Annotated in this window: 47 protein-coding genes (1 of these 47 only partly in view); 22 read left to right on the top strand and 25 right to left on the bottom strand. The window is 68.7% G+C overall.

Annotated features, from left to right (window positions below; translation table 11 throughout):
• Nucleotides 1-486 precede the first annotated feature (486 nt).
• The 3 genes from SAOR_RS05685 to SAOR_RS05675 form a co-directional block, all read right to left on the bottom strand.
• Nucleotides 487-1,272 carry a molybdopterin-binding protein gene (locus SAOR_RS05685; protein ID WP_123630588.1) on the bottom strand — a complete coding sequence of 262 codons (786 nt, stop codon included), beginning with the start codon at nt 1,270-1,272 and terminating at the stop codon, nt 487-489.
• Nucleotides 1,265-2,125, bottom strand: a complete 861-nt coding sequence (locus SAOR_RS05680; protein WP_123630587.1) for a cytochrome b/b6 domain-containing protein — start codon at nt 2,123-2,125, stop codon at nt 1,265-1,267. Before SAOR_RS05680 ends, SAOR_RS05685 begins: the two co-directional genes overlap by 8 nt.
• A gap of 65 nt (nt 2,126-2,190) precedes the next feature.
• Nucleotides 2,191-2,493 (bottom strand): hypothetical protein, encoded by a 303-nt coding sequence (locus tag SAOR_RS05675; protein WP_123591836.1) that lies wholly within the window; start codon nt 2,491-2,493, stop codon nt 2,191-2,193.
• A gap of 208 nt (nt 2,494-2,701) precedes the next feature.
• Here SAOR_RS05675 and SAOR_RS05670 point away from each other — a divergent pair, with 208 nt between their 5' ends.
• Both SAOR_RS05670 and SAOR_RS05665 read left to right on the top strand, forming a co-directional pair.
• Nucleotides 2,702-3,421: a response regulator transcription factor gene (locus tag SAOR_RS05670; RefSeq protein ID WP_123630586.1), complete on the top strand. Its 720-nt coding sequence runs from the start codon at nt 2,702-2,704 to the stop codon at nt 3,419-3,421.
• Entirely contained in the window at nt 3,418-4,896 is a 1,479-nt protein-coding gene (locus SAOR_RS05665) for a sensor histidine kinase (protein WP_123630585.1), read from the top strand. Before SAOR_RS05670 ends, SAOR_RS05665 begins: the two co-directional genes overlap by 4 nt.
• Before the next feature lie 330 nt (nt 4,897-5,226).
• Here SAOR_RS05665 and SAOR_RS05660 read toward each other — a convergent pair whose 3' ends face one another.
• Nucleotides 5,227-5,565, bottom strand: a complete 339-nt coding sequence (locus SAOR_RS05660; RefSeq protein ID WP_123630584.1) for a hypothetical protein — start codon at nt 5,563-5,565, stop codon at nt 5,227-5,229.
• A gap of 290 nt (nt 5,566-5,855) precedes the next feature.
• Between SAOR_RS05660 and modA the strand changes: the two genes are divergently transcribed.
• The 3 genes from modA to modC are packed head-to-tail and all read left to right on the top strand — an operon-like array spanning nt 5,856 to nt 8,445.
• Nucleotides 5,856-6,650 (top strand): molybdate ABC transporter substrate-binding protein, encoded by a 795-nt coding sequence (modA, locus tag SAOR_RS05655; protein WP_123630583.1) that lies wholly within the window; start codon nt 5,856-5,858, stop codon nt 6,648-6,650.
• A 3-nt stretch (nt 6,651-6,653) separates the two neighbouring features.
• Complete coding sequence (gene modB, locus SAOR_RS05650) at nt 6,654-7,343, top strand: molybdate ABC transporter permease subunit (protein ID WP_123630582.1); 690 nt, start codon at nt 6,654-6,656, stop codon at nt 7,341-7,343.
• A 4-nt stretch (nt 7,344-7,347) separates the two neighbouring features.
• Complete coding sequence (modC, locus tag SAOR_RS05645) at nt 7,348-8,445, top strand: molybdenum ABC transporter ATP-binding protein (RefSeq protein ID WP_123630581.1); 1,098 nt, start codon at nt 7,348-7,350, stop codon at nt 8,443-8,445.
• A gap of 167 nt (nt 8,446-8,612) precedes the next feature.
• Here modC and moaCB read toward each other — a convergent pair whose 3' ends face one another.
• The 4 genes from moaCB to SAOR_RS05625 all read right to left on the bottom strand — a co-directional run bounded on the left by moaCB (nt 8,613) and on the right by SAOR_RS05625 (nt 11,975).
• On the bottom strand, nt 8,613-9,533 hold the full coding sequence (gene moaCB / locus SAOR_RS05640) for a bifunctional molybdenum cofactor biosynthesis protein MoaC/MoaB (RefSeq protein ID WP_123630580.1): 921 nt from the start codon (nt 9,531-9,533) through the stop codon (nt 8,613-8,615).
• Nucleotides 9,530-10,255 carry a molybdenum cofactor biosynthesis protein gene (locus SAOR_RS05635; protein WP_123630579.1) on the bottom strand — a complete coding sequence of 242 codons (726 nt, stop codon included), beginning with the start codon at nt 10,253-10,255 and terminating at the stop codon, nt 9,530-9,532. The genes moaCB and SAOR_RS05635 overlap by 4 nt, the downstream gene beginning before the upstream one ends.
• A gap of 75 nt (nt 10,256-10,330) precedes the next feature.
• The gene (locus SAOR_RS05630) at nt 10,331-11,539 is read right to left on the bottom strand and encodes an MFS transporter (protein ID WP_245965403.1); all 1,209 of its coding nucleotides are present in this window, start codon (nt 11,537-11,539) and stop codon (nt 10,331-10,333) included.
• A 160-nt stretch (nt 11,540-11,699) separates the two neighbouring features.
• Nucleotides 11,700-11,975 (bottom strand): PepSY domain-containing protein, encoded by a 276-nt coding sequence (locus SAOR_RS05625; RefSeq protein ID WP_123630578.1) that lies wholly within the window; start codon nt 11,973-11,975, stop codon nt 11,700-11,702.
• Between the two features lie 108 nt (nt 11,976-12,083).
• On the opposite strand from SAOR_RS05625, the gene SAOR_RS05620 reads away from it, so the two are divergent.
• The 3 genes from SAOR_RS05620 to SAOR_RS05610 all read left to right on the top strand — a co-directional run bounded on the left by SAOR_RS05620 (nt 12,084) and on the right by SAOR_RS05610 (nt 14,619).
• Nucleotides 12,084-12,428 carry a PepSY domain-containing protein gene (locus SAOR_RS05620; RefSeq protein WP_123630577.1) on the top strand — a complete coding sequence of 115 codons (345 nt, stop codon included), beginning with the start codon at nt 12,084-12,086 and terminating at the stop codon, nt 12,426-12,428.
• Nucleotides 12,429-12,599: 171 nt separating this feature from the next.
• The gene (locus tag SAOR_RS05615; RefSeq protein ID WP_123630576.1) at nt 12,600-13,274 is read left to right on the top strand and encodes a response regulator transcription factor; all 675 of its coding nucleotides are present in this window, start codon (nt 12,600-12,602) and stop codon (nt 13,272-13,274) included.
• Nucleotides 13,275-13,281: 7 nt separating this feature from the next.
• A complete protein-coding gene (locus tag SAOR_RS05610) occupies nt 13,282-14,619 on the top strand; it encodes a sensor histidine kinase (RefSeq protein ID WP_123630575.1) in 1,338 nt (445 codons plus the stop codon).
• 305 nt (nt 14,620-14,924) lie between these two features.
• Here the strand turns inward: SAOR_RS05610 and rpiA are convergent, their stop codons facing one another.
• Together rpiA and SAOR_RS05600 are read right to left on the bottom strand one after the other, a co-directional pair.
• The gene (gene rpiA, locus SAOR_RS05605; RefSeq protein WP_123589859.1) at nt 14,925-15,593 is read right to left on the bottom strand and encodes a ribose-5-phosphate isomerase RpiA; all 669 of its coding nucleotides are present in this window, start codon (nt 15,591-15,593) and stop codon (nt 14,925-14,927) included.
• Between the two features lie 51 nt (nt 15,594-15,644).
• Complete coding sequence (locus tag SAOR_RS05600) at nt 15,645-16,349, bottom strand: YggS family pyridoxal phosphate-dependent enzyme (protein ID WP_123630574.1); 705 nt, start codon at nt 16,347-16,349, stop codon at nt 15,645-15,647.
• A gap of 98 nt (nt 16,350-16,447) precedes the next feature.
• Between SAOR_RS05600 and SAOR_RS05595 the strand changes: the two genes are divergently transcribed.
• From SAOR_RS05595 to SAOR_RS05570, 6 genes are all read left to right on the top strand, one after another.
• The gene (locus SAOR_RS05595) at nt 16,448-17,491 is read left to right on the top strand and encodes a type IV pilus twitching motility protein PilT (RefSeq protein ID WP_123592147.1); all 1,044 of its coding nucleotides are present in this window, start codon (nt 16,448-16,450) and stop codon (nt 17,489-17,491) included.
• A gap of 10 nt (nt 17,492-17,501) precedes the next feature.
• Nucleotides 17,502-18,686, top strand: a complete 1,185-nt coding sequence (locus tag SAOR_RS05590; RefSeq protein WP_123630573.1) for a PilT/PilU family type 4a pilus ATPase — start codon at nt 17,502-17,504, stop codon at nt 18,684-18,686.
• Nucleotides 18,676-19,758, top strand: a complete 1,083-nt coding sequence (locus SAOR_RS05585; protein WP_123630572.1) for a PilT/PilU family type 4a pilus ATPase — start codon at nt 18,676-18,678, stop codon at nt 19,756-19,758. The genes SAOR_RS05590 and SAOR_RS05585 overlap by 11 nt, the downstream gene beginning before the upstream one ends.
• 50 nt (nt 19,759-19,808) lie before the next feature.
• Entirely contained in the window at nt 19,809-20,291 is a 483-nt protein-coding gene (locus SAOR_RS05580) for an ATP-dependent zinc protease family protein (RefSeq protein ID WP_245965402.1), read from the top strand.
• Between the two features lie 192 nt (nt 20,292-20,483).
• The gene (rimK, locus tag SAOR_RS05575; RefSeq protein ID WP_123592144.1) at nt 20,484-21,389 is read left to right on the top strand and encodes a 30S ribosomal protein S6--L-glutamate ligase; all 906 of its coding nucleotides are present in this window, start codon (nt 20,484-20,486) and stop codon (nt 21,387-21,389) included.
• An 82-nt stretch (nt 21,390-21,471) separates the two neighbouring features.
• Nucleotides 21,472-22,572: a succinylglutamate desuccinylase/aspartoacylase family protein gene (locus SAOR_RS05570; protein WP_123630571.1), complete on the top strand. Its 1,101-nt coding sequence runs from the start codon at nt 21,472-21,474 to the stop codon at nt 22,570-22,572.
• A 37-nt stretch (nt 22,573-22,609) separates the two neighbouring features.
• Here the strand turns inward: SAOR_RS05570 and SAOR_RS05565 are convergent, their stop codons facing one another.
• The 6 genes from SAOR_RS05565 to gshB all read right to left on the bottom strand — a co-directional run bounded on the left by SAOR_RS05565 (nt 22,610) and on the right by gshB (nt 27,092).
• A complete protein-coding gene (locus SAOR_RS05565) occupies nt 22,610-23,572 on the bottom strand; it encodes an aspartate carbamoyltransferase catalytic subunit (RefSeq protein ID WP_123592142.1) in 963 nt (320 codons plus the stop codon).
• An 82-nt stretch (nt 23,573-23,654) separates the two neighbouring features.
• On the bottom strand, nt 23,655-24,158 hold the full coding sequence (gene pyrR / locus SAOR_RS05560) for a bifunctional pyr operon transcriptional regulator/uracil phosphoribosyltransferase PyrR (RefSeq protein ID WP_123630570.1): 504 nt from the start codon (nt 24,156-24,158) through the stop codon (nt 23,655-23,657).
• Nucleotides 24,155-24,598, bottom strand: coding sequence for a Holliday junction resolvase RuvX (gene ruvX, locus SAOR_RS05555; protein ID WP_123630569.1), 444 nt, complete (start codon nt 24,596-24,598; stop codon nt 24,155-24,157). The genes pyrR and ruvX overlap by 4 nt, the downstream gene beginning before the upstream one ends.
• 36 nt (nt 24,599-24,634) lie before the next feature.
• Nucleotides 24,635-25,189, bottom strand: coding sequence for a YqgE/AlgH family protein (locus tag SAOR_RS05550; protein ID WP_123630568.1), 555 nt, complete (start codon nt 25,187-25,189; stop codon nt 24,635-24,637).
• Between the two features lie 222 nt (nt 25,190-25,411).
• Nucleotides 25,412-26,140, bottom strand: coding sequence for a TonB family protein (locus SAOR_RS05545; RefSeq protein ID WP_123630567.1), 729 nt, complete (start codon nt 26,138-26,140; stop codon nt 25,412-25,414).
• A gap of 1 nt (nt 26,141) precedes the next feature.
• The gene (gene gshB / locus SAOR_RS05540) at nt 26,142-27,092 is read right to left on the bottom strand and encodes a glutathione synthase (protein ID WP_123630566.1); all 951 of its coding nucleotides are present in this window, start codon (nt 27,090-27,092) and stop codon (nt 26,142-26,144) included.
• Nucleotides 27,093-27,499: 407 nt separating this feature from the next.
• Between gshB and SAOR_RS05535 the strand changes: the two genes are divergently transcribed.
• Complete coding sequence (locus tag SAOR_RS05535; RefSeq protein ID WP_185015563.1) at nt 27,500-29,233, top strand: chloride channel protein; 1,734 nt, start codon at nt 27,500-27,502, stop codon at nt 29,231-29,233.
• A gap of 60 nt (nt 29,234-29,293) precedes the next feature.
• On the opposite strand, the gene SAOR_RS05530 is transcribed toward SAOR_RS05535, so the two are convergent.
• Genes SAOR_RS05530 through SAOR_RS05510 form a run of 5 tightly spaced genes read right to left on the bottom strand, consistent with a single transcriptional unit; the run spans nt 29,294 to nt 31,810 of the window.
• Complete coding sequence (locus SAOR_RS05530; RefSeq protein ID WP_123630564.1) at nt 29,294-29,839, bottom strand: DUF488 domain-containing protein; 546 nt, start codon at nt 29,837-29,839, stop codon at nt 29,294-29,296.
• A gap of 3 nt (nt 29,840-29,842) precedes the next feature.
• On the bottom strand, nt 29,843-30,055 hold the full coding sequence (locus tag SAOR_RS05525) for a hypervirulence associated TUDOR domain-containing protein (RefSeq protein WP_123630563.1): 213 nt from the start codon (nt 30,053-30,055) through the stop codon (nt 29,843-29,845).
• A gap of 15 nt (nt 30,056-30,070) precedes the next feature.
• Complete coding sequence (locus tag SAOR_RS05520) at nt 30,071-31,027, bottom strand: NAD(P)H-dependent flavin oxidoreductase (protein WP_123630562.1); 957 nt, start codon at nt 31,025-31,027, stop codon at nt 30,071-30,073.
• Nucleotides 31,028-31,345 (bottom strand): carboxymuconolactone decarboxylase family protein, encoded by a 318-nt coding sequence (locus SAOR_RS05515; RefSeq protein ID WP_123630561.1) that lies wholly within the window; start codon nt 31,343-31,345, stop codon nt 31,028-31,030.
• A 21-nt stretch (nt 31,346-31,366) separates the two neighbouring features.
• A complete protein-coding gene (locus SAOR_RS05510) occupies nt 31,367-31,810 on the bottom strand; it encodes an Rrf2 family transcriptional regulator (protein ID WP_123630560.1) in 444 nt (147 codons plus the stop codon).
• Between the two features lie 79 nt (nt 31,811-31,889).
• Between SAOR_RS05510 and hmpA the strand changes: the two genes are divergently transcribed.
• Nucleotides 31,890-33,116 (top strand): NO-inducible flavohemoprotein, encoded by a 1,227-nt coding sequence (hmpA, locus tag SAOR_RS05505; protein WP_123630559.1) that lies wholly within the window; start codon nt 31,890-31,892, stop codon nt 33,114-33,116.
• 247 nt (nt 33,117-33,363) lie between these two features.
• Here hmpA and SAOR_RS05500 read toward each other — a convergent pair whose 3' ends face one another.
• Genes SAOR_RS05500 through argE form a run of 4 tightly spaced genes read right to left on the bottom strand, consistent with a single transcriptional unit; the run spans nt 33,364 to nt 37,180 of the window.
• The gene (locus SAOR_RS05500) at nt 33,364-34,113 is read right to left on the bottom strand and encodes a 16S rRNA (uracil(1498)-N(3))-methyltransferase (protein WP_123630558.1); all 750 of its coding nucleotides are present in this window, start codon (nt 34,111-34,113) and stop codon (nt 33,364-33,366) included.
• On the bottom strand, nt 34,110-35,471 hold the full coding sequence (gene argA / locus SAOR_RS05495) for an amino-acid N-acetyltransferase (protein ID WP_123630557.1): 1,362 nt from the start codon (nt 35,469-35,471) through the stop codon (nt 34,110-34,112). The genes SAOR_RS05500 and argA overlap by 4 nt, the downstream gene beginning before the upstream one ends.
• A 25-nt stretch (nt 35,472-35,496) precedes the next feature.
• Complete coding sequence (locus SAOR_RS05490; RefSeq protein WP_123630556.1) at nt 35,497-36,009, bottom strand: GNAT family N-acetyltransferase; 513 nt, start codon at nt 36,007-36,009, stop codon at nt 35,497-35,499.
• 4 nt (nt 36,010-36,013) lie between these two features.
• Complete coding sequence (gene argE / locus SAOR_RS05485; RefSeq protein ID WP_123630555.1) at nt 36,014-37,180, bottom strand: acetylornithine deacetylase; 1,167 nt, start codon at nt 37,178-37,180, stop codon at nt 36,014-36,016.
• 114 nt (nt 37,181-37,294) lie between these two features.
• Between argE and SAOR_RS05480 the strand changes: the two genes are divergently transcribed.
• From SAOR_RS05480 to SAOR_RS05455, 6 genes are all read left to right on the top strand, one after another.
• A complete protein-coding gene (locus SAOR_RS05480; protein WP_123630554.1) occupies nt 37,295-37,624 on the top strand; it encodes a hypothetical protein in 330 nt (109 codons plus the stop codon).
• A gap of 5 nt (nt 37,625-37,629) precedes the next feature.
• Complete coding sequence (locus tag SAOR_RS05475; RefSeq protein WP_123630553.1) at nt 37,630-38,886, top strand: JDVT-CTERM domain-containing protein; 1,257 nt, start codon at nt 37,630-37,632, stop codon at nt 38,884-38,886.
• A 47-nt stretch (nt 38,887-38,933) separates the two neighbouring features.
• Nucleotides 38,934-39,311 carry a JDVT-CTERM system glutamic-type intramembrane protease MrtJ gene (gene mrtJ, locus SAOR_RS05470; RefSeq protein WP_185015562.1) on the top strand — a complete coding sequence of 126 codons (378 nt, stop codon included), beginning with the start codon at nt 38,934-38,936 and terminating at the stop codon, nt 39,309-39,311.
• A gap of 46 nt (nt 39,312-39,357) precedes the next feature.
• Nucleotides 39,358-39,906, top strand: coding sequence for a UPF0149 family protein (locus SAOR_RS05465; RefSeq protein ID WP_123630551.1), 549 nt, complete (start codon nt 39,358-39,360; stop codon nt 39,904-39,906).
• A gap of 136 nt (nt 39,907-40,042) precedes the next feature.
• Nucleotides 40,043-41,398: an aminopeptidase P N-terminal domain-containing protein gene (locus tag SAOR_RS05460; protein WP_123630550.1), complete on the top strand. Its 1,356-nt coding sequence runs from the start codon at nt 40,043-40,045 to the stop codon at nt 41,396-41,398.
• Nucleotides 41,395-41,486: the 5' end (the start) of an FAD-dependent monooxygenase gene (locus SAOR_RS05455; protein WP_123591934.1), read on the top strand. Its footprint extends 1,150 nt past the window's final position; the window shows 92 of its 1,242 coding nt (coding positions 1-92); its start codon is at nt 41,395-41,397; its stop codon lies off the right edge, out of view. The genes SAOR_RS05460 and SAOR_RS05455 overlap by 4 nt, the downstream gene beginning before the upstream one ends.

Below are 41,486 nucleotides of genomic sequence, written 5' to 3'. Positions count from 1 at the left end.
GGGGGGGGGGGGGGGGGGGGGGAGCCGTTCGGCGACGACCGCACGGGCGGCATCGATGTCGGCGGCACGCGGCGCGGTATCGGCGGGTTGCATGACGATGGGCCGCGTTCAGGGCGCGCCCGGAGGCCGGGCTGCGCGAATCGGCGTGGCCGGCGATCGCCGTACAGGCGCGCCGCGGCCGTGCCGGCTTCGTTGCGACGCGTCCGTAGGTGCCGGTCGACCGCGCCGAGCGGTGGCGAGCGGGCTCGCATCGCCGGCTGGCGTTTGCGAGCACGCCGCTTGGCGGTCACGGCGACCGCGATTCGCATCGGACATGTGGCCCTCTATGGTCATCCCGTCAACCTAGGGCGGTTTCCGACGTGTCGCAATCCGGAGTCGGACGGATGGCGATGCTACGCCGGACGGCAATCGATCGACGGCCCCGGGCGGCGCGGGTGGCGCCTGCCGGACGGGTGGCCGTGGTGGCTGGGCCGCCGCCGAGCGGCGTCAGATGCCGGCCCACCATTCGTAGCCGCGATCCTCCCAGTAGCCGCCGTTGCCGCCCTGGATCGAGGCGAAGCTGTCCACCAGTTCGATGCGCATGACGTATTTCGCCATCTTGTAGCCGAGCTGGCGCTCCGCGCGCAGACGCAGCGGCGCGCCGTTGGCGATGGGCAGGCGGTCGTCGTTCAGACCGTAGGCGAGCAGGGTCTGGGGGTGATAGGCCTCGACCATGTCGATGCTTTCATAGTATTTGACCGGCCCGCCGTAGATATTGTCCGCGCAGTGAAAGACCACGTAGCGCGCGGCCGAGGTCGGGCGCACCCGGTCGAGTACCTCGCCGAGCACCGCGCCGGTCCATTTCGCGATACAGCTCCAGCCCTCCACGCAGTCGTGACGGGTGATCTGGGTGCGCGACGGCATGGCTTTAAGGTCATCGATCGAGAAATCGCCGGGCTGGCGCACGAGGCCGTCGATACGCAGGCGCCAGTCGGCGAAGCCGTTAGCGGCGTGGCGCTTGTAGTCGTCGTTGCTCGGATCGGTGCTGCCGTTGGCGCGCATGGTCGGCGCGATATCGCGTTCGCCGAACTCGCGCGCCAGCGACTCACGCGAAGACACCAGCCGCTGGGCGGCGCGGGTGAGGCGGTCGGTCGCGCCGAGCAGGTCCTGCACCCGGTCGTTGCGCGACAGGCTGTCGCAGCCGGTCAGGGCGGCGCTCGCGCCGAGCGCGCCCAGGCCGGTGATCAGGCGCCGGCGTTTCGGGTCGGGGAGGATGAGTTTCGAGTCACGCATGACGGTTGTCCTTGTCGGCCGGGGCGTCGTCGCCCAGGCGATAGCGGCCGGTGATCATGGAACGCAGGTTGTTGAACACGCCCGAGATCAGGACCAGCCCGAGATGAATCACGAAGAAGGCCACGAGCAAAAAGGCGAAGATGAAATGCAGCGTGCGTGCGCTCTGGCGGCCGCCGAACACGTCGAGCAGCCAGGGCCAGGCGGCGTTCATGGTCGGCGACATGGTCAGCCCGGTGAGCACCATCAGCGGCAGCAGGCCGAACAGCACCAGCAGATAGGTGAGCTTCTGCAGGCCGTTGTAGTCGGCGCTGTGATCGAACTTCAGCCGTGCGTGGTGGGCGATCGTGGCCGGCAGGCCGCGCCACTGGGCCGCGGTCGGCCAGACCAGCCGGCGTCGGGCCGGGCTGATCAGGGTGTAGACGAGATAGGCCAGCAGCAGCGGCGCGAAAACCCAGGCGGCGGCGAAATGCCAGTAGCGGCCCATGGCCAGCCACTGCGGGCCGGGCAGCGTGGCCCACGCCGGGAAGGCGCGCGTATCGAGCTCGCCGTCGTTGCGCGACAGGCCGAGCACGCCGGTCGTATTGATGCGGTAGCCGCCGATACGCACCACGCCCATGGGCGCGCCGTCGTCGCCGCGCATCGCGGTGATCTGCAGCGCCGGATCGTCGAAGCTGGAATCGTTGCCCCAGTAGAGCGCCGGGTGGGCGTTGAAGATCTGCAGCCCGCTCATCAGCAGGATCACCAGACAGACGAGATTGACCCAGTGCCAGACGCGGGTGAAAAGCCCGTGGCGCTTGATCACCCGGGCGCGCTCGGGCGGGTTGGCGTATGGATTGTCGTTGTGTTTGTTCATCGATAGGCCCGGTTCGAAAGAAAGGCTGCCCGCCGGCGCGAAGCCGGCCGGCAGCCGGGGACGACCTACATCTTGTCTTCTTTCATGCCGTCGTCGTGCGACATGCCGTCTTCGCCGGACATGCTGTCGTCGTGCGACATGTCGTCCGACTTCATGCCGTCATCGTGTGCCATGCCGTCGTCGGCCTTCATGCCATCGTCATGCGACATGCCATCATCGTGCGTCATGCCGCTGTCCTGCGACATCGCGCCGTCGTCATGGGACATGCTGTCTTCTTCCATGGCCAGGCCGGCGGCGCTCCACACCAGCACGCCCGAGAACAGCAGGGCGGTCAGCAGCGGGTTGCGAAGGGTCTTGAATTGCGTCATGAGAGTTCTCCGTAGAAAGAAAAGACGGACGGGCCTTGATTCATGTGTTTCTGCCCGGCCGGCCGCAGCGGTGCGCGGCTGCACATCAAGCTAGGCCCGGCCCGCCGCGCAATCATCACGAATCGATAACAGGCCGCCGGTTTAACGTTTCGTGATGTGCCCGGCGGGCCGATCGACGAGAATGGCGCCCAGCGACAGGGAGAACGGCATGGCGGAGCGCATTCTGTGCGTCGAGGACGACCCCGATATCGGGCGGCTGCTGGTCGCCATTCTCGGCGAGGCCGGCTATCCGGCGGACTGGGTGACCAGCGGCGAGCGCGCGCTCGAATGCTGGCGTGATGCCGCGCTGGTGGTACTCGATCTCATGCTGCCGGGCATCGACGGGCTGGCCGTCTGCCGGGAGATCCGGGGCCACGATGCCGGCATACCGCTGATCATGCTCACGGCGCTCGCCGGCACGCGCGACGTGGTGCTGGGCCTCGAGATCGGTGCCGACGACTACATCACCAAGCCGTTCGACGCCGCGATCCTGCTGGCCCGCGTGCAGGCGCTGCTGCGCCGGCGCCAGCGCGAGTCGGTATCGAGCGCGGCCGGTGCCACGTCGGCCCCCATCGTGGTGGGGCCGCTGCGCGTGGACATCGACAAGCACGAGGTGCGTATTGACGACGTGCCGGTGTCGCTCACGGCCAAGGAATTCGCGCTACTGGCCCTGTTCGCGCGCAATCCCGGCCACGGCTTCTCGCGCAGCGATTTGCTCGATCAGGTGTGGGGCCCGGAATTCGACGGCTTCGATCACACCGTCAACACCCATATCAACCGGCTGCGCGGCAAGATCGAGGCCGACCCGGCCGCGCCGCGCTATATCCAGACCGTCTGGGGCGTGGGCTACCGCTTCGTGGACCCGCACGACACGCCGGGCGACGCATGAGGCGCGCCTGGCAGCGGATCGCGAACGTATCGCGCAGCCTCTATGCGCGCATCGTGTTCGTCTATCTGGCCGGGCTGCTGCTGCTGTCGGTGACCGCGGCCTGGGTGGCGGTGAGTCAGTTCGAGCAGCTTGGCCGCGAGTGGCAGCAGCGCACCCAGATCGATCTCGCCGACAATCTCGCGCAGATCATGCGGGAGCCGCTCGGCGCCGGTCCGGATTCGCCGGCCGCGCACCGCGCCGCCGAGCGCATCCTGTCGATCAACCCGGCGGTATCGCTCTACCTGCTCGACGCCGAAGGCCGCGTGGTCGGCAACTACGCCGAGCCCGGCTGCAGCGCCAACGCGCGGGTGCCGGTGGGCACGCTCGAGGATCTGCTGGCCGACGAGCCCATGCTGCCGGTACTGCTCAACGCGCCGTGTTCGCATCGCGACAGCGTCTTTTCGGTGGCGCCGGTGCGCTTCGGGGCGGCCGCTCGACCGGGCTACCTGCTGGCCGTGCTCGATGCCGGCGCGCGCATGTCCATGTTCGCCATGCTGCGCACCAGCAGCATCACGCGCACGCTGCTCATCGCCGGCACGCTAGCGGTGGTGCTTGCCGGTGCGCTCGGCCTGCTGTTGTTCGCGCTGCTGACCCGGCGTTTTCGCAAGCTCACCGCGGCTGTGGAGCGGTTCGCGGTGGGCGACTATGGCCAGCGCATCGCGCCCGGTCGGGCCGACGAGATCGGTCATCTGTCACGCGCGTTCAACGATATGGCCGCGACCATCGAGGCCCAGCTCGACGCGCTGCGCGAAAACGACCGCCAGCGGCGGGAACTGGTCGCCAACCTGTCGCACGATTTCCGCACCCCGCTGACCTCGCTGCGCGGTTATGCCGAGCAGCTGCGCAAGGCCGACAACCTGCCGGCCGAGACCCGTCAGGCCCATCTGGCTGCGATCCTGGCCAACGCCGACCGGCTGACCCGGCTGGCGCGCCAGCTGTCGACGCTGGCCCGGGTCGACGCTTTCGAACGACCGCTGGGCGTGGACACGTTCTCGCTGGCGGAACTGATTCACGACATCGTCGGCAAGTTCCGCCCGCAGGCGCTCGAGGCGCGCGTGGAACTGGTGATCGACTGCGCGCCCACGCTCCCCGCCGTGGCCGCGGATCTCGCGCTCATCGACCGGGTGCTCGCCAATCTTCTCGACAACGCCGTCGCGGCGACGCCGGCGGGCGGCACGGTGCGGGTGTGCGCCCACGCCACGGGCTCGCGGGTCGAGGTGGCGGTCGTCGATACCGGCATCGGCCTGTCGGCGGATGAACTGACGCTCGTCACCCAGCGTTTCTATCGCACGCCGGCCTCGCGCCGGAACGGCGAGGGCTCGGGTCTGGGGCTGTCGATCGTCGACGAGATCTGTGCCCGGCACGGCACGCGTCTGCGGCTGCAAAGCACGCCGGGAGCGGGCACACGGGCGGCATTCGATCTGCCGATCGCGTGACCGAATCGTGAGGATTGCCGTGGCCGCGCGGGGCCGGTGCCGGCTCGAGCCGGCTGTCGGTCAATCGAAGGGGTCAAGGTGTGCTCGCCTCGTACGCCGCATGCCAGGCCTGGATTCGTGCTGCCGTTGCCGGCCGCGGCCGAGCGGTCGGTGGCGAGAGTGTGGCGCGACGATGATCGCGTCATCGCCGGGGCGGCCAGGGGTGCTTTGCGCGGAAGCCGGCACGGGGGCCGTCCCGCGCGAGTCGAGTGCGGCTCGCCCGTGAACCGTATCCATGAAAAAGGGCAGCTCGAAGGCTGCCCTCATGACGATACGACCTGCAGCGTCGATCTACATGCTGTCGTTGTCGCCGGTCAGGTCGTCCTGCGACTTGGCGCCGTTCTCCGACATCGCGTCGCTTTCGGACATGGCGTCGTCCTCGGACTGGCCCGCCTTGCCGTTCGACGTGCCGAGCTCGGACTTCGACATGCCGTTGTGATCGCTGCTGTGCGACTTCTCGGCCATGCCGCTTTCGCTCGACGCCTCGTCGGTGGTCATGCCGCTTTCGCCCGACATCGACTCGTCGGAGCCCGAATCCGACCCGGCGATCGCGGTGCCGCCCAGGGTGAGCGCGCCCGCACTGATCAGGGCGGCGAGCAGGGGCGTGAAGAAAGTCTTGTTCGAACGCATAGTGTTCTCCTTGGAATGCGCCGGACCCGCTTGGAGTCCGATCGGCCGGTGATGTCGTGGGCCGGCGGTGCCGGCCATACCACGCCGCGCGGCCTGACGCGACGTCGCAGACGGTAGGCTTACGGGTCGGGCGACGGTATCCGTGATGACACTTAGGCTCGCAGTGACACCGCTGGATGTGTGGTCGCCGATAGCGTTATGTATTAATGTATATAGCGATTATTCTCCGGCTATCGGTAACGCGGGCTGTCGTCGTGCCGGTCGCCGTCGATTCGACTTCAGCGAAGACCATGAGACTGATTCCAGGCCGGTTTCTCCGGCATGCCGTGGCCGTGTTTCTCTGCGCGATGGTCGTGCCGGCCGGCGCGGCCGCGCACGAGCGGTCGCTGCTGGTGTTCGCCGCGGCCAGCCTGAAGAATGCGATGGACGAGGTGGTCGCGGCCTACGAGGCCGACCACGACGTCGATATCGACGTCAGCTACGCCGGCAGTTCGACGCTGGCGCGCCAGATCGAGCGCGGTGCGCCGGCGGATGTGTTCGTCTCCGCCAACCGCGACTGGATGGATCGGCTGCAGGCCGACGGCCGGCTGAAGAACGCGTCGCGGGTCGACGTGCTGGCCAACGCGCTGGTGCTGGTGGCTCCGCGCGACAGCGATATCGACCTGCGGGTGGCGCCGGATTTCCCGATCGCGGAAACGCTGGCCGACGATTATCTCGCCATGGCCCACACCGAGGCCGTGCCCGCGGGCATCTACGGCCGCCAGGCGCTGCAGTCGCTGGGCGTATGGTCGGCGCTGGCGGGCCGAATCGCCCAGACTGAGGACGTGCGCGGGGCGCTGGCGCTGGTCGCGCGCGGCGAGGCGCCGCTGGGGGTGGTCTATGCCAGCGACGCCGTCGCCGAGGACGATGTGCGCGTGGTCGACGCCTTCCTGGACGATAGCCACGATTCGATCGTCTACCCCGCCGCGGTCGTCGCGGCGTCGGCCGCCGAGTCTGCGCCCGCGTTCGTGGAATTCCTGAACGGCGAAACCGCCGGCCGGGTGTTTCGCGACTGGGGCTTCAAGCGGCCCGGCGGGGGCGGCTAGCCGGTGCTGGACGCGGCCCAGGCCGAGATCCTCTGGCTGAGTCTGCAGGTCGCGCTGACCGCGGTAGCCTGCAGTCTGCCGCTGGCGCTGGCCGCGGCCTGGTTTCTGGCGCGCTCGCGCCGCCGCGGGCGGATGGTGCTGGATGCGCTCGTGCACCTGCCGCTGGTGCTGCCGCCGGTGGTCACCGGCTATCTGCTGCTGGTCGCGCTCGGGCGCAACAGCCCGCTGGGCGCCTGGCTGGACGCCACCTTCGGGTTGACCTTCGCCTTCCACTGGACCGGCGCGGCGCTGGCCGGTGCGGTGATGGGCTTTCCGCTGATGGTGCGCCCGATCAGACTGTCGCTGGAGGCCATCGACACGCGCGTGGAGGACGCCGCCGCCACGCTGGGCGCGTCGCCGATCTGGGTCCGGGTGACGGTCACGCTGCCGCTGGCGCTGCCGGGCATCATCGCCGGCATGGTACTGGCCTTCGCGCGTGCCCTCGGCGAGTTTGGCGCCACCATCACCTTCGCGGCCAACATCCCGGGCGAGACCCGCACGCTGCCGTTGGCGATCTACAGCTTCATCCAGGTGCCGGGCGGGGAGGCGCAGGCCGCGCAGCTGATCGCGATCTCGGTGGCCGTGTCGCTGGCGGCGCTGGTGGCCTCGGAGCTGATCGCGCGCCGGGTCAAGCGGCTGCGCGGGGCCGGCTGAGCCGATGCTGTCGCTGGACGTCGAACACCGCCTCGGCGATTTCGATCTGGCCTATGCGCTGGACAGCCGCGAGCGGGTGACCGGCCTGTTCGGCCCCTCCGGCGCCGGCAAGAGCACGCTGCTGCGGCTCGTCGCCGGGCTGATCACGCCCCGGCGCGGCCGGATCGAGATCGCCGGTCGCTGCGTGTTCGACAGCGACCGCGGCATTCGCGTGCCCGCGCACCGCCGGCGCATCGGCTATGTCTTCCAGCAGGCGCGGCTGTTCCCGCATCTGAACGTGGCCCGCAATCTGCGCTACGGCGCCTGGTTCGCGCGCGCCCGACCCGCCGCCGCGCGCTTCGACCGCGTCGTCGACATGCTCGATATCGGCGCGCTGCTCGATCGCCGCGTGGCCGGCCTGTCCGGCGGCGAGGCCCAGCGCGTGGCCATCGGCCGGGCGCTGCTGGCCAACCCGGCGATGCTGCTGCTGGACGAGCCGCTGGCCTCGCTCGACGCCGCCCGCAAGGCGGAGGTGCTGCCCTATATCGAACGCCTCAGCCGCGAGTCCGAGCTGCCGATCGTGTTCGTCTCTCATCAGCTCGACGAAATGCTGCGGCTGGCCAACCGTCATGTGGTGGCCCTGCGCGACGGCCGCGTCGTGTTCTCCGGCAAGAGCGCGGCCTTTCTGGCCCGCCCCGATTTGCTCGGCCCGGAGCACGCCCGCGACGCCGGCACGCTGCTGCGGGCCGAGATCCGCGGCACGGCCGCACACGGGCTGAGTGCGCTCGACTGCGAGGGCCAGCCGCTGTTCGTGCCGCGGCTGGATCAGGCCCCGGGCGGCCGCGTGCACCTGCACGTGCGTGCCCGCGACGTCATGCTCGCGCGCTCGCGGCCGGAGGACATCAGCGCGCTCAACGTGCTCGCCGGGCGCGTGGCCGCGATCGCGCAGGACGGCGATCAGGCGGTCGAGGTGACGCTGGCGATCGGCAACCAGCGTCTGGCGGCGCGCATCACCCGCTACTCGGCCGAACGCCTGGCGCTGGCCGAAGGCGAACCCCTGTACGCGGTGATCAAGAGCCTGGCGCTGGCCGAGCAGGCCTGGGCGCGTCTCGGCGGGCTGTAGGGTCGGGCTGTCGGATTGCCCCGACCGGCCCGATGCGCGAATCGCCGTGTGACGCGTCACCGTGGCGGCGCCGGACCGAGGCCGGATGGCGGCGACGACGCATTGCCCGATGCCTTCCGCACGCCTTGTCGAGGCGCCCGCTTCCTGCGCCCGACGGGCGCGGGCGATCAGCCGGCGTGGCCCGCGAAGCGCTGGTGGATCTCCAGCACGTGCACCAGGCTCGGCAGCAGTGCGGCCAGGGTCTCCGCCGCGCCCGAGCGGCTGCCCGGGAAGGTCACCACCAGGCTGTTGCCGGCGAAGCCGGAGACCCCGCGCGAAAGCACGGCGTAGGGCGTGCGCCGCTGGCCGAAGGCGCGGGCGGCCTCCATGAGACCCGGCATCGGCGTGGTCAGCATCGGTTCGACCGTCTCGACCACCCGGTCCTTCGGGCCGATGCCGGTGCCGCCGACGGTGACGACGAGTTGAGTGCCGGCATCGATCGCGGTCTGCACGGCCGCGCGCACCCGATCGGCGTCGTCGGGCAGGATCTCGTAGCCGAGCGGCGCGAAGCCGGCCGTCTCGAGCCCCTCGAAGACCCCGCGGCCGGCGGTGTCCGGCTTGTTGCCGTCGGCCACGGGGTTCGAGACCATCAGCACCTGCGCGGACAGCGGCTGTTTCAGCGTGCGCTTGAAGTCGCTCTTGCCCCCGGTCTTGTCGACGAGACGGGTCTCGCCGATGGCCAGCTCCTCGGGCTCGGCGTAGGGCTTGAGCATGTCGTAGAGCGTCAGCGCGGCCATGCTCGCGGCCGTGAGCGCCTCCATCTCGACGCCGGTCGGGCCGATCGTGTGGACTTCGGCCTCGATCACCACGCGGGCATCCTCGATCGTGAAGTGCACCTCGGCGGCGTGGATCGGCAGCGGATGACACAGCGGCAGCAGTTCGTCGGTGCGCTTGGCCGCGAGAATGCCGGCGATGCGGGCCGAGGCCTGCGGATCGCCCTTTTCGGTGTCGCGCTCGGCGATGCGCCGCAGGCAGTGGCCGGGGGCGTGGAAACTGGCGGTGGCGGTGGCCGAGCGCAGGGTCTCGGGCTTCATGCCCACATCCTTCATCGGCGGTCTCCTCGCGGGCGTTCGGGGCCGACGACCTCGGTGCCTTCCAGATAGGCGCTGCTGCCGTCGGCGTAGTGTTCGTTCTTCCACACCGCGACACGGGCCTTGAGTTCCTCGAGCGCGTGGCGGGCGGCGTCGAAGGCTTCGGCCCGGTGCACGGCCCGCACCACGATGTAGACGCTGACCGCGCCGAGCCCGAGCCGCCCGGTACGGTGCTGGATGCGGCAGGCGGCGACGCCGAAACGCTCGATCGTTTCGGCCTCGATCTCGGCCATGGTGCGCGCGGCCAGCGGGCCGTAGGCGGAATAATCCATCGCGGTGACGTCGCGGCCGTTGTTGGCCAGACGCACGGTGCCGCCGAAGACCACCAGCGCGCCGCAGGTCTCGTCCTCGGTCTCGGCCATAAGGGCGTCGAGATCGAGTTCGTCCGCGCGCAGATGGCGCGTGTCGGGGGCCCGTTCCGGCTGGCCGCCGGAGACCGGTGGGATCAGCGCGACGGTGTCGCCGTCGGCCAGCACCGCGTCCGCGGCCAGCAGCGTGTCGCCGCGGGCGCAGGCGGTGCGCGAGAGCAGATCGGCCGCGCCGGGGTGTTGCTGCCGGGCGGCCGCGATGAGCGCGGCCGGCGTGTACGGGGTCGCCACCGCGAGCGTGACCGTGTCGCCGGCCATCAGGTTCCGGAGTTCGCCGAAGCATTCGACGGTGACGGTGATGGATTCGCTCATGGTGCGCCGTCGCGGCGTGTCTGGGGACAGGATCCGTCCAAGGCTAGAGCCCGAACGCACGCGTGGCAATCGGGATCACGCCCGACCCTGGCTCGCGCTCGCCGCGGCCCGGCGTTCGGTGCACCAGAAAACCAGCGCGCCCGCCTCCAGCGCGCCGGCCACGGCCATCGCACCGGGCCAGCCCGCGATGTCGACGGCGAAGCCGGCGACCAGCGAGCCGGCCGCGCCGCCCATGAAGAAACAGCCCATGTAGGCGGTGGTGATGCGGCTGCGCGCCTCGGGCCGCAGCGCATAGATGGTGCTCTGGTTGAGGATCTGCACGCCCTGGACGCCGAGGTCCATGAGCAAGATGCCGATCACGATCGCCACCAGGCTGTGCGGGGCCAGCCCCATGAGCACGAAGGCGGCCAGGGCTGCGACGATGAACGCTGCGGTGCCGGCCCTGTTGCGGCCGGCGTCGTGCAGGCTGCCGGCCAGCGACGCGCCGACGGCGCCGGCCGCGCCGAGCAGGCTGAACAGCCCGATCGCGGTCTCGCTGTAGCCGTAGGGCGCCCGCGCCAGCAGAAACGGCAGCGAGGTCCACATGATGGTGAAGCCGGCGAAGCCGAGCGTGCCGTAGACGATGCGCCGGCGCAGCAGCGGCTCCTCGACCAGCAGCGCGCCGATCGAGCGCAGCACCCGGCCGTAGCGCAGGCGTTCCCCGATCTGCTCGGTGTCCGGCAGCATGCGCCGCAGCACCAGCGCCTGGCCGAGCATCAGCAGCGCGGCCGCGCCGAAGACCGTGCGCCAGCCCGCGAGATCCGCGATCAGGCCGGCGAAGGCGCGGGCGAGCAGGATGCCGATCAGCAGGCCGCTCATCACCCGGCCGACCACCGCGCCGCGCTGGTCGTCGGCGGCCAGATGCGCCGCCATCGGCACCATGATCTGGGCCGCGGTCGAGGTCAGGCCGATCAGGAAGCTGGCGACGAGAAACCCTTCGAAGCCCGGCGCAAGCGCGGCACAGGCCAGCGACAGGCCGGCGCCCGTGCTCACCAGCGGGACCAGGCGGCGGCGGTTGAAGAAGTCCCCGAGGGGGACGAGGAAGACCAGCCCGGCGACGAAGCCGAGCTGGGTCACGGTGATGATCGAGGCGGCCGCGGCGCTGGAGATCTCGAGCGTGCGCGCGAGCAGATCGACCAGCGGCTGGGCGTAATAGAGACCGCCGACCGACAGCCCACAGGCGACGGCCATCAGCCAGACGATGGGCATGGACGGCGTCAGGGCCGGACGGGTGTCTTCGCGCACGACGGACTCGCATGGGTCGGGAAAGCGCGACAGTCTACCGTTGTAGCATGCAGCTATGAAGTCGCCGCCGTGCGCCCGTGCCGTCTACGGTCGGCGCCAACGCCACGAGAAAGGCCCGCCTCGAAGGCGGGCCCGTGATCGCCGGTGGCGTGGCGGCGGATCAGTCGTCGCGTTCGCTGTGCAGGATCTCGCCGCTGTTCTCGTCGACCTCCAGCTCCACGCGGTCGCCGTTGGGCGCGGTGGCGTCCACCTCGTAGCGGTTGGCCTCGTGCTCGACGCTTTCGATTTGGGTGTAGCCTTCGCCCTCGAGCGATTTCACCACGTCGGGGATGCCCATCGAGCCGCTGTCGGCGCCGTTGTTCTGGGCGAGGGCGGTGGTGCCCGCCAGGGCGAGGCCGGCGGCGGTGGTAAGGGCGATGAGATTGCGATGGGTCATGGTCAGCTCCGTTGCATGAGTTCGGGGCCAGCCTGGCACCGGCCCGTCGAATCGACGGTGAACACCGCGTTAATCGACAGTTCATCGCCCGAGCCTCGCAATGGCGGCATGATCGCGCGCCTACCGCTTTTCGTCCTGTCCGTCGCCTGCCTGCTGTGCGCGGGGTCTGCGCTCGCCGATGACGACGACGACGAGGCCCGGGCGCTGCGTGCCGCCGGCGACCTGCGGCCGCTGAGCGAACTGATCGAACACGTGGAGTCGACCTGCCAGGGCCGTTTCGTGGAGACCGAACTGGAGGAGGACGACGGTGTCTGGGTCTACGAGATCAAGCTGCTCGGGCCGGCGGGCGACGTCGCGGAGCTGGAGTACGACGCCCGTGACTTCGACCTGCTGGAGGCCGAGGGCAAGCGGCTGGACCGGCTGGGCTGCGTGCCCGCGGGCACGCCGGACTAGGGGCAGCCGACACGTCATGCGAGCCCGCGCCGGACATTCCCCGGCCCGTCGGGTCGGGCCGCCCGTGAGTCGTTCACCATGGGCGCCCTGCGGCGCGGTTGGCCTTGATTGCGGCGGCCACGGAAACGGCGTTGGCTTGACGTCGCGCCGGGCCCGAGCGCGGGGGGCGACATGCGCCTGCTGATCGTCGAGGACGAGCCGACGCTGGTCGAGCAGCTCGCCGAGGCGCTGGCCGAGGCCGGCTATGCGGTGGATGTGGCCACCGACGGCGAGGACGCGGCCTACCGCGGTGCGACCGAGCCCTACGATGCGGTGGTGCTCGATCTCGGGCTGCCGCGCCTGGACGGGCTCAGCGTGCTGCGGGGCTGGCGCGCCGAGGCCGTCGCCGTGCCGGTGCTCGTGCTCACTGCCCGCGGCGAATGGCACGAGAAGGTCGACGGTATCGACGCCGGCGCCGACGACTATCTGGCCAAGCCGTTCCGGATGGAGGAGCTGCTGGCCCGGCTGCGGGCGCTCATCCGGCGCGCCAGCGGCGGCGCCTCGGCGGTGATCGAGCGCGGCGGTGTGACCCTGGACACGCGCAGCGCCCGGGTCAGCGTGGCCGGCCGACCGATTCGGTTGACCGGCCACGAATACCGGGTGCTGTCGTATCTCATGCACCACGCCGGGCAGGTGGTCTCACGCAGCGAACTCATCGAGCATATCTACGCTCAGGACTACGACCGCGACTCCAACACCATCGAGGTCTTCGTCCGGCGGCTGCGCAGCAAGCTCGGGGTGGCCGCGATCGTCACCGAGCGCGGTTTCGGCTACCGCTTCGTCGACACCGCCGGTCCGGTCGACTAGGCCGGCCGTGCCGAGAGCCTCCCTCCAGCGCCGGCTGCTGCTCGGCGCGATCGCCTGGATCCTGATCGCGCTGGTCGCGACCGCCGTGGTTCTGTCGCTGCTGTTCCGCGGTCATCTCGAGGACGAACTCGCGCGCCGCCTCGACGCCGATTTCCTGCAGCTGGTCTCGCAGCTGGATACCGGCACCGACGGCGAATTCGCGCCGGATCCGCGGTTGAGCGACCCGCTCTACGAACGGGTGTTCTCGGGGCGCTACTGGCAGATCGACGCCGCCGGGGACGCGCCCGTGGATCTGCGCTCGCGCTCGCTCTGGGACATGCGGCTGCCGGTGCCCGGGCAGGCGACCGGGCTGCACCGGCTGGACGGCCCGCGCGGCGCGCGGCTGCTCGCACTCACCCGCGAGGTGACGCTGCCGCGCCGCGAGGGGCCGCTGCGGCTGACGGTGGCCGCGAGCCTGGCCCCGGTCGAGGCGGCGGTGGTCGATTTCCGCGGCACGCTCGCCTGGGCGCTCGGCGCGCTGGCGCTGGGCCTCATCGTGGCCGCCGGGCTGCAGGTCGGACTGGGACTGGCACCGCTGCGGCGGCTGCGGCGCGAGCTGGGCACCATCCGACGGGCCGAGAGCGCGCGGCTGTCCGGCGACTATCCCGGCGAGGTCGCGCCCCTGGTGGCCGATCTCAATCAGGTGCTGACCGACAACCAGGCGCTGATCGAGCGCGCCCGACACCAGGCCGGCAATCTCGCCCACGCCCTGAAGACGCCGCTGTCGGTGATCCGCAACGAGGCCGACCGGCTGGCGCAGGAGGGCGGCGAGGCGCGGGCCGGCCGGCTGCGGGCCGAGGCGACCGCGATGCAGCGTCAGATCGAGTGGCATCTGGCGCGCACGCGCATCGCCGCCACCCAGCGCGCCGGCGTGGCCGCCGAGGTGGCGCCGGTGCTCGAGCGGCTCACGCGGACCCTGCAGCGGCTGTACGGCGACCGCGGTCGCGTCATCGACACCGACGCCGGCCACGGCCTGCGCTTTGCCGGCGAGACCCGGGACCTGGAGCAGATGATCGGCAATCTGATGGACAACGCCTGCAAGTGGGCGCGCGGCATCGTCGAGGTGCGCGCAAGCGCGCACGGCGATCGTCTGCAGATATGCGTCGACGACGACGGCCCGGGCCTGCCCGCGGCCCGGCGCGAACAGGCGCTGGACCGGGGCCGGCGTTTCGACGAGGACACGCCGGGCTGGGGCCTCGGGCTGGCGATCGTCGCCGATCTGGCCCGCGCCTACGAGGGCGAACTGGCGCTGGAACGGGCCGCGCTCGGTGGTCTGTCCGCGCGCCTCGTGCTGCCGGCCGGCTGATGCTCCATGCGAGCCCGCGCCAAGTGCTTCCCGAAAATAAGACTATGGGCGGAAAGACGAGATCTCTTGTGCGCCACGCAGTCGTTCTGCGCCACGGTGCGACGACGCTGGATTGCCGCACCCTGGGCGTTGCATGGAGCGGCTGGCCCTTAGGGGTGGGCCTCCCATGAAACAACCACGGGCGCGCCGCGGCGTTGCCCGTATGGATTTTGGCGCGCCACGATCGGTGACTCGCGCCCTGCCGCACACGATGTACGGTCTCCGACGCGGCGTTCGCACGACGCGCTGGATGGCCCTGGAAGGCGCTAGCCGCCGCGCTTGACCGTCTCCACGCCGCCGGCATCGCCAACGATGAGCACGTCCGCCGGCCGGCGGGCGAACAGGCCGACCGTCACTACCCCGGGCAGGGCGTTGATGGCGTCCTCCATCTCGATCGGATTGAGGATCTCGAGGTTGTGAACGTCGAGAATCGGATGGCCGTTGTCGCTCACGAACCCCGGGCGCAGCTCCGGCTCGCCGCCGAGCTTGACCAGCGAGCGGGCCACACTCGAGCGCGCCATCTCGATCACCTCGACCGGCAGCGGGAAGCGCCCGAGCAGGTCGACGCGCTTGGAGGCATCGACCATGCACACGAACGTGCGCGCCGCGCCCGCGATGATCTTCTCCCGGGTCAGGGCGCCGCCGCCGCCCTTGATGAGTTCCAGATGGGCGTTGGCTTCGTCGGCGCCGTCGACGTATACGCCGAGGGCGCCCGCACTGTTGAGATCGACCACGTCGAAACCGGCCGCGCGCAGTTTCTCGGTCGTGGCCTTGGAGCTGGACACACAGCCGGGAATCTCCGGCGCGCGCTCGGCCAGCACGTCGATGAAGTGGTTGACCGTGGAGCCGGTGCCCACGCCCAGATACTCGCCCTCGCGCACGTAGTCGAAGGCCGCCTCGGCGGCCGCGCGCTTGAGATCGTCCTGTTTGCTCATCTGGCCTCTCGCTTGGTTTTGCCGCGAGTCTAAAGCCTTGGCGCCGGCGGGTCAGCGCGTCCGCGGGCCGAACACGGCGGTGCCCACGCGGACGTGGGTCGCGCCCTCGGCGACGGCGGCCTCGAGGTCGGCGCTCATGCCCATCGACAGCGTGTCCAGCGCGAAGCCGTCGGCGTTGAGCGCGTCCCGCAGTTCGCGCAGACGCGCGAAGGGCCGGCGCTGGGCCGCCAGCCCCTCGGCCGGCGCCGGGATGGTCATCAGGCCGCGCAGGCGGACGTTGTCCAGGGTGGCGATCTGCGCGGCCAGCTCGGCCGTTGCGGCCGGGGCCACGCCGGACTTGCTGGCCTCGTCGTCGACGTTGACCTGGATGCACAGATCCAGCGGTGCCAGGCCCGACGGCCGCTGTTCGGACAGGCGCCGCGCGATCTTGAAGCGGTCGACCGCGTGGGCCCAGGCGAAGTGCGCGGCGATGTCGCGGGTCTTGTTGGACTGGATGTCGCCGATAAAGTGCCAGACGGGCGCGTGCGCGCCGAGCTGCTCGATCTTGGCGATGGCGTCCTGGAGATAGTTCTCGCCGAAGTCGCGCTGGCCGGCCTCGAGTGCCTCGGTCAGCCGGGCCGTCGGCTGGGTCTTGCTCACCGCCACGAGGGTGATGTCGTCGGCGTCGCGGCCGTGGGCCGCGGCGGCCTCGGCGATGCGCGCGCGCACGGCCTCGAGGCGGGCGGCGATGTCCAAAGCGGGGTCGGTCGGGCTCATGGTTTGCGTTTCGCAGCCGTTGTAAGGAGTTGGGGTCATGCTAACGGTCGCGCACCGACGCGGCCGTGGCGTACAGCGAAGTCAGGAAAGCGGGGCGTATGGATATATCCCAGTTACTGGCGTTCTCGGTCAAGCAGAACGCATCGGATCTGCATCTGTCGGCCGGGCTGCCGCCGATGATCCGCGTGGACGGCGATGTCCGGCGCATCAATCTGCCGGCGATGGAACACAAGGAAGTGTTCGATCTGATCTACGACATCATGAACGATCGCCAGCGCAAGGATTACGACGAGTATCTGGAGACGGATTTCTCGTTCGAGATTCCCGGGCTGGCCCGCTTTCGTGTCAACGCCTTCAACCAGAACCGCGGTGCGGCGGCGGTCTTTCGCACCATCCCTTCGGAGGTGCTCAGCCTCGAGGATCTGGCCGCGCCGGAGATTTTTCGCGACATTGCGGCGACCCCGCGCGGACTGGTGCTCGTCACCGGGCCGACCGGCTCGGGCAAGTCGACCACGCTCGCGGCGATGATCAACCACAAGAATCTGAGCGAGCTCGGCCATATCCTCACCGTCGAGGACCCGATCGAGTTCGTGCACAGTTCCCAGAAGTGCCTGATCAACCAGCGCGAGGTCGCGCGCGACACGCAGTCGTTCTCGGCCGCGCTGCGCTCGGCCCTGCGTGAGGACCCGGACACGATCCTGGTCGGCGAGCTGCGCGATCTGGAAACCATCCGCCTGGCGATGACCGCGGCCGAGACCGGGCATCTGGTCTTCGGCACGCTCCATACCTCGTCCGCGGCCAAGACCGTCGACCGGATCATCGACGTCTTTCCCGGCGGCGAGAAGGAGATGGTGCGGGCGATGCTCTCGGAGTCGCTGCGGGCGGTGATCTCGCAGACGCTGTGCAAGAAGAAGAGCGGTGGCCGCGTGGCGGCGCACGAGATCATGATCGGCACGCCGGCGATCCGCAATCTGATTCGCGAGGCCAAGGTGGCGCAGATGTATTCCTCGATCCAGACCGGCCAGTCCATGGGCATGCAGACCCTGGACCAGTGCCTCAACGAACTGCTGCGCCGCGGCCAGGTGACCCGCGAGGAAGCGCGCCGGCACGCGGCCAACCGCGACGCGCTGGCCGGCGGCTGAGGACGGAAACATGGATCGTACCCAGGCCACCAAGCTGCTCACCGTGCTGCTCGACCGGCTGCTCGCCGAGGGCGGCTCGGATCTGTTCATCACCTCCGGTTTCGCGCCGGCGATCAAGAAGGACGGCGGCATCACGCCGCTCATGGAGCGTCCGCTGACCGCGGAGCAGTCGGCGCTGATCGTGCGCTCGGTGATGAATGACCGCCAGGCCCGCGAGTTCGACGAATTCAAGGAATGCCAGTTTGCGATCGCGCCCCCGGCGGGGCGCTTCCGGGTGTCGGCCTTCGTCCAGCAGGGCCACGTCGGCGCGGTGCTGCGCGTGATCAACACCGACATCCCGGATTTCGACGATCTCGGCCTGCCGCGCGTGCTGAAGGACGTGGTCATGAGCGAGCGCGGGCTGGTGATCTTCGCCGGCGCCACGGGGTCGGGCAAGTCGACCTCGCTGGCGGCGATGCTGGGCTATCGCAACGCCCACTCCGCCGGCCACATCATCACCATCGAGGACCCGATCGAGTACGTGCACCCGCACAACAAGTCGATCGTGACCCAGCGCGAGGTCGGCGTGGACACCCAGTCCTGGGAGAACGCGCTCAAGAACACGCTCCGCCAGGCGCCCAACGTGATTCTCGTGGGCGAGGTGCGCACGCGCGAGACCATGGAATACGCGATCAACTTCGCCGAGACGGGGCATCTGGTGCTGTGCACCCTGCACGCCAACAGCGCCAACCAGGCGCTGGATCGGATCATCAACTTCTTCGACGAGGCCAAGCGCGAACAGGTGCTCATGGACCTGTCGCTGAACATGCGCGCGATCATCGCCCAGCGTCTGGTGCGGCGCGTGGGCGGCGGCCGGGCGGCGGCGATGGAGATCCTGCTGGACACGCCGCTGGTCTCGGACATGATCTTCAAGGGCAAGGTCTCGCAGCTCAAGGAGACCATGAGCCGCGGCAACGAGCAGGGCATGGTCACCTTCGACCAGTATCTCTACAAGCTCTTCGAGGAGGGCGTGATCGACTTCACCGAGGCCATGCGCCACGCGGATTCGCGCAACGAGCTGCGGCTCAACATCAAGCTCAACAGCGACCGCGCCCGCACCGATCTGCGCGCGGATTCGGAAGTGCGCTCGCTGTCGATGCGCGGCGACGGCACCGACGAGGAGGACGACGACAACGAGGCCGACGATGAGCGATAGCGAGAGTCTCGATCCGTATCTCCAGCTGGCGATCGACAAGCAGGCCTCGGACATCTACTTCACCGCACACGCGCCGGTCATGCTGCGCGTGGAGGGCGCGATCTACCCGGTCAAGAGCCGCGCCCGGGAGACACTCACGCCCGAGACCATCGAGGCCCTGGCGACGACGCTGATGAGCGAGTCGCAGCAGGCCGTGTTCGAGCGCGAACGCGAGATCGATTTCTCCTTCCGGTTCTCCACCGTGGGTCGCTTCCGGGTCAACGTCTTCCGTCAGCGCGGCTCGGTGGCCATGGTCCTGCGCAACATCGGCAGCGTGCCCACCATCGAGGAGATGGCCATGCCGGCCGTGCTCAAGCGCCTGGCGATGCAGAAGCGCGGGCTGATCCTGATGGTGGGCGCGACCGGTTCCGGCAAGTCGACCACGCTCGCGGCGATGATCAACCACCGCAACGAGAACGCCAGCGGTCACATCCTCACCATCGAGGACCCGATCGAGTTCCTCTACCGGCACAAGCGCTCGATCGTGAACCAGCGCGAGCTGGGCGTGGACACCCACGACTTCCCGCGGGCGCTGCGATCGGCCATGCGCGAGGCGCCGGACGTGGTCCAGATCGGCGAGATCCGCGACATGGCCACGGCCGAGGCCTGCCTGCAGCTGGCCGGCACCGGGCATCTGTCGCTGGCAACCATGCACGCGAACAACGCCTATCAGTGCCTGCAGCGTCTGATCACGCTGTTCCCCGAGTCCGTGCGCGAAGCGCTGTACATGGATCTGTCGCTCAATCTCTGCGCGATCGTCTCGCAGCGTCTGGTCAAGGACGTCAACGGCAAGCGGGTCGCCGCCTACGAGATCCTGCTGAACACGCCGTATCTGGCCGACCTGATCATGAAGGGCCGCATCGACACCGTCCGCGAGGTCATGGCCGAGGCTGACGGCGCCGACGGCGCGGTGACCTTCGACGACTCCCTGCTCGCGCTGGTGCGCGACAAGCGCATTTCGCAGGAGGAGGCACTGGCCCACGCGGATTCCCGCGACAATCTGCAGAGCCGACTCGCCTTCGAGCGCAGCTAGGGGCGGATTCGTCCGAGACATCAACAGCCCCTAGCGCGTACGCTGTCGCCGTGAACAGCCCGGACGCCGTGCCCGATTCGACCCGCAGTGACGCCGATCCGCCGGTGATCGGCTGGCGCGAATGGGTGGGCTTGCCCGAGCTCGGCATCGCCCATATCAAGGCCAAGATCGATACCGGGGCGCGCACCTCGGCGCTGCACACCTTCTCCCTGGAGGTCGCCGAGGAAGCCGGGGTCCGGACCGCGCGCTTCGGCGTGCATCCGTTCCAGCGCGACAGCGACACCATCGTCTGGTGCCGCGCGCCGGTGATCGACGAGCGCAGCGTGCGCGATTCCGGCGGTCACCGGGAGTGGCGTTTCGTCATCGCCACGCAGATCGAGATGGCGGCCCGCCGGTGGCCGGTCGAGATCACCCTGACCGCACGCGATAACATGCTGTTCCGCATGCTCGTGGGCCGTACGGCCATGCGCGGCATGCGGATCGATCCGACGGCTTCGTTCGTCACCGGGGTGCCGGCGCCGGGGCCGCGCTGAACCGATGGTCGGCACGTGCCTTGCAGGCATGTGCGCGCACCATGCGACTTTTTTGCCATACCATGGAACGGTCAGGCGCCGGCGGCTGTCTGCGCCGGGTTTGTGGGGAATGTTCAGGACGCCGGCCCCGGCGGGCCTGAAACGGTCAGGGGCGCGGGCATCGGCCGCGTCCGAATCAATCAGAGGTCCTTCATGCAAATCGCCATCATGTCGCGTAACAAGAATCTGTACTCCACGCGGCGGCTCATCGAGGCGGGCAAGGCACGCGGGCACGAGGTCATGGTGGTGGATCCGCTGCGCTGCTACATGAACATCGTGCCGCACGCGCCCGAGATCCATTACAAGGGCAAGAAACTCGAGGGCATCGACGCGGTCATCCCGCGTATCGGCGCCTCGATCACCTTCTATGCCACCGCGGTGCTGCGGCAGTTCGAGATGGTCGGGGTCTATCCGCTCAACGAGTCGGTGGCGATCTCGCGTTCCCGCGACAAGCTGCGCTCCATGCAGCTGCTCTCGCGCAAGGGCATCGGCCTGCCGGTGACCGGTTTCGCGCATTCGCCGGACGATACCGACGATCTGCTCGATCTGGTCGGCGGTAACGCCTACGTCATCAAGCTGACCGAGGGCACCCAGGGCAAGGGCGTGGTGCTCACCGAGACCCGCGGCGCGGCCGAGTCGGTGATCGACGCCTTCCGCGGTCTGGACGCCCACTTTCTGGTCCAGGAGTACGTCAAGGAGGCCCGCGGCGCGGACATCCGCTGCTTCGTGATCGGCGACAAGGTGGTGGCCTCGATGAAGCGGCAGGGCAAGGAGGGCGACTTCCGCTCCAACCTGCACCGCGGCGGCTCGGCGAGCGTGATCAAGATCACGCCGGAGGAGCGCTCCACGGCGGTGCGCGCGGCCAAGATCACCGGCCTGAACGTGGCCGGCGTCGATCTGCTGCGCTCGAACCACGGCCCCGTGGTCATGGAGGTCAACTCCTCGCCCGGGCTGGAGGGCATCGAGGGCGCGACCGGCAAGGACATCGCCGGCCAGATCATCGGCTTCATCGAGGGCCATTCCCGGCGCGGCAAGACGCGGACCCGCGGCGGCGGCTGAGCCGCGCCGCAGCCCGCCCGGCGGCGACGGCGCGTGGCGCCGTCGCCGGTCCCCCGTCCGTCCTGTCCGTGAAACCCCTGCCATGAGCGAAGCATCCGACAAGCCCCGATCCACCGCGGCGGCCCGCGATCCGGCGCGCGAGCTGGAGATCGGCGGCCAGCGCCTGGCGCCGGGCACGTCGACCACCATCGACCTGCCGGTCACCGATCTGTACACCCACGCCAAGCTGACGATGCCGGTCAACGTCATCCGCGGCCGCCGGGCCGGGCCGACGCTGTTCGTCTCCGCGGCCGTGCATGGCGACGAGCTCAACGGCGTCGAGATCATCCGGCGGCTGCTCAAGCTGCGCGGGCTCAAGCAGCTGCGCGGCACGCTCATCGCGGTGCCCATCGTCAACGTGCACGGTTTCCTGCGGCATTCGCGCTATCTGCCGGACCGGCGCGATCTCAACCGCTCGTTTCCCGGCAGCGCGAGCGGCTCGGTGGCGTCGCGTCTGGCCCATGTCTTCGTCACCGAGATTCTCGACAAGGCCGACTACGGCATCGATCTGCACACCGGCGCCATCCACCGCTCAAACCTGCCCCAGATCCGCGCGGATCTGTCCAAGGACAGCACGCTGGAGCTCGCCGAGGCCTTCGGCTGCCCGCTGCTGATCGACGCCGGCCTGCGCGAGGGTTCGCTGCGCGAGCACGCCGACAAGCAGGGCGTGCCGCTGCTGCTCTACGAGGCCGGCGAGGCGCTGCGCTTCGACGAATTCTCGATCCGGGCGGGCGTGCGCGGCGTGACCGGGGTGATGCGCAAGCTTGGCATGCTGCCGCGCCGCTCGCGGCGCCGGACGCCGCCGCGGCCGGTGGTCGCCACCGATTCCAACTGGGAGCGCGCGCCGGAGTCGGGGATCCTGCGTTCGCTGGTCGAGCTGGGGGAATACGTCAGCCGGGACCAGGTGCTGGCCTACATCGCCGACCCGTTCGGTGCCACCGAGGTCGAGATCCGCTCGGAGCACGCCGGCATCGTCATCGGCCGTTCCTACCTGCCGCTGGCCCACGCCGGCGATGCGCTCTATCACGTGGCCCGCGTCAAGGGCGCGCAGAAGGTCGCCAGCCGCGTCGAGGCGTATCAGTCGGCCAACGAGCCCGACGACTTCGACGACCGCGGCGAATCCGGCGAGCCGCCGATCGTCTAGGCGCCCGCGTTACGGGGCCCGGCCCGAGCGGCCGCTTCTAACCGCGTGGCTGGCGGTTGCCGGCGATGATCGCCATCACCGCCATGCGTACGGCGATGCCGTTGCGCACCTGCTCGAGGATGACCGACTGCCGGCCGTAGGCCACGTCGGCGTCGATCTCCACGCCGCGGTTGATGGGCCCGGGATGCATGACCAGGGCGTCGGGGCGGGCGTGGGCGAGATTGGCCGGCGTCAGCCCGAAGCGGTGATGGTAGTCGCTCACCCCTTCGAGGGCGTCGCCGTCGATGCGCTCGCGCTGGATGCGCAGACCCATGACCACGTCGGCGTCGCGCAGCAACGCGGCACAGTCGGTGCCGGCGGTGACGCCCAGTGCGGCCGGGTCCGGCGGCAGGAAGCGCTCCGGGCCGACGACGCGGATGTCGCGGGTGCCGAGCGTGCGCAGCGCCTGAATGGTGGAATGGGCGACCCGCGAATGGCGCACGTCGCCGACGATGGCCACCGCCAGATTCGCGAAATCCGGCCGGTGACGGCGGATGGTGAACACGTCCAGCAGCGCCTGCGTCGGGTGGGCGTGGCTGCCGTCGCCGGCGTTGATGATGGCGACGTCATCGGCCGCGTGGGCGGCGAAGCGCGCCGCCGCGCCGTTCTCCGGATGCCGGATGGCGAAGATGCTGCCGCCCATGGCCTGGAGGGTGAACAGCGTGTCGAGATCGTCCTCGCCCTTGGCGCGGGAGGAGTGCGCCACGTCCATGTTGATGACGTCCGCCGACAGCCGTTTGGCCGCCAGCTCGAAGGTGGTGCGCGTGCGCGTCGAGTTCTCGAAGAACAGGTTGAACACGGTCCGGCCGCGCAGCAGCGGTACCTTGCGCGGCGGCGCACCCGGATCGGGCACGAAGCTCTCGGCGGTGTCCAGGATCTGCTCGATCAGCGCCCGCGGCAGCCCCTGGGTGGTGATGAGATGGCGCAGACCGCCCTGATCGTCGAGCTGGATCGCGGTCATGCGCGGGCCCCGATGATGCGCCCCCCGCGTCGTCGCCCGGGGCGCGGGCGCGCGCCGTATGTCGTGGTTCGCCGTATCGGGATCATTGCATCGTCAGCCGCAGCGGGTCGGGGCCGGTGAGCTTGATCCGGCGGTTGGTCGCGATGTCGAGCTTGAGACCCACGGCATCCGGGGCGAAGGGCAGCTCCCGGGCGCCGCGATCGACCAGTACGGCGAGCCGCACGGCGGCCGGACGGCCGTAGTCGAACAGCTCGTTGAGCGCGGCGCGCACGGTGCGCCCGGTGTAGAGCACGTCGTCGACCAGGATCACCGTCTTGCCGTCGATCTCGGCAGGGATGTGCGACGGGCCCACGCTCGGATGCAGGCCGATGGTGGAGAAGTCGTCGCGATAGAAGCTGATGTTGAGCGTGCACAGCGGCGCGGCGAGACCGAGCTCGGCGTGCAGGCGCGAGGCGATCCAGGCGCCGCCGGTCTCGATGCCGACCAGCACCGCATCCGGCGTGGTGGCGATCCGCGGCGCGAGCTGCGCCCGCAGGGCCGCGATCGCGGCGTCGACGTCGAAGGTGTCGTGGGCGTCGTCGTTCATGCGTTGGCCTCGCCGGCTTCGAGCCAGCCTTCGAGTATGACCTGGGCGGCCATGGCGTCGGAATCGCCCTTGGCGAGACGCTTCTTGCGGGTGCCGGCAGCGCGCGCGGTGCGCAGCCGTTCCATGGCCTCGATGGTGGAAAAGCGTTCGTCCATGGCGTGGACTGGCAGGTCGAAGTGGGCGCCGAGCTGGGCCATGAAGTCGCGGGCGTTGTCGGTCATGACCTGGGTGCTGCCGTCCGCGGCCAGCGGCAGGCCGACCACCAGCGCGCCCGGGCGCCACTCGGCCACGATCCGCGTCAGGCCGGTCCAGTCGGGGCCGTCGTCGTGGTGCAGGGTCGTCAGCGCCTGGGCCCGGCCGGTGATGGCGTTGCCCACGGCCACGCCGATGCGGCGGGTGCCGAAGTCGAAACCGAGCAGCACGTCGGCGTTGCCGGCCATCAGCGCGGTCTCCGGGCCGGGCGGGCGCGTCGCGGCTCAGGCATGACCGGCCGTGGCGGAGAGCTGATGCGCCTCCACGCCGAGCTGACGGGCGGCGGCGGCCCAGCGCTCGGCGATCGGCGACTCGAAGATGATCCGGTCGCTGGCCGGCGTGTTCAGCCAGCTGTTGGCCAGCATCTCGGATTCCAGCTGGCCGTCGCCCCAGCCGGCGTAACCGAGGGTGATCAGATAATCGCTGGGCCCGAAGCCGTTGCCGATCGCCTCCAGGATATCGCGCGAAGTGGTGATCGCCAGGCCGCCGCAGACGTGCAGCGTGGACTCCCAGTCGCCCTCGTCGCGGTGGAGCACGAAGCCGCGCTCGGTCTGCACCGGGCCGCCCCAGTACACCGGCAGGCCGTGATCGACATGCGGCTCGATGTCCATGTGCTGGAGCATGTCACGCACGGCCAGATCGCTGGGCTTGTTGATCACCAGGCCCATGGCGCCGTCGTCGTTGTGTTCCGCGATGAAGGTCACGCTGTCGGCGAAATCGCCGCCGACGCGGCCGGGCATCGCGAGGAGGAACTGGTTTCGGAAGAGTCCGTCGCTCATGCGGTCATTATCCGCCGTGGGCCGCGGCGTCGGCAAATGCGACAGCCGGTGCGAGGGGGGCGGCAGGCCGCGTCGCGGCCTGCGCCGTAGCTGCCAGCGCCGCTGTTGGCTTGCCGGCCGGGACGCGATGCGCGATCGCGCCCCGGTCCCGCCTGCGGTGGCGCGCCGGATGTGATGCGGGCGCGGCCTGTGGCGTTGCGTGGTCTGTCCGGTCCGCGCCCGTCAGCGCGGCGCGCGCAGCCGGGCGGCGCCGCCGGCCTCGAACAGCCAGTCGTAGGCAAACCGCAATTCGCCGTTCGCGCCGGCCAGGCCGGGGTCGAAGGGCGGATAGGGCGCGGCCGTGCGCACCAGACGAAGCGCCGCGGTATCCAGCGCCCGGCGGCCGGAGGACTGGACGATGCGCGCGCTGCGCAGTGTGCCGTCCGGGGCCATGCGCACCGCCAGAGTCAGGCGGCGGTCGCGGCCGCCGAGCAGAGTATTCGGCAGGGCGCGGTTGCCCAGCGTCTCGATGCGCGTCTGCCAGCGCGACAGATAGGCCGCGCGGGCGTCACCGCGGGCGTTGCGCGCCAGCCCGGGCCGGGGCGTCGATTGCGCGGGCACCGGCCTCGCCGTGCCGGTCGCCAGTTGCCCCGATGGCCGCTCGGCGATGATCAGATAACGCGTGACCTGCGCCGCCGCCGGCCCCTGCGCGGCACGCCGCTGCGGCGCGCTGGCCGCAAGGGCCCGGCGGGCGCGCTGCGAGCGGTCGTTCCGGCCACGCTGGTCCTGGGCCGCCAGTACCGTGTCCGCGACCCGGGTGGCCGCGGGGGCCACGCTGCGCGTGACCCGCAGCGGGCGGTCGCCGGGGTCGGCGATGTCGGGTGTTCGCCCCATGAGCCCGGCGAGCAGCAGGCCGTGGGCCGCGACCGCCACGCTCAGCGCCACCGCGAAACGCCGACCGTCCGGGCCCATCTCAGTTCAGGCGTTTCTCGATCGCGTCGAACAGCAGGCCGGCGATGTTGATGTCGAACTGGGCCTCCAGCTCGCGCACGCAGGTCGGGCTGGTGACGTTGATCTCGGTGAGCTTATCGCCGATCACGTCCAGGCCCACGAACAGCAGCCCCTTGTCGCGCACGTAGGGGCCGATCTCCTCGGCGATCGCGCGATCCGCATCGGTCAGCGGCCGGCCCACGCCGCGCCCGCCGGCGGCCAGATTGCCGCGCAGCTCGCCTTCGGCCGGCACTCGCGCCAGCGCGTAGTCGACCGGCTTGCCGTCGACCACGAGGATGCGCTTGTCGCCGTCCTTGATGTCCGGCAGATAGGCCTGGGCCATGGCATAGCGCGTGCCGTGCTCGGTGAGCACTTCCAGCACCACGGAGATGTTGTCGTCGCCGGTCTTCACCCGAAAGATGCGCGAGCCGCCCATGCCGTCGAGCGGCTTGATCACCGCGTCGCCGTGTTCGGCGATGAAGCGCTTGAAATCGTCGCTGCGCCGCGCCACCAGCGTGGGCGCGGTCAGATGCGCGAAGCGGTTGATCGACATCTTCTCGTTGACGTCGCGCAGCGCATCACAGCGGTTGACCACCAGCGTGCCCTCGTTCTCGGCCAGTTCGAGGATATAGGTCGCATAGATATATTCGGTATCGAAGGGCGGATCCTTGCGCATGAGGATCGTGTCCAGATCAGCCAGCGGCAGAATCTCGGACGCGCCGGTAAAGCGATACCAGTCGTCGTTGTCATCGAAGACCTCGAGCCGGCGACCCGTGCCGTAGCCCACGCCGTCGCGCACGAACAGATCGGACATCTCGAAATACACGATCTCGTAGCCGCGCCGCATCGCCTCCAGCAGCAGTGCGAGCGTGGTGTCCTTGTACGGGGTGATATCCGCGATGGGGTCCATCACGACGCCGAGACGGGTGGCCATTCCGGGCTCCTCAAACTTCGAGCACGCCTGCCGTGCCGATCACTATGACGAACAGAGGCGCATGGTAGCGTAGCGGGCGGCACTTCGCCCTTTTGTTGCATGTGAAAAGAAGGTTAGGTGGAGGGACTCATGATGCGGCGTTAGCAATGCACTTATCGGTAGGGGCGGATGCATCTGACCACGCTCGCCCGATAGTCGACATGGTCGCGATTTCCGATCCGTTCTTTCGCCTTTGGGAATAGTGCGCCGCATACGACGGCCCCGGGGCCGTCGCCGTAAAGCGGCGTATACCTGAAATACGCGTGGATCTCCGGCAGAATTCGCGCACCACCTACCCGTGCAAGGTTACGCCTGTCGTGAACAGCCGCTCTAACATGAGTCACCGAGAACGTTTTCGCGCCGTACACATGTCTTTGCTTGCCTGCGTGGCCGGACTGCTGTCGGGGCTAGTGGCTTACGCGTTGTTCAATCTCATCGCCCTTGCGCTCAATATCACGTTCATGCAGGCCGTATCTTTCGAATTGCCCAGCCTCGCGAATCATGACCTCGGGCTTTGGATTGTCGTTGTGCCCGCAATCGGCGGTCTGCTCGTTGGCCTGATGGCGCGCTACGGCTCGCCAAAGATCAAAGGTCACGGCATCCCGGAAGCGATGGAAGCCGTGCTGACGAGCGATAGCCGCATTTCGCCCCGGGTGGCAATATTCAAGCCGATATCGACGGTCGTTGCGATTGGTAGCGGTGGGCCCTTCGGCGCCGAAGGACCCATCATCCAGACGGGAGGCGCTTTGGGTTCCCTACTCGGACAGGTCGTTTCGACGACCGCCGCCGAACGCAAGGTGCTGTTGGCCTGTGGTGCGGCCGGCGGGATGGCTGCAATCTTCGGCACGCCGCTGGCCGGAGTGATTCTGGCCATCGAATTGTTGTTGTTCGAGTTTCGGCCGCGCTCGTTCATACCGCTGGTTATCGCGACGGCTGTGGCGACCGCGTTGCGACACATCTTGATCGGCGAGGGGCCGCTGTTTGCCATGGATGCGGTGCCTTTCGGATTGCCATTCAACGCGCCGGCATACGTCGTGTTTGCGATCCTTATCGGGTTTGTTGCCGTCGGTTTCAGCAAGTTGCTCTTCGTAGTCGAAGACGCGTTTGAGGCGCTTCCGGTCGGCGATATCTGGCGTCCAGCACTGGGCGGTCTGGGCCTGGGTGTAATCGGTCTGTTCGCACCGGAGGTTCTGGGCGTCGGCTATGACTTGATCATGGGCGCGCTCAACAATCAGCTCGCGGTCTCCGCGTTGCTCTCTATTGCGGTCTTCAAAACTCTAGCATTGCTGGTGTCGCTTGGTTCAGGCACCTCCGGCGGATTGCTGGCGCCCATGTTCATGACGGGCGCAGCCCTTGGCTCGCTGTTTGCCATCGCCGGGAACGTACTTTTGCCAGGTGCACCACTTGAGCCCGCCGCATTTGCGTTGGTCGGCATGGCGGCGCTATTTGCCGCCGCCTCCCGGGCCACGTTCGCGTTGATCGTCTTCGCCTTTGAAATAACGTGCAACTATGAGGCGATACTGCCTTTGATGCTGGTCTGCGTCATCGCCACGGGGATAAGCATATTGTTCATGCGCACCACGATCATGACCGAAAAATTATCACGGCGGGGTCTCCGGGTGAATCAGGAGTTTGAGGTCGACCCGCTGGAGCGCGCCGATATTGCCTCGGTGATGCGAACTCGCTTCGCGGAGGTTGCAGAAGATGCATCACTGGCTTTGGCGGCCTCACGTCTGGGGCTCGCTGAGCAATCGCATAGTCACTGTGAAGCGCTGCTGGTCGTGGACGCCCATCATGCGCTGGCCGGGGTGCTGACGCGCAGCGATGTACTGCGCGCGCAGACCGAAGAACCTGCCGCGGAACCGCGAACCGTGCGTACGGTGTGCACCACCGATATTGTGCGCGCCTACCCTGATGAGACGGTGCGTGAAGCGGTACGCCGCATGCTTTTTCACGATATCGGGCGTCTTCCGGTCGTGAGCCGCCAGGACGATCGAAGCATCGTGGGATACATCGACCGCGCCGCCGTGATCGCCGCCCATCGACAAGGCATGCATGAAGAAGGCATGGCACTACCTCGCGGCGAAAACGAAGCCCGCTGATCGGGTGGGTGATAGTCCTTGAGCTGTGGTGTGGTCATCGGATGGATGTACTAGCGCTCCCTAGTTGTTGTCTGCGGGGTAAGTCAGTACGCCGTCGGGGCCGGGGTGGGCGGCGGCTGTCATCGTCGCGGGCTCGGCGCGGTTTGGACTCAGCAGATGAAAGACCCGCTCGTCGCGATGGAGCAAATGGTCGGCGATGATACGTCGATGACAACGCCACCACACCGCTTCCGCGCACATGACGGCGCAGACAGTTCGTCGACCTAAATCGATCAATGTGTTCAGCGCTTCTTGAAATGTCGCGCTCAGTGCATAATCCGCGTAGTTTTGAAAACTGCGATTGCGCCAGTAGCCGTTGACGTCGTCCGCTACCGTCCTTGAACGGCTTCGCAGGCCGGCCAATGCAGCGCAATGGCTATAACCGATCCCGACAGTCTTGAGCCTTTCCGCAAAGACGTCTTGATTAAACTGCGGATTGGTGCGCGATCGTGGCATGGCGCGCACATCCACGACGTGCTCGATCCGGACGTCTCGCAGCAGGGCGATCAACTGATCCTGTGAACGATTGGAGTGCCCTACGGTGTAGAAGATGGTGCTCGACACCATCGCTTACTCGATCAGGGTCAGGGCGGATTCCTTGTGTGCCGCAATATGATCGGTCTTGTCGCTTGCAATTTCATACTGCGGTGCCTCGGGCGATGCGCGTCGCCTATGGCCTTTGTACTCGAAATCCCGAGTGTGGACTTTGGTAATACGACCGCTGACATACCCCGCCTCGGAGTTCCAGCGCACGCGATCGCCAATCTTGAATTTCCGACTCATCGAATGGTCCTCGAATCACTGTTTCGTTAAGGACGAAGCGCCAACCAGATCATCGGCTTCGCGAGTGATGCGCTCGACGATGCGAGCAGCCGGCTCGATGGTATCGATCAGATCGACGGCTTCGCCGGCGAATACGACGATGGTATCCGTATCGCCTCTCTGCTCAGCCCGCCGATAAATCGCCCTTTGGCGTGTCAGATCGGCTGAAAGACCGGCTTCTCGACCGTGCCATTGTGCGGCAAACCGGTTCAGTGGCACGCGCCCTGTGATGTGGATTGGCCAGGCATAATCGCGCACGATGTCGAAAACCCGCGTCCGCAAGGTGGCGTCGCCGCGACTTTTTACGATGACATGCTTTGCGTTGGTTGATCCCAGGGCCTCCTTGCTGGCGAAGAAGCGCGTGCCGATCAACGCGCCAGCGGCGCCCAGCATGTGTGCCGCGGCGAGCCCCCGCCCGTCGGCGATCCCGCCGGCTGCAATGACGGGGGTCGGCGCAACGGCGTCAACGACCGCTGGCACGAGGCTTAACGTCGAACGCTCCCCACCGTGGCCCCCGCCCTCGGTGCCCTGAGCCACAATGAGATCGACGCCTGCGGCAGCGGCATCCTGCGCCTGGGCCAGTGTCTGGACCTGGCAGATGACCTTCGCGCCCGCAGCGCGCACTTGATTGAGGAATGGAGTGTAGTCTCCGAAAGAGAACATCACGGCTTCCGGAGCGTAATCGAGTGCCAAGTCGAGCAGCGACGGGTTGCGCGCCAGTGCCCAGGTAATGAAGCCGATGCCGATCCGGGCCCTGCCTGCGCGTTGGAACTCGCGATGCAGCCAGTCGGCGTCGCCGTAGCCCGCGCCGATCAGGCCTAGGCCCCCGGCATCGCTGACGGCGGCCGCCAACCTGCCGCCCGATACATGGCCCATGGGGGCCAACAGTATCGGTTGCTCAATGCCGACCAGATCGGTCAGAGCAGTACGCATTTATTTGCCGTCCCGCGCACTTTCGTAGGCATCGAATGCAAGATGTGAATGCGCGACGGCGCCGCCGGCACGCATCTCTGCTGCCACCCAGATCGCCTCCATCACCTGGCCCTGCGTCGCGCCGGCACGTTTGGCGGCCGGCACGTGACCCTCGATGCAGTAGGGGCACTGGGTCACATGTGCCACCGCAACGGCAATCAACTGCTTGGTCCTGGTGTCGAGTTCACCGGCGTTGAACACCGCCTTGCTGAAATCACGCCAGGCCTGTTCGGTATCGGGCGTCAGATCCTTGCGCTTCTGTCCGGGCGTCTGAGTCATGTTCGGTTCTCCTAATTGCCTTCAACTGGGCGCTGATGCGCTGCCGAGTAGCGCACGCAACTCGTCTTCATTAGCCACCAACGTGTCGAGCGAATAGCCATCGAGCACCTCGAGAAAGGCGGCCTGCGCGCGCCCCAGAATCTTTTTCAGGCGGCAGGCCGGGTCGATCGGGCAGGTGGAATTCGGTCCGAAGCATTCGAGTAGCCGTAGATTCTCGGTACGACGCACCAGGGTGCCGATGTTGATCCGGTTGGAAGGTTGGGCGAGCCGTAACCCGCCGCCTCGGCCCCGCTGGCTGTGCACATAGCCGTACTGAACAAGCGTCTGGGCCACCTTCGCCATGTGATTCGCCGATACGCCGTAGCGCTCGGCGGCAGCCTGCACGGTGGCTGCCATGTCCTCCTGTCGGACGGCCAGATAGATCAGCAGTCGGAGCGAGTAATCGGTGTGTGTAGTCAACTGCATGGCTGCTTGACATTCGTGAATCGGTAAATAACATACCAATTTTAAATCAGTATGTCACTTGCCTGTTTTGGAGAAAATAATGGTCACAGACCAACAACGAAAGATCGTCAAAGAGACGGTGCCTGTGTTGCAGACACACGGTGAAACGCTGGCCCGTCATTTCTACGAACGGATGTTTCGTGTCAATCCCGAGGTTCAGGCGTATTTCAATCCGGCGCACCAACGTTCAGGTAGCCAGCAACGCGCGTTGGCCGGGGCGATTCTGGCCTATGCCCAGCATATTGACGATCCGGCGACGCTCAGTGAAGCGGTCGAATTGATCGCTCAGAAACATGTGTCACTCGGCATCAAACCGGAACATTATCCGATCGTAGGCGACAACCTGCTCGCCTCGATCGGCGAAGTGCTCGGCGAAGCCGCCACAGATGAGATCATCGATGCTTGGGCGGCGGCCTACGCGAAGCTGGCGGAGATCTTCATCGAACGCGAAAAGCGAATCTGCCAAGACCAGAAGAAAGTATACGGTTGGCAGGGTTTCAAACCGTTCGTCGTGGATAGACGAGAACACACTAGCGACAACATCACGTCGTTTTATCTCAAAGCGGCGGACGCCACGCCGCTTGTCGCGCATGAGCCCGGGCAATATATCAGTATTCGTGCGACGTTTGCGGACGGCCAAGCGGTCATGCGCAATTACAGCCTGTCGAATCCGCCGGGGAGTGAATATTACCGGATCAGCGTCAAACGCGAGCCGGCGGCCGCGGACGATGCGCCCGACGGTGTTCTCTCGAACTATCTCCACAATCACATCAAAGCTGGCGATCGCGTCGAACTCAGTCCGCCCTGCGGCGAATTCACCCTCGAGATTCCCGCCGATACCGCCAAACCGCTAGTTTTCATCGCAGGCGGCGTCGGGGTAACTCCGTTGATCTCGATGCTGCATCAAGCACTCAAAAGCTCGAACAGCAGCCGCCGGATCGTATTCATCCAAGCTGCGCTCAATGGGGCCGTTCAGGCATTTTCCGGCGAACTCGAGGCGTTGCGAACAGACTATTCGAACCTGCATGTCCATGTGTGCTACAGCGCGCCCGATGACGCCGACAGGGACGCGAACCGTCACGATAGCGAAGGCTTAATCGACGAAGCCATGCTCGACCAGTTGATCGGCGACCAAGAGGCTGCCTACTACTTCTGCGGGCCCACCCCGATGCTCAGCCATGTCCATGCGCTACTGCGCAAACGAGACGTACCCGAAGACGATGTGCATTACGAGTTCTTTGGTCCTGGCAGTGTGCTCGCAGCCTGACGAAGTGATGCTTAATAATCGTTGAGGTGGCTGCAAGAGTCGGCGCTTTGAAGAACACGCAGATCAGCCGTTGATCTTGAATTGAGCTGCCTCCGCTTGATTGGTCTCGTTTGTTTACGATCGCCATTGGCGGCTTGCCCGGCTAAGTTCCAGTCGAAGACGATCGCGGACTCCCGGCGAGAGATTAACGGCTGTCAGCTTGCTAAAAATCGCGTAGGTCTTCTGCGAAGAAGTAGTCAGGAGCGCTTCAACCACCCAAATCCCCCCAAATCGACTGCAGCGCGGCGAGTGCGGCCATGCCGGCGGTTTCGGTACGCAGCACGCGCGGGCCGAGGGTGACGGCTTGCCAGCCGGCGGCGTTTGCGGTGTCGATTTCGTTGTCCGAGAGGCCGGATTCGGGGCCGATGAGCAGGGCGATATGTTCCTGCTTCGGTGTCGCGTGCAGGCCCGTAGTGGCCGTTGGGGCCAGCATAAGCCGCAGGCGGTGGGCGTCGTCGTTTTCTGTGAGCGCTTGCGACAGGGTCGTGGCGGTTTCGAGCGGTGGGCGCACGAGCCGGCCGCTCTGTTCGGCGGCGGATTCGACCACGGCCTGCCAGTGGGCCTGTTTCTTTGCTAGCCGCTCGCCTTCGAGCTTGACCTTGCGACGTTCGGTGAACACCGGGCGGATCGCCGTCACGCCCAGCTCGACCGCTTTGGCCAGGGCGAAGTCCATGCGGTCGCCGCGGGCGATGGCCTGGTAGAGCGTGATCGACAGTGGCGATTCGCGTTGGGGCGAGTACTGCGCCTCGACGGCGAGCGTCATGCGCTTGCGATCGGCGTGATCGATCCGCGCGGCGTATTCATGGCTATCGCCGTTGAACAGCGTCACGGGCGCGCCGGCTTTCAGGCGCAGTACGGTGGCCAGGTGATGACGCTTGGCCTCGGCGGGTTCGACGGTCTCGCCCGCGGCGAGCGGGCCGTCGACGAACACCCGCGGGACGTGCGCGCGCCGGCTCATGCCAGGCGCTTGATGAGCACCGCGGAGTTGCGCTGGTAGTTGTAGAGCGTGCGTTTGGCCAGCGGCAGGGCGTCGAGATCGGCCGGCGCGAAGCCGTGTTCGATGAACCAGTGCGGCGTCTTGGTGGTGAGCACGAAGATGCGCGCCAGGCCTTCGCGGCGCGCACGTCGCTCGACTTCCACCAGCAGCTGGGCGGCGCGGTCCTGGCCGCGATAGGCCGGGTGTACGGCCACGCAGGCGAGCTCGCCCACGCCTTCGTCGGGGTAGGGCACGAGCGCGCAGCAGGCGGTGATCAGCCCGTCGCGTTCCATCACGATATAGCGGCCGATATCCAGTTCCACCTGTTCGCGCGAGCGCGCTACCAGCACGCCGGCGGCGGCCAGCGGTTCGATGAGCGCGAGTACGCCGCCCAGATCCTCGGGCGTGGCGGTACGAGTGATGTCGTAGTTGTCGGCGGCGATCATGGTGCCGGCGCCGTCGCGCGAGTACAGCTCGCGCAGCAGCGCGCCGTCGCTGTCGAAGCTCACCAGATGCGCGCGCGCCACGCCGGCCTGGCACGCGGCGATGGCGGCCTGCAGGCGTGCCCGGTCGGCCGACTCGAGGGCGGCGTCGGCCGGGGCCAGCAGATCGCGGGCGGCCTGCGGGCTGAGCTCGGCTGGGGTGTCGGCAAAGCGCTCGTGCAGGGCCGCGCCCGGGTGCATGACCACGAACTTGTCGGCGGCGAGCGCAGTGGCGGTGGCGGTGGCCACTTCCTCGGCATACAGATTGAAGATCTCGCCCGAGGGCGAGTAGCCGATACACGACAGCAACACGATCGCGCCGCGCTCGAGATGGGCGTTGATGCTGGCCACGTCCACGCGCCGCACCTCGCCGGTATGGCCGTGGTCGATGCCGCCGGCGATACCCACCGGACGTGCGGTGACCAGGTTGCCGCTGACCGTGGCGATACGCGCGCCGCCCATCGGCGTGCTCGCAAGGCTCGTGGACAGCAGCGCTTCGAGATCCATCTGCAGGCTGCCGACCGCCTGTTTCACGCAGGCGAGCGCGGCGGCGTCGGTCACCCGGACGCCGTCGACGAAACGGCTGGCGATGCCGGCCTGCGCGAGTGCGGTGTCGATCTGCGGGCGCGCGCCGAACACGATCACCAGACGCACGCCGAGGCTGGCGAGCAGGGCGATGTCGTAGACGAGATCCGCGAACGCCGGCGAGGCCGCCGCTTCGCCCGGCAGGTGGATGACGAAGGTGCGCTCACGGTGCGCGTGCACATAGGGCGCGCTCGCGCGCAGGGCGGCGACGAGGCCGTTGGCCGGGCCGCCGTCGGCGGGCGCGTTCGTGGGCGTGGGGTCGGCTGGGGTCATGAGCGCGGTTCGTCGCCGTGGCCGGTCAGCTGAGCGGCTTGTGCATCACGTGGGCATCCACCCGGCCGGCCCGCGGGTGGTCGAAGGCCGCGGGCAGGGTGCCGACGATGGCGAAGCCGTGCCGCTGCCAGAGCCGGATGGCACCGGTGTTGGTCGAAACCACGAAATTGTATTGCATCGCGGCGAAGCCGTGCGCGCGGGCCGTGGCCTGCGAGTGCTCGCACATCGCCGACGCCACGCCGCGCCCCCGCGCCGCGGGACCGACGACGTAGCCGCAGTTGGCCACGTGGGCGCCCGGCGGCGGCTGGTTGGCCTTCAGATAGTAGCTGCCCAGCGGCATGCCGTCGTCGCCGACGGCCACGAAGGTCGCCGCCGGCGCGTCGATCCAGTAGGCCCGGGCCGCGGCCTCGTCGATCGCGGGGTCGATGCAGTAGGTCTCGCCGGCCCGGAAGACCGGTTCCAGGATCGACCAGAGGCCGGGCCAGTCGGCGTCCTCGAAGGCGCGAATCACGGGGGCGGTCGTGCGGGATCGGGTCATGGGCTTACGTCGAGGACCGGCAGAATTGCTCGACCAGCCCGCGCAGGATCCGCTGCATGGGCTCGATGCGGTCGAGGTCGAGATGTTCGTTCGGCTGGTGGGCGCAGCGGATGTCGCCGGGGCCGAGAATCACGCTGTCCATGCCGAGCCGGTTGTAGAAGGCGCCTTCGGTGCCGAAGTCCACGGCCTCGGCGCTGCGACCGGTCAATGCCTCGCAGGCGGCCACGAGGCGCGAGTCGGCCTCGGTCTCGAAGGCGGGCGTGCCCTCGAACAGCTCGGTGAAGCGCACCTCGCAGTCGTGGCCGGCGAGCGCGGCCGTCACCCGCTCGCGCAGCTCGTCGCGCAGGGCGCCGATGGTCATGCCTGGCAGAAAGCGCAGGTCGACGTCGAGCCGGCAGCGGGCGGGGATCCGGTTGGCGTTGTCGCCGCCGGCGATGGCGCCCAGGTTGAGGGTGGCGTGGGGCACCGGGTAGCCGATCGCCGGCGCCCGTTCGATCAACTCCTCGCGCAGCGCACGAAGCGCGGCGATCGCCAGATGCATGCCGTCGATGGCGTTGGCGCCGAGCGCCGGATTGCTGGAATGCCCGGAGGCGCCGAGGGTCTCGATGCGCTCCATGAGGATGCCCTTGTGGCGGCGGATCGGCACCAGGCCGGTCGGCTCGCCGATCACGCAGTAGCGTCCCGGCGACACGCCGGCCTCGAGCAGGGCGCGGGCCCCGTCCATGCCGCATTCCTCGTCGGCGGAGACCAGCAGCGTCAGCGGCGCGGCCAGCGCGGTGTCGGCGTATTCGGCGGCCACGCCGGCGGCCAGGGCGATGAAGCCCTTCATGTCGCAGCTGCCCAGGCCATAAAGACGGCCGCCGCGCTCACTGAGCGTGAACGGATCGGAGTCCCAGCCCTCGGCATCGCAGGGCACGGTGTCCATGTGGCCGGCAAAGACCAGCCCGGCCTCCGCGGCGCGGTCGGCGTCGCCCAGCCGGGCTACCAGATTGACCTTGTCCGCGCGCCCGGCCAGCGGCGTGATGACGCAGTCGAAGCCGAGCGCGTCGAGACGGTCGGCCAGGGCTTCGATCGCCGCGCGATTGCCGCAGTCCAGCGCCGGATCGCCGCTGCTCACGGTGCGATGCGCGACAAGCTCGGCGAGGGTCTCGCGCCAGTCGAGTGCGGCCATGGCGTGTCTTCTCCGGAGCGGCTTCGGGGGAATCTCGCGCGCCCATGTTATACCCATCGCGCCCGCGACCCGGTAGAGTTGCGGTGTTTCCCGTGCACCCCGCCGAGGTCGTCCATGTTCCGCCTGTCGTTGCCGCTGCGCGCCCTCGCGCTGCTCTGTCTCGCCCTCGTGAGCCTGGCGTGCGCCGCCGACGGCGATCGGACGATCCAGATCGACCCGCGGACCGGCGAGGTGGTCGAGGACGGGGCCGACGCCGACGCGGGCGAAGATGCGCGGGCCTGGACCACCGACGAGGGCGTTCAGATGCTCACGCCCGGCCGGGACGATGCGCCCGTGACCGAGGCGGTGGAATGCCCGGACGGCAGTCTGCGCATCGGCCACCCGGCCGGTGACGCCGGGGCCGAAGGACGCGAGGCGCTGTGCGCCGAGCCGCGCGGACGCTGACCCCGATGCACATTCACGGGGGGTATCGCGTGCTGGTCGCCGCACTGCTGCTGGCGCTGGGCATCGGGAGCGCGCCGGCGGCGACCATGCAGATCATCAACGGCGACGCGGAGGGCGAGGGGCTCAACGACCGCACGTCGGTGGCGCCGGTGGGGGGCAACGACGGCGGCACGCGCGGCGAGCAGCGTCGCATCGCCCTGCAGTACGCCGCGGACATCCTGGGCAGCCGGCTCGACAGCGCGGTGCCGATCCGCATCGCCGTGCGCTTCGACACGCTGAGCTGCAGCGCGACCCGCGCCTCGCTCGGGCAGACCGCGCCGGCCCAGTTCGCGGCCGGCTTCGCCGATGCCGCCCGCCCGGACACGCTGTATCCGGCCGCGCTCGCCAATGCGCTAGCCGGCCGCCGGGTGGCGGCGGGCACCAGCGACATCGACGCGACCTTCAACGCCGCGCTCGACGGTGAGGACGGCTGTCTGGGCGGCCGGCGCTGGTACTACGGGCTGGACCGGGATCCCGGCGCGGGCGAGATCGATTTCATCGGCACCGTCCTGCACGAGCTCATCCACGGGCTCGGCTTCATCTCCCTGGTGGCGCTGACCGACGGGCGCAGCGCCGACGCGGGCCAGTTTCCGCGCGTGGCCGACGGCCGGCGGCTGCCCGACATCTACAGCCGCTTCGTCAAGGACCTGTCCGTGGCGGGTCAGCCGAGCTGGCCGCAGATGAGTGACGCCGAGCGTGCGGATTCGCTCGACAACGGCCCGGATCTGGTCTGGGCGGATGACAACACCGCCAACGGCGCGGCCTTTCTCGATTCCGGGCTCAATCAGGGCTACGTGCGGCTGCATGCGCCCTCGCCGGTGGTGGCCGGCAGCTCGATCGCCCACTGGGCGGACGCGCTGGCGCCCGATCAGCTCATGGAGCCGGTCCTCAGCGCCCGCGCCGAGGGCCGCAACGGCCTCGGCTTGGCCACCTGCGCGCTCGAGGCCATGGGCTGGACGCTGATCAACGGCGCGCGCTGTCCGGACTTCGACACGGCCGCGATCCTCGGCAGCGCCGACGAGTCGGTCGCCGCCGACACGGTCGAATCCGAGACCGCCGACACCGGCGGTGACGTCGATGATGACGACGGCGGCAGCAGCGGTGGCGGCTGCACGCTGGGGACGGACACGCGCTTCGACCCGGTCTGGGCGCTGCTGCTCGGATTGAGCGCCTGGGTGCTGGTCCGCCGGCGGTCGTCGCGGGCCGGCACGGGGACACGCTGAAGCGGCTGGCGACCGACCCGGCCTATCTCGCCGCGCTGGCCGCCGCTGTGCCGGTGCTCGCGCTGGCGGCGGCGCTCGGGCCCGGCGGCCTCGCGCTGCGCTGGCCGGCGCCGACGACCGCGCTGCTGGTCGTCGGGCTCGCGCCGCTGCTCGAGGAGATCGTCTTTCGCGCCGGCGTTCAGGACGCACTGGCGGCGCGATCGTCGGCCCGCGCCGGCCCGCTGACGCGGGCCAACGCGCTCACGGCCGCGGCCTTCGCCCTGTTTCATCTCGCCCGCCACCCCGTCGGCTGGGCGGCGGCGACGTGCGTGCCGGCGCTGGTGTTCGGCTATTTCTACGAACGCCACGGCCGCACGCTGGCCGCCCCGATCGGCCTGCATGCCGGCTACAACGCGGTCTGGCTGGTGCTGCTGGGGCCCGGCTGAGGCACCGCGGCTTTGCTACCATGCGGTTCCGTAAAAGAGGCGCGCCATGAGCCAGACCGATATCTTCGATGCCCTCCAGCACGGCCTGACCGAGGCCCGGTCCGTGCAGACCCCCGGTGAGGTGCACGGCACCCTCACGGGCATGCTCTGCGTGGACAACAAGGCCAGTCCGCCGCGCGCCGTGGACGACGTGGAGCAGTCCGAGATGCTCGACACCGCCCTGAGCGCGCTGCGGGAGATGACGCTGGAGGGTCTGTTCGATCCGGATCTGAGCTTCAAGCCGCTGCTGCCCGACGACGACGTCGCCCTCGAGCGGCGCGTGCAGGCGCTGGCGCGCTGGTGTGCGGGCTATCTCTACGGCCTGAGCCACGACGGCACGTTCGACCCCGAGCAGCTCTCCGCCGAGGTTCGGGAGGTCGTGCGCGATCTCACCCAGCTCTCACGGGCCGGGTTGACCGCCGAGGACAGCGACGTCGAATCCGCCGAGGCCGACTACGCCGAGCTCGTCGAGTACGTGCGCGTCGGCGTGCAGATGGTCTTTCTCGAGCTGCAGCCGCCGCGCGAGGGCCCGACCGAACGCGAGTCGCTGCACTAGTGCCCCGGATCGCGCCGGCGGCCGCGCGTCGTCGCGGCGCCGCCCGCAGCCGAGCAGCCCAAGGACGGACCGTGCCCATGTTGATGCCCGATCGATCATCGTTGACGTCGCCGACCGTCGCTGCGGGAGCGCCCGCATGAGGGATCAGACCCACCTGCAGCACGCCGACCCGCCGGACGAGCCCGCCCGCCGGCGCCGGGCGCTGGCCGAGGTGATCGGCGCCGACGGCATCGCGATCCTGGCTGCGACCCCGGAGCGCAAGCGCAACAACGACGTCGACTATCCCTATCGCCCCGACAGCGATTTTCGCTACGTCACCGGCTTTCCGGAGCCGGAGGCGATCGCCGTGATCGCGCCGGGCTTCGCCGAGGGCGAGTACCTGCTGTTCTGCCGCGAGCGCGATCCGGACGCCGAGATCTGGGTCGGCAAACGCGCCGGCCTCGACGGCGCCGTGGCGGACTACGGCGCCGACCGGGCGATCGCGGTCGGCGAATTCGACGCCTGGCTCGGCCGGCTGCTCGACGGCCGCGAGCGGCTGTATCTGTCGCTGGGCACGCACCCGTCGTTCGAGCGGCGCGTGCTCGAGGGCGTGGAACGGCTCAAGAGCCAGGGCCGGCGCGGCCGACCGCCGGCGCAGATCGTGGCCCTGGACCGGGTGCTGCACGAGATGCGCCTGCGCAAGTCCGAGGCCGAGATCGCGCTCATGCGCGAGGCCGCGCGCACCTCGGCCCGGGCCCACGTCGCCGCCATGCAGGCGGTTGCGCCCGGGGTGCGGGAATACCAGCTCGCCGCCGTGCTGCACTACGAGTTCGAGCTCGACGGCATGACCTGGGCCTATCCGAGCATCGTCGGCAGCGGCGCCAACGCCTGCGTGCTGCACTACATCGAGAACGCCGACGCCATCGCCGACGGCGCTCTGGTGCTGATCGACGCCGGCGCGGAGTATCGCGGCTACGCCGGCGACATCACGCGGACCTTTCCGGCCAACGGTCGTTTCTCCGAGGCCCAGCGCGCGCTCTACGAGGTCGTGCTGGCCGCCAACGGCGCGGCGATCGCCGCGGCTCGGCCCGGCGTGCCCGCCAATGCCCCGCACGCGGCGGCGCTGGACGTGCTCGTCGACGGTCTGATCGAGCTCGGCCTGCTCGAGGGCAGCCGCGATGCGATCAAGGACGACGAGCGCTACCGGGCGTTCTTCATGCACGGCACCAGCCACTGGCTCGGCATGGACGTGCACGACGTCGGCGACTACAAGATCGACGGCGAATGGCGGCTGCTCGAGTCGGGCATGGCGCTGACCGTGGAGCCCGGCCTCTACGTGCCGCCCGGCAGCGAACAGGCGCCGGCGCGCTTCCACGGCACCGGCATCCGCATCGAGGACGACATCGTGATCACCGAAGACGGCTGCGAGGTGCTGACCGCTGACGTGCCCAAGGACGCCGATGCCATCGAGGCGCTGATGGCCGCTACGGGCGACCGGCGCGGACCGGCGTGAGCGCGGACCACGACATCACGGTGATCGGCGGCGGCCTGGCCGGCGCCAGCCTGGCCTGTGCGCTGGCCGACACCGGGCTGTCGATCGC

The sequence above is a fragment of the Salinisphaera orenii subsp. orenii MK-B5 genome, assembly GCF_003788635.1.
In the GTDB taxonomy this organism is placed as follows: Bacteria; Pseudomonadota; Gammaproteobacteria; order Nevskiales; family Salinisphaeraceae; genus Salinisphaera; species Salinisphaera orenii.
The sequence above is the reverse complement of the archived record's forward strand: the minus strand, read 5'-3'. Positions and strand labels throughout refer to the sequence as shown.

Excerpts from the sequence above, each read along its gene's own strand:
- SAOR_RS05685 (WP_123630588.1), bottom strand. The coding sequence starts at position 1,272 with ATGCGTGACTCGAAACTCATCCTCCCCGACCCGAAACGCCGGCGCCTG.
- SAOR_RS05680 (WP_123630587.1), bottom strand. The coding sequence starts at position 2,125 with ATGAACAAACACAACGACAATCCATACGCCAACCCGCCCGAGCGCGCC.
- SAOR_RS05675 (WP_123591836.1), bottom strand. The coding sequence starts at position 2,493 with ATGACGCAATTCAAGACCCTTCGCAACCCGCTGCTGACCGCCCTGCTG.
- SAOR_RS05670 (WP_123630586.1), top strand. The coding sequence starts at position 2,702 with ATGGCGGAGCGCATTCTGTGCGTCGAGGACGACCCCGATATCGGGCGG.
- SAOR_RS05665 (WP_123630585.1), top strand. The coding sequence starts at position 3,418 with ATGAGGCGCGCCTGGCAGCGGATCGCGAACGTATCGCGCAGCCTCTAT.
- SAOR_RS05660 (WP_123630584.1), bottom strand. The coding sequence starts at position 5,565 with ATGCGTTCGAACAAGACTTTCTTCACGCCCCTGCTCGCCGCCCTGATC.
- modA (WP_123630583.1), top strand. The coding sequence starts at position 5,856 with ATGAGACTGATTCCAGGCCGGTTTCTCCGGCATGCCGTGGCCGTGTTT.
- modC (WP_123630581.1), top strand. The coding sequence starts at position 7,348 with ATGCTGTCGCTGGACGTCGAACACCGCCTCGGCGATTTCGATCTGGCC.
- moaCB (WP_123630580.1), bottom strand. The coding sequence starts at position 9,533 with ATGAAGGATGTGGGCATGAAGCCCGAGACCCTGCGCTCGGCCACCGCC.
- SAOR_RS05635 (WP_123630579.1), bottom strand. The coding sequence starts at position 10,255 with ATGAGCGAATCCATCACCGTCACCGTCGAATGCTTCGGCGAACTCCGG.
- SAOR_RS05625 (WP_123630578.1), bottom strand. The coding sequence starts at position 11,975 with ATGACCCATCGCAATCTCATCGCCCTTACCACCGCCGCCGGCCTCGCC.
- SAOR_RS05620 (WP_123630577.1), top strand. The coding sequence starts at position 12,084 with ATGATCGCGCGCCTACCGCTTTTCGTCCTGTCCGTCGCCTGCCTGCTG.
- SAOR_RS05615 (WP_123630576.1), top strand. The coding sequence starts at position 12,600 with ATGCGCCTGCTGATCGTCGAGGACGAGCCGACGCTGGTCGAGCAGCTC.
- rpiA (WP_123589859.1), bottom strand. The coding sequence starts at position 15,593 with ATGAGCAAACAGGACGATCTCAAGCGCGCGGCCGCCGAGGCGGCCTTC.
- SAOR_RS05600 (WP_123630574.1), bottom strand. The coding sequence starts at position 16,349 with ATGAGCCCGACCGACCCCGCTTTGGACATCGCCGCCCGCCTCGAGGCC.
- SAOR_RS05595 (WP_123592147.1), top strand. The coding sequence starts at position 16,448 with ATGGATATATCCCAGTTACTGGCGTTCTCGGTCAAGCAGAACGCATCG.
- SAOR_RS05590 (WP_123630573.1), top strand. The coding sequence starts at position 17,502 with ATGGATCGTACCCAGGCCACCAAGCTGCTCACCGTGCTGCTCGACCGG.
- SAOR_RS05585 (WP_123630572.1), top strand. The coding sequence starts at position 18,676 with ATGAGCGATAGCGAGAGTCTCGATCCGTATCTCCAGCTGGCGATCGAC.
- rimK (WP_123592144.1), top strand. The coding sequence starts at position 20,484 with ATGCAAATCGCCATCATGTCGCGTAACAAGAATCTGTACTCCACGCGG.
- SAOR_RS05570 (WP_123630571.1), top strand. The coding sequence starts at position 21,472 with ATGAGCGAAGCATCCGACAAGCCCCGATCCACCGCGGCGGCCCGCGAT.
- SAOR_RS05565 (WP_123592142.1), bottom strand. The coding sequence starts at position 23,572 with ATGACCGCGATCCAGCTCGACGATCAGGGCGGTCTGCGCCATCTCATC.
- pyrR (WP_123630570.1), bottom strand. The coding sequence starts at position 24,158 with ATGAACGACGACGCCCACGACACCTTCGACGTCGACGCCGCGATCGCG.
- ruvX (WP_123630569.1), bottom strand. The coding sequence starts at position 24,598 with ATGGCCGGCAACGCCGACGTGCTGCTCGGTTTCGACTTCGGCACCCGC.
- SAOR_RS05550 (WP_123630568.1), bottom strand. The coding sequence starts at position 25,189 with ATGAGCGACGGACTCTTCCGAAACCAGTTCCTCCTCGCGATGCCCGGC.
- SAOR_RS05545 (WP_123630567.1), bottom strand. The coding sequence starts at position 26,140 with ATGGGCCCGGACGGTCGGCGTTTCGCGGTGGCGCTGAGCGTGGCGGTC.
- gshB (WP_123630566.1), bottom strand. The coding sequence starts at position 27,092 with ATGGCCACCCGTCTCGGCGTCGTGATGGACCCCATCGCGGATATCACC.
- SAOR_RS05535 (WP_185015563.1), top strand. The coding sequence starts at position 27,500 with ATGTCTTTGCTTGCCTGCGTGGCCGGACTGCTGTCGGGGCTAGTGGCT.
- SAOR_RS05530 (WP_123630564.1), bottom strand. The coding sequence starts at position 29,839 with ATGGTGTCGAGCACCATCTTCTACACCGTAGGGCACTCCAATCGTTCA.
- SAOR_RS05525 (WP_123630563.1), bottom strand. The coding sequence starts at position 30,055 with ATGAGTCGGAAATTCAAGATTGGCGATCGCGTGCGCTGGAACTCCGAG.
- SAOR_RS05520 (WP_123630562.1), bottom strand. The coding sequence starts at position 31,027 with ATGCGTACTGCTCTGACCGATCTGGTCGGCATTGAGCAACCGATACTG.
- SAOR_RS05515 (WP_123630561.1), bottom strand. The coding sequence starts at position 31,345 with ATGACTCAGACGCCCGGACAGAAGCGCAAGGATCTGACGCCCGATACC.
- SAOR_RS05510 (WP_123630560.1), bottom strand. The coding sequence starts at position 31,810 with ATGCAGTTGACTACACACACCGATTACTCGCTCCGACTGCTGATCTAT.
- hmpA (WP_123630559.1), top strand. The coding sequence starts at position 31,890 with ATGGTCACAGACCAACAACGAAAGATCGTCAAAGAGACGGTGCCTGTG.
- SAOR_RS05500 (WP_123630558.1), bottom strand. The coding sequence starts at position 34,113 with ATGAGCCGGCGCGCGCACGTCCCGCGGGTGTTCGTCGACGGCCCGCTC.
- argA (WP_123630557.1), bottom strand. The coding sequence starts at position 35,471 with ATGACCCCAGCCGACCCCACGCCCACGAACGCGCCCGCCGACGGCGGC.
- SAOR_RS05490 (WP_123630556.1), bottom strand. The coding sequence starts at position 36,009 with ATGACCCGATCCCGCACGACCGCCCCCGTGATTCGCGCCTTCGAGGAC.
- argE (WP_123630555.1), bottom strand. The coding sequence starts at position 37,180 with ATGGCCGCACTCGACTGGCGCGAGACCCTCGCCGAGCTTGTCGCGCAT.
- SAOR_RS05480 (WP_123630554.1), top strand. The coding sequence starts at position 37,295 with ATGTTCCGCCTGTCGTTGCCGCTGCGCGCCCTCGCGCTGCTCTGTCTC.
- SAOR_RS05475 (WP_123630553.1), top strand. The coding sequence starts at position 37,630 with ATGCACATTCACGGGGGGTATCGCGTGCTGGTCGCCGCACTGCTGCTG.
- SAOR_RS05465 (WP_123630551.1), top strand. The coding sequence starts at position 39,358 with ATGAGCCAGACCGATATCTTCGATGCCCTCCAGCACGGCCTGACCGAG.
- SAOR_RS05460 (WP_123630550.1), top strand. The coding sequence starts at position 40,043 with ATGAGGGATCAGACCCACCTGCAGCACGCCGACCCGCCGGACGAGCCC.